At 63.5% G+C, this 57671-nt stretch carries 48 protein-coding genes and 1 tRNA gene (2 of these 49 running past the window's edge); 31 read left to right on the plus strand and 18 right to left on the minus strand.

Annotated elements, in window-relative coordinates:
• The 3 genes in view from ACYQ00_RS17190 to ACYQ00_RS17200 are tightly spaced (at most 2 nt apart) and all read right to left on the minus strand, a layout consistent with a single transcriptional unit that may run on beyond the window.
• On the minus strand, window positions 1-172 hold the 5' portion of the coding sequence (locus tag ACYQ00_RS17190) for a B12-binding domain-containing radical SAM protein (protein WP_460033315.1). Its footprint begins 1133 nt before the window's first position; only the first 172 of its 1305 coding nucleotides appear in the window; the start codon lies at window positions 170-172; the stop codon falls past the left edge of the window.
• A gap of 2 nt (window positions 173-174) precedes the next feature.
• Window positions 175-1665, minus strand: a complete 1491-nt coding sequence (locus ACYQ00_RS17195) for a B12-binding domain-containing radical SAM protein (RefSeq protein WP_460033316.1) — start codon at window positions 1663-1665, stop codon at window positions 175-177.
• Complete coding sequence (locus ACYQ00_RS17200; protein ID WP_460033317.1) at window positions 1665-3278, minus strand: B12-binding domain-containing radical SAM protein; 1614 nt, start codon at window positions 3276-3278, stop codon at window positions 1665-1667. Before ACYQ00_RS17200 ends, ACYQ00_RS17195 begins: the two co-directional genes overlap by 1 nt.
• A gap of 129 nt (window positions 3279-3407) precedes the next feature.
• On the opposite strand from ACYQ00_RS17200, the gene ACYQ00_RS17205 reads away from it, so the two are divergent.
• Together ACYQ00_RS17205 and ACYQ00_RS17210 are read left to right on the plus strand one after the other, a co-directional pair.
• Window positions 3408-4373 (plus strand): lysophospholipid acyltransferase family protein, encoded by a 966-nt coding sequence (locus ACYQ00_RS17205; protein ID WP_460033318.1) that lies wholly within the window; start codon window positions 3408-3410, stop codon window positions 4371-4373.
• Between the two features lie 46 nt (window positions 4374-4419).
• Window positions 4420-5496 carry a radical SAM/SPASM domain-containing protein gene (locus ACYQ00_RS17210; RefSeq protein WP_460033319.1) on the plus strand — a complete coding sequence of 359 codons (1077 nt, stop codon included), beginning with the start codon at window positions 4420-4422 and terminating at the stop codon, window positions 5494-5496.
• A gap of 3 nt (window positions 5497-5499) precedes the next feature.
• On the opposite strand, the gene ACYQ00_RS17215 is transcribed toward ACYQ00_RS17210, so the two are convergent.
• From ACYQ00_RS17215 to ACYQ00_RS17225, 3 genes are all read right to left on the minus strand, one after another.
• Window positions 5500-7146 (minus strand): alkaline phosphatase family protein, encoded by a 1647-nt coding sequence (locus ACYQ00_RS17215; protein ID WP_460033320.1) that lies wholly within the window; start codon window positions 7144-7146, stop codon window positions 5500-5502.
• The gene (locus tag ACYQ00_RS17220; protein WP_460033321.1) at window positions 7139-8671 is read right to left on the minus strand and encodes an oligosaccharide flippase family protein; all 1533 of its coding nucleotides are present in this window, start codon (window positions 8669-8671) and stop codon (window positions 7139-7141) included. Before ACYQ00_RS17220 ends, ACYQ00_RS17215 begins: the two co-directional genes overlap by 8 nt.
• Before the next feature lie 173 nt (window positions 8672-8844).
• Window positions 8845-9735 (minus strand): flagellin N-terminal helical domain-containing protein, encoded by an 891-nt coding sequence (locus ACYQ00_RS17225; RefSeq protein ID WP_460033322.1) that lies wholly within the window; start codon window positions 9733-9735, stop codon window positions 8845-8847.
• A 236-nt stretch (window positions 9736-9971) separates the two neighbouring features.
• Here ACYQ00_RS17225 and ACYQ00_RS17230 point away from each other — a divergent pair, with 236 nt between their 5' ends.
• Window positions 9972-10766 carry a hypothetical protein gene (locus ACYQ00_RS17230; RefSeq protein WP_460033323.1) on the plus strand — a complete coding sequence of 265 codons (795 nt, stop codon included), beginning with the start codon at window positions 9972-9974 and terminating at the stop codon, window positions 10764-10766.
• Between the two features lies 1 nt (window position 10767).
• A complete protein-coding gene (locus tag ACYQ00_RS17235) occupies window positions 10768-11073 on the plus strand; it encodes a hypothetical protein (protein WP_460033324.1) in 306 nt (101 codons plus the stop codon).
• Between the two features lie 59 nt (window positions 11074-11132).
• Here ACYQ00_RS17235 and ACYQ00_RS17240 read toward each other — a convergent pair whose 3' ends face one another.
• Both ACYQ00_RS17240 and ACYQ00_RS17245 read right to left on the minus strand, forming a co-directional pair.
• Entirely contained in the window at window positions 11133-11855 is a 723-nt protein-coding gene (locus ACYQ00_RS17240) for a nicotinate-nicotinamide nucleotide adenylyltransferase (RefSeq protein WP_460033325.1), read from the minus strand.
• 167 nt (window positions 11856-12022) lie between these two features.
• Window positions 12023-13294: a glutamate-5-semialdehyde dehydrogenase gene (locus ACYQ00_RS17245; RefSeq protein ID WP_460033326.1), complete on the minus strand. Its 1272-nt coding sequence runs from the start codon at window positions 13292-13294 to the stop codon at window positions 12023-12025.
• Between the two features lie 279 nt (window positions 13295-13573).
• On the opposite strand from ACYQ00_RS17245, the gene ACYQ00_RS17250 reads away from it, so the two are divergent.
• The 13 genes from ACYQ00_RS17250 (at window position 13574) to ACYQ00_RS17310 (ending at window position 30215) form a co-directional block, all read left to right on the plus strand.
• Window positions 13574-14296, plus strand: a complete 723-nt coding sequence (locus ACYQ00_RS17250) for a tetratricopeptide repeat protein (RefSeq protein ID WP_460033327.1) — start codon at window positions 13574-13576, stop codon at window positions 14294-14296.
• 28 nt (window positions 14297-14324) lie between these two features.
• Window positions 14325-16256 carry an indolepyruvate ferredoxin oxidoreductase subunit alpha gene (gene iorA / locus ACYQ00_RS17255; protein ID WP_460033328.1) on the plus strand — a complete coding sequence of 644 codons (1932 nt, stop codon included), beginning with the start codon at window positions 14325-14327 and terminating at the stop codon, window positions 16254-16256.
• Between the two features lie 13 nt (window positions 16257-16269).
• On the plus strand, window positions 16270-16881 hold the full coding sequence (locus ACYQ00_RS17260) for an indolepyruvate oxidoreductase subunit beta (RefSeq protein ID WP_460033329.1): 612 nt from the start codon (window positions 16270-16272) through the stop codon (window positions 16879-16881).
• A gap of 13 nt (window positions 16882-16894) precedes the next feature.
• Window positions 16895-18502 (plus strand): sigma-54-dependent Fis family transcriptional regulator, encoded by a 1608-nt coding sequence (locus tag ACYQ00_RS17265; protein ID WP_460033330.1) that lies wholly within the window; start codon window positions 16895-16897, stop codon window positions 18500-18502.
• A gap of 4 nt (window positions 18503-18506) precedes the next feature.
• Window positions 18507-19403 (plus strand): N-carbamoylputrescine amidase, encoded by an 897-nt coding sequence (gene aguB, locus ACYQ00_RS17270; protein ID WP_460033331.1) that lies wholly within the window; start codon window positions 18507-18509, stop codon window positions 19401-19403.
• Between the two features lie 299 nt (window positions 19404-19702).
• A complete protein-coding gene (locus tag ACYQ00_RS17275) occupies window positions 19703-19921 on the plus strand; it encodes a hypothetical protein (RefSeq protein ID WP_460033332.1) in 219 nt (72 codons plus the stop codon).
• A gap of 341 nt (window positions 19922-20262) precedes the next feature.
• Window positions 20263-22284: a hypothetical protein gene (locus ACYQ00_RS17280; RefSeq protein WP_460033333.1), complete on the plus strand. Its 2022-nt coding sequence runs from the start codon at window positions 20263-20265 to the stop codon at window positions 22282-22284.
• An 11-nt stretch (window positions 22285-22295) separates the two neighbouring features.
• Window positions 22296-22895, plus strand: coding sequence for a hypothetical protein (locus ACYQ00_RS17285; RefSeq protein ID WP_460033334.1), 600 nt, complete (start codon window positions 22296-22298; stop codon window positions 22893-22895).
• A 56-nt stretch (window positions 22896-22951) separates the two neighbouring features.
• Window positions 22952-23479 carry a hypothetical protein gene (locus tag ACYQ00_RS17290; protein ID WP_460033335.1) on the plus strand — a complete coding sequence of 176 codons (528 nt, stop codon included), beginning with the start codon at window positions 22952-22954 and terminating at the stop codon, window positions 23477-23479.
• 19 nt (window positions 23480-23498) lie between these two features.
• Complete coding sequence (pilQ, locus tag ACYQ00_RS17295) at window positions 23499-25211, plus strand: type IV pilus secretin PilQ (RefSeq protein ID WP_460033336.1); 1713 nt, start codon at window positions 23499-23501, stop codon at window positions 25209-25211.
• 45 nt (window positions 25212-25256) lie between these two features.
• Complete coding sequence (locus ACYQ00_RS17300) at window positions 25257-27104, plus strand: ExeA family protein (RefSeq protein WP_460033337.1); 1848 nt, start codon at window positions 25257-25259, stop codon at window positions 27102-27104.
• A gap of 385 nt (window positions 27105-27489) precedes the next feature.
• On the plus strand, window positions 27490-28710 hold the full coding sequence (locus ACYQ00_RS17305; protein WP_460033338.1) for a type II secretion system F family protein: 1221 nt from the start codon (window positions 27490-27492) through the stop codon (window positions 28708-28710).
• A gap of 182 nt (window positions 28711-28892) precedes the next feature.
• Complete coding sequence (locus ACYQ00_RS17310) at window positions 28893-30215, plus strand: sigma-54 interaction domain-containing protein (protein WP_460033339.1); 1323 nt, start codon at window positions 28893-28895, stop codon at window positions 30213-30215.
• A gap of 80 nt (window positions 30216-30295) precedes the next feature.
• Here ACYQ00_RS17310 and rfbD read toward each other — a convergent pair whose 3' ends face one another.
• Together rfbD and rfbB are read right to left on the minus strand one after the other, a co-directional pair.
• Entirely contained in the window at window positions 30296-31276 is a 981-nt protein-coding gene (gene rfbD, locus ACYQ00_RS17315) for a dTDP-4-dehydrorhamnose reductase (protein WP_460033340.1), read from the minus strand.
• Window positions 31273-32307, minus strand: coding sequence for a dTDP-glucose 4,6-dehydratase (rfbB, locus tag ACYQ00_RS17320; protein ID WP_460033341.1), 1035 nt, complete (start codon window positions 32305-32307; stop codon window positions 31273-31275). The genes rfbD and rfbB overlap by 4 nt, the downstream gene beginning before the upstream one ends.
• A gap of 228 nt (window positions 32308-32535) precedes the next feature.
• On the opposite strand from rfbB, the gene ACYQ00_RS17325 reads away from it, so the two are divergent.
• From ACYQ00_RS17325 to ACYQ00_RS17335, 3 genes are all read left to right on the plus strand, one after another.
• Window positions 32536-32611: transfer RNA gene (locus ACYQ00_RS17325), tRNA-Val, on the plus strand.
• A gap of 50 nt (window positions 32612-32661) precedes the next feature.
• A complete protein-coding gene (locus ACYQ00_RS17330) occupies window positions 32662-33027 on the plus strand; it encodes a diacylglycerol kinase family protein (protein ID WP_460033342.1) in 366 nt (121 codons plus the stop codon).
• A gap of 8 nt (window positions 33028-33035) precedes the next feature.
• Window positions 33036-33785, plus strand: coding sequence for a PP2C family protein-serine/threonine phosphatase (locus ACYQ00_RS17335; protein WP_460033343.1), 750 nt, complete (start codon window positions 33036-33038; stop codon window positions 33783-33785).
• Window positions 33786-33901: 116 nt separating this feature from the next.
• On the opposite strand, the gene ACYQ00_RS17340 is transcribed toward ACYQ00_RS17335, so the two are convergent.
• Window positions 33902-34831 (minus strand): YitT family protein, encoded by a 930-nt coding sequence (locus tag ACYQ00_RS17340; RefSeq protein ID WP_460033344.1) that lies wholly within the window; start codon window positions 34829-34831, stop codon window positions 33902-33904.
• Window positions 34832-35093: 262 nt separating this feature from the next.
• Here ACYQ00_RS17340 and dksA point away from each other — a divergent pair, with 262 nt between their 5' ends.
• Window positions 35094-35489, plus strand: coding sequence for an RNA polymerase-binding protein DksA (gene dksA / locus ACYQ00_RS17345; protein WP_460033345.1), 396 nt, complete (start codon window positions 35094-35096; stop codon window positions 35487-35489).
• Window positions 35490-35757: 268 nt separating this feature from the next.
• On the opposite strand, the gene ACYQ00_RS17350 is transcribed toward dksA, so the two are convergent.
• From ACYQ00_RS17350 to ACYQ00_RS17360, 3 genes are all read right to left on the minus strand, one after another.
• On the minus strand, window positions 35758-37518 hold the full coding sequence (locus tag ACYQ00_RS17350; RefSeq protein WP_460033346.1) for a GspE/PulE family protein: 1761 nt from the start codon (window positions 37516-37518) through the stop codon (window positions 35758-35760).
• A gap of 298 nt (window positions 37519-37816) precedes the next feature.
• Window positions 37817-39832: a methyl-accepting chemotaxis protein gene (locus ACYQ00_RS17355; protein ID WP_460033347.1), complete on the minus strand. Its 2016-nt coding sequence runs from the start codon at window positions 39830-39832 to the stop codon at window positions 37817-37819.
• A 79-nt stretch (window positions 39833-39911) separates the two neighbouring features.
• Window positions 39912-40907, minus strand: coding sequence for an ABC transporter substrate-binding protein (locus ACYQ00_RS17360; protein ID WP_460033348.1), 996 nt, complete (start codon window positions 40905-40907; stop codon window positions 39912-39914).
• 308 nt (window positions 40908-41215) lie between these two features.
• Between ACYQ00_RS17360 and ACYQ00_RS17365 the strand changes: the two genes are divergently transcribed.
• The 4 genes from ACYQ00_RS17365 to ACYQ00_RS17380 all read left to right on the plus strand — a co-directional run bounded on the left by ACYQ00_RS17365 (window position 41216) and on the right by ACYQ00_RS17380 (window position 46786).
• Entirely contained in the window at window positions 41216-42394 is a 1179-nt protein-coding gene (locus ACYQ00_RS17365) for a PP2C family protein-serine/threonine phosphatase (protein WP_460033349.1), read from the plus strand.
• 3 nt (window positions 42395-42397) lie between these two features.
• On the plus strand, window positions 42398-43183 hold the full coding sequence (locus tag ACYQ00_RS17370) for an ATP-binding protein (protein WP_460033350.1): 786 nt from the start codon (window positions 42398-42400) through the stop codon (window positions 43181-43183).
• A gap of 28 nt (window positions 43184-43211) precedes the next feature.
• On the plus strand, window positions 43212-44474 hold the full coding sequence (locus ACYQ00_RS17375) for an STAS domain-containing protein (protein ID WP_460033351.1): 1263 nt from the start codon (window positions 43212-43214) through the stop codon (window positions 44472-44474).
• Window positions 44475-44542: 68 nt separating this feature from the next.
• Window positions 44543-46786, plus strand: coding sequence for a chemotaxis protein CheA (locus ACYQ00_RS17380; RefSeq protein ID WP_460033352.1), 2244 nt, complete (start codon window positions 44543-44545; stop codon window positions 46784-46786).
• Window positions 46787-46808: 22 nt separating this feature from the next.
• Here the strand turns inward: ACYQ00_RS17380 and ACYQ00_RS17385 are convergent, their stop codons facing one another.
• From ACYQ00_RS17385 to ACYQ00_RS17395, 3 genes are all read right to left on the minus strand, one after another.
• Window positions 46809-48110, minus strand: coding sequence for a PP2C family protein-serine/threonine phosphatase (locus ACYQ00_RS17385; protein ID WP_460033353.1), 1302 nt, complete (start codon window positions 48108-48110; stop codon window positions 46809-46811).
• Window positions 48111-48246: 136 nt separating this feature from the next.
• Window positions 48247-50796: a TIGR03960 family B12-binding radical SAM protein gene (locus ACYQ00_RS17390; protein WP_460033354.1), complete on the minus strand. Its 2550-nt coding sequence runs from the start codon at window positions 50794-50796 to the stop codon at window positions 48247-48249.
• 102 nt (window positions 50797-50898) lie between these two features.
• The gene (locus tag ACYQ00_RS17395) at window positions 50899-51267 is read right to left on the minus strand and encodes a hypothetical protein (RefSeq protein WP_460033355.1); all 369 of its coding nucleotides are present in this window, start codon (window positions 51265-51267) and stop codon (window positions 50899-50901) included.
• A gap of 174 nt (window positions 51268-51441) precedes the next feature.
• Between ACYQ00_RS17395 and rpmH the strand changes: the two genes are divergently transcribed.
• The 6 genes from rpmH (at window position 51442) to mnmE (ending at window position 57577) form a co-directional block, all read left to right on the plus strand.
• Complete coding sequence (gene rpmH, locus ACYQ00_RS17400) at window positions 51442-51582, plus strand: 50S ribosomal protein L34 (RefSeq protein WP_460033356.1); 141 nt, start codon at window positions 51442-51444, stop codon at window positions 51580-51582.
• Complete coding sequence (gene rnpA, locus ACYQ00_RS17405; protein ID WP_460033515.1) at window positions 51582-52136, plus strand: ribonuclease P protein component; 555 nt, start codon at window positions 51582-51584, stop codon at window positions 52134-52136. The genes rpmH and rnpA overlap by 1 nt, the downstream gene beginning before the upstream one ends.
• Before the next feature lie 76 nt (window positions 52137-52212).
• Window positions 52213-52590, plus strand: coding sequence for a membrane protein insertion efficiency factor YidD (gene yidD, locus ACYQ00_RS17410; protein ID WP_460033357.1), 378 nt, complete (start codon window positions 52213-52215; stop codon window positions 52588-52590).
• Window positions 52591-52790: 200 nt separating this feature from the next.
• Window positions 52791-54437, plus strand: a complete 1647-nt coding sequence (yidC, locus tag ACYQ00_RS17415; protein ID WP_460033358.1) for a membrane protein insertase YidC — start codon at window positions 52791-52793, stop codon at window positions 54435-54437.
• Between the two features lie 48 nt (window positions 54438-54485).
• Window positions 54486-56009: a Jag family protein gene (locus tag ACYQ00_RS17420; RefSeq protein WP_460033359.1), complete on the plus strand. Its 1524-nt coding sequence runs from the start codon at window positions 54486-54488 to the stop codon at window positions 56007-56009.
• Between the two features lie 110 nt (window positions 56010-56119).
• Window positions 56120-57577, plus strand: a complete 1458-nt coding sequence (mnmE, locus tag ACYQ00_RS17425) for a tRNA uridine-5-carboxymethylaminomethyl(34) synthesis GTPase MnmE (RefSeq protein ID WP_460033360.1) — start codon at window positions 56120-56122, stop codon at window positions 57575-57577.
• Window positions 57578-57594: 17 nt separating this feature from the next.
• On the opposite strand, the gene ACYQ00_RS17430 is transcribed toward mnmE, so the two are convergent.
• On the minus strand, window positions 57595-57671 hold the 3' end of the coding sequence (locus ACYQ00_RS17430) for a YkgJ family cysteine cluster protein (protein WP_460033361.1). The gene runs 466 nt beyond the window's last position; the window shows 77 of its 543 coding nt (coding positions 467-543); its start codon lies off the right edge, out of view; its stop codon occupies window positions 57595-57597.

Genomic DNA, 57671 nt, shown 5'->3' on the forward strand with positions numbered 1-57671 from the left:
CAGCAAGCAAGGCGGTAAGCTTGCTGAAAACTGCATCTGCATCGGCTTCAACATTGGGATCAAAGATCCTGACTTCATGGTCCGGCAACGCTGCCGCGATGCAGGCCAGCCCCACCGGATATACCGGCGGTTCAGCGCCGCCGAGCCAGCTTTGCACAAGGAGGACGCGCATACTCAGTGTTGTGCAGAAGGTTTGAGCTGAGATTTCAGCCGTTTGAGAGTTGAGAAAACGCTTCGGAAAAACGGTTCCAGCGTCCGGGAGTTGAACAGGCGCCAGGGCAGAGGAGCAATGCACAGTCGCAGAAGCCAACTGGGCATTTTGCCGGTTTTAGCTATTGAAATTAGAAGATTAGAGTAGGTTGGCGCTCGCATGGTGTAATGTTTGGAATAGACATCGCGCTGTTCATTTTGCAGCAGGCCTTCAGTGGTGGCTTTATCGTGCAGTGCGGTGCCGGGGTACAGCACAAGGGAAAATGGTTGCAATCTAAAAGGCTTGGGGATTTTGGTGATAAACTCAAGCGAGGCGCGCCGGTCTTCATCGGTTTCCCAGGGGGCGTCGAGAATGAAGTCGTAGCTGGGCGGCAGGAGTTGCTCCTTGAATGCATTGATGATCCGCATCGCTTCCAGCAGCTTCTCGTTGTTCATGCGGGAGCGATTAAAAAGATCCTGAATGCGAGGGCTGCCAGACTGTACCCCCATCTGCAAGTATACGAGCCCGGCGTTGACCAAGGCTGTAAGTTTGTCCTCACGCATGGTCAGAGGGCTGGCCAGGCAGGTAAAAGGAAGACCAATGCGTGCTTTGTACTCATTACAAAACTCTTGAATATCATGCATGGGCCGCCCAAAAAACGCATCATCAGAAATCCAGATAAATCCGATGAACGGGTATTGCCTGATGATGGATTCGAGCTCCAGCATGACATGTTCAGTACCTCGCCAGCGGAGATAGTTCTTGGCGCCATACAACTTTTTTACCGCATCATTGATGCAGTAGCTGCAGCGATGCGGGCATCCGCGGCCAGTCATGGTTTGATAGCCGATTTTGCCAAGCAGGCGCGAGACGGTACCACCCTCCAGTCGGGTCCGGACCTCCTCCGGCGAGAGTGGTATCATCCTGTCATTATTCAGAATATAGTGCTCATTGCCGCTCCAGTCCGGAGGGGGGTAGGCGTCCAGAGAGGCTGGCAGGGGGCGCACAGGATTTCGGAATACCTGGCCGTTGCTCTTGCCCCAAAGGCCCGGAATGGCTGAAGGATCATTCCCGGACTCCAGGGCACGCGTCAGGTCGAGCAAGGTCTCTTCGCCGTCACCCACACATACGAAATCTGCGTGCGCGAGACATTCCTCGGGACGGATGGTGGCGTGCACCCCGCCCCAAAGAATTGGAATATTTAATGGTTGCAGGTGTTTTGTGAGCTGGGCGGCGTTGTCGAAGTAGTTGGTCATCAAGGTAATGCCAACAAGGTCGGCATCCTTGCACAATGCAGTCACCTGGGCCAGGGCGTGCAGTGTGTAACGCTCCGGTTGGGAGGCTATTTCATCGCCAAAGGGATCTGGCAGGAATATGCAGCGGGTCTGGACGCCATGCAACCGCAGCCATGCCGAGAGGGACCGCAGACCGAAGCTGGTGATGTCGGGATAGGGCGAGATGAGGACAACACGCATCAACCTTTCCTCCCGGCGACCACAGGATCGTGCCGCCGTTGTCGGTCAATCCAGGCGCGTATGCGGCTGATATCGCCGCGGATTAACAGTTTCCAGGCCTTGGCCCCGGCACGGCAGGCCTCACCCACAAGATGAAAGAGGCCATAAAACCAGGGGGGGCGGCCCTCAAGCAGACGGCGAATGGGGCCTTCTCGCAGCAACCGGGCGATGATCGATTGCGGAAAATACGTAAAGCTCAGAAGGTACAACAACAATCCGGGGTAATGTCGAGTGGGCGGAATGTAAAAAGGCTGGCGGAACACCTGCTTTTCTTCATCTTCAATGTAGCCATCCTCCTGTGCCTTGCGGGAAATGGCCGTTCCGGGGAAAAACACAAGGCTGGAGATGGCCAGGCCGTAGGGCTTTGGGATTTGGTGCAGCAGGTGCACGGTCTGCATCAGGTCGTCCATCGTCTCCCACGGATTATCCATGATGACGTGATAGTGGGGGGGCAGAAGCGGCGGCACGCGCGCATGCACCAGTTTGGCGCCAGCCACGATCTGCTCGTTGCTTTCCTTGCGGCCGTAGAGCGCCCGGATATGGGGGGAGCCGGTCTGCACGCCCATTTCCACGTAGACCATGCCGGAATCCATGAGTAAATCAAGTTTTTCTTCTGTCAATGTTGTGGGGCTGGCCTGGCAGTAAAAAGGCAGTTTGATACGGTGCTTGTACTGCATGGCAAACTCGCGCAGCCAGGTCATGGGGCGGGCAAAAAAAGTATCATCAAAAAACTGCACGGCCTCAATCTGCGGAAATCTGATCAACGCGTCATCAAGCTCGGCCATGACATGCGGCACACTGCGTGATCTGAAGTACGGCACTGCATCGTTGGCGAACTTGTCTTTCAGCGCGGGAACGTTGCAGTAGCTGCAGCGATGCGGGCAGCCGCGATCCGTCATGATGCGATAGGCCTTCAACCGTCTGTTGTCATGGTACGGAACGAGTGGCAGTGTTTCCACGTACATGGCCTGGGTCAGCGGTATGATCTGCTGATGGATGGGGTTCAGCAGAAAATGCTCCGCATTGGAAACATCCGGAGGCGGGAGGGAATCGAGATCGGCGATGAGGGGGCGGCAGCCGTTGTCGCGAATCCGGCCGTCGGCCTTGGTCCACACCCCGGGCAGGTCAAGCGGGCGCTCTCCGCGAGCCAGGGCGGCAGCCAGCTCCAGGACGGCTTCCTCGCCCTCACCAACACACACATAATCCGCGTACTCAAGAGCTTGCTCAGGCCGCAGCGTGGCGTGCACGCCGCCCCAGATCACCGGCACACCGGCAATGCGTTGGATGGCTCGGGTGCATTGAGCAGCACGGTCCAGGTAGTTGGTCATGAAGGAGAGGCCCACCAGCGTGGCGCCGCGGCAGTGTTCGGCCACTTGTTGCAAGGCAGCTTCGGGGTAGTGGTAGACGAAGGTGCCGCCTTGCTTGAGCAGGCCCAGGCTGCCAGGCAGAAAGATGATGCGGGTGCGCAGGCCTTGCTGTCGCAAAAAGGCGGAGATGGAGCGCACGCCAAAGGCGGAGAGGTCTGGCGGCGTGGGCGTGACCAGCACAACCAGCGGGGCATCTGACTTGTCCACGGCGGAGCAACCTGGATTTGACGCGATGGGCGCAGTAGCGTAGGAATGCGACATAACGGATGATATAGCCGTTTTAAGCAAGGTGTTGCAAACAAAAAAACATGATTTCTCAACCAACCCCAACTTGCCATGATCATTGCGCGTGATTTGGCCCTGTGGGTCGTCTGGGGGCCTTTTAAACGGGTATTGTGGACGCTGCCCATTCCCTGGACACTCCGTATCGCCCGCATGTTGGGGCGCCTGTATTATCATGTGGCCGGCGGCAAGCGGCGGGGGATGGCCGCGGCAGCGCGGATCATCCTGGGCGACTCTGCCCCGGCGGAGGCCATTCAGAACACCGTGCGTCAGGCGGCAGTTAATTTTGTTTACAATGACCTAGAAGTACTTATTTTTCCAACGCTGAACCCCGAGCGCACCGCCCAGCTGACCCGCCTGGAAGGGCAGGGGCATCTGGATGCAGCCCTGGCAGCCGGGCGCGGGGTCATCCTGGCGTTTGGGCATTTCGGGGCCAATCAGATGATCATGCCGGCCATCGGCCACCGCGGCTATACGATGTGCCAGCTTTCGGCGCCGGCCTGGGTGCTCAACGAGCGCCTGCCCGAAGCCCGCAGCGCCCTGGTGCGCCGCACACGGGAAATGCGCTGGGAGCACGAGGCTGCGCTGCCCGTCAAGCATATAAACATATTCGGTAATCTGAAGGAAGCCTTCGCCTGTCTCAGGCGTGGGGAAATCCTGGGCGTGGCCATTGATGGCGGGGGCGGGGAGAAGAAGCTGCCCGTGACATTTCTGGGCCGGCGGGCCCTGTTTTCCTTTGGCGCTGCGGGCCTGGCCATGCGCACGGGGGCCACGCTGCTGCCATGCGTCATGCTGCGCGATCCGGCCACGGGCGTGAACACCTTGCGCGTCCATCCGCCGCTGGAGCTTGAGGGTTCCCCGAATAAGGATAAGGATTTTTCTGTATTGGGTCGAAATCTGCAACGCCTCGTCGCCGTGTTGGAGGCAGATGTGCGCGCCCGGCCGGATCATTATCTGTATTTCCTGGCCTTTCGGCTGCATATGGCCCTGAAGGAAGACCCTTTGTTTGTGGATGATTAACCGTTTTCGTTTCCGGGCAACTTGTCAGCAACATTCAGGAGCCATTATGTTACGCGCCGGTCTGGCTACTCGCGGCATGGATGCAGCCACCAGGTTTCGCATTCTGAAACGACACCTTTGGGCCGTGTTGCGGCATGCCACACCGCGCAAGCTGGTCAATCTGATCAAGGCGGAGCGCAACCTGCGTCGCAAGGCCGAGGTCCTGGATTCGATGCCCTACATCCTGAAGCTGGAATCCACCAACATCTGCAACCTGCATTGCGCCTTTTGTTACGACAACCGCCGCCAGCCCAGGGAAGGCGAGCGCGGCTACGGACGCATGCAACCCGGGCAGTTCCGGCAGATTGTGGATCAGCTGGCGCCGTACCTGTTCAAGATCAACATGTACGGCTTTGGCGAGCCTTTTCTCTTTCCTGAAGGCTTCGAGATGATTCGCTATGCCACGGACAAGAATATTGGCGTGGGCGTGTCCTCCAACATGAACATCCGCGACGAACACCTGGCGGACAAGATCATCGACTCCGGCCTGGAAGTGCTGATCTTCTCCTGCCATGGCGTAACCCCTGAGAGTTACGCCACCTTCATGGGCAAGGGAAACATGGAACTGGCCCTGGAAAACGTCCGCAGGCTGGTGGAGCGCAAGAAAGCGCGAGGCAGCAAGACGCCGGTCATCGACTGGCAGTTCTGCGTAACCGGTTTCAACGAGGGCGAGCTGGCCCTGGCTGCGCAGAAGGCCAGGGAGCTGGGGGTGGATCAAATCCGCTTCATCAAGCCCTTTTTCCCGGAAGATGCACCAGAGCAGTGGTGGAGCAGCCGTTTTCCCCGCAATCAGGAGGATCAGGCCGCCGGCGTGGAGCCGGACTGCACCTGGCTGTACCGCTCGGCGTTCATCAACTTTGATGGCGGGGTCTCGCCCTGTTGCAACGATGTGCGCCCCCTGGCCAACGACTTTGGCAATGCCCTGAATCAGCCCTTCAAGGACATCTGGAACGGCCCGGCCTACCGCGCCGCCCGCCGTCTGGCGCGCGATCCCCGAAACACTGCAGAGACAGCCTGCGCCCGGGTCTGCCAGCGTTGCCCGCTCATCGTCAACACCCGCAAGCGTCTGGCCAAGGGGGCGTAGTCCTTATAAGTAGCCGAGATCCTGCAGCTGCTGGGCGATGGCCGCTTCTTCCTCGGGCGTTAGTTCGCGCGTTTCCGCGACGTGTGTCGTTGCGTCAACGGTGGAAGCTCCGGCCATGGTGTCAGCCTCGCCTTCCAGGACCTCCCGCAGCACCCGGCCCTCCATGTGCGGCGGCACGGCCTCGCCCAGGAGATGCAGCAGGGTGGGGGCCACGTCGGGCATTTCCGCCCAGGGCAGGACCGCATGGCGCACGCCCGGGCCGTGCAGCACCAGAATGCCGAACTGCTCGTGCCGGCCGCTCCACTGGTGGGCCAGGAACATGTCGCCATCGAATTTCTGGTCAAACCGCAACAGCTCATTGGGCACGATGATCTGATAGCCGGGCGCGCAGGCCACCAGCAGGTCCGGGGCATGCTCCGCAGCCGCGCCGCTAAACAGTTCCGCCCGCCGCCGAACCGCGGTGATGGGATGCGTGCCGTTTTTCGGGTCCAAGATGCCAGGCAGCTCGGCAATCAGGGTGCGTTCCACTTCCTCGCGCCGGGCCGGGGTCATGATTGCCGAGTTGAGATATATCCCGCCGCTGACCCCTTCCGAAAGCGCCGTGGTCCGTTCCCAGTCCACCAGTTCCAGGAACCGGTCCCGCCGGGCCTGTTCGCCCTTGGCCATGGCCCGGCGCAGTCTGGCCGTGACACTGGCAGGCAGGATCTGCTTGAGATAATGCTTGAGCCGGGAGGGTCGCCCGGCGCCGTGGCCCGCGGCCCTGGTGGCGGCCAGCGCGGTGGAGAGATCCTGCTTGAGGACGAGATAGCCGTGGTCCATCAACCACTTGTTCAAGAAAACCGTGGTGTGCAACGGACCAGCGCCATGATCCGAAACCATGCACAGCCGCGTGCCGGCCGGTGCGGCGGCCAGGAGCCGGCCCAGGGCGGCGTCCAGGGCTTCGTACACCTGGGCAATGGCCTCGCCCAGCGCGGCATGCTGGGGGTGGGCCGGGTCGGTGTATTTCCAGAAATAATGCTGCACGCGGTCCGAATCGATGAACACGCTGGCCAAGAGGTCCCATGGCCGGGCCTGCATCAGGTGCAGGGTCAGGGTTTCCTGGGTGCGGATGTTCTGAATAATATTCTTGAGGTAGGTTGCCGGTTCCGGATGCTGGGCCGGCTCCAGGGTCTGGTTGCCGATGGCCCGGGCCACATCCGCAGCCAGCTCCGGCGGATGGACCTTGTCCGCCGCGCCGCCGGCGGTGAACATGCCGGTAAAGACAAAGCCGTGGGCCAGCCTGTCCGGCGGCCAGGTCATGGGGATGTTCAGGGAGCCACTGGGCCGGCCGCGCTCGTCGAGGATCTTGAAGAGGGTCGGCGCGGTGCGGAGCCCGGCGTGGACCAGACGCAGGGTCTTGGCCTGGGCGTCGTAGCGGAAGGCGTCGAAGATGCCATGGCTGCCGGGATTGACTCCGGTCATGAAGGAGGACCAGGCCACAGGCGTGACGGCCGGGGTGGTGGAGTTGAGCGGAGCGTGCATGCCCTCGGCCAGCAGACGGGCCACGGTGGGCATGCGTCCGGCAGCGACGAGGGGGCGGATCATGTCGAAGGTGGCGCCGTCCCAGCCGATCACCAGGATCTTGCCAGCGTTGCGTGGAGAATCATGCATGCGGCACCGCTCCTTCTCTGGACGGACGCGCGCGGCGCAGCGTCCGGAGTTGTTTGATTTCCTGCCACGGCAAGGCCCCGGAACCAATGAGTATCGCACCATATACGCCTGCCCCGAGCGCAAAGGCCAGCAGGCTGGAGAGGGGCGCGCTCAGCCGCATCACCCCCCAGGCCGCCAGCAGGGCCGCGGGCAGGGCAAGGCCCAGGCGGCCCAGGGCCGGCGCAGCCAGCACGCGGACGGTGTACCACGTGGAAAGGATCGCCAGCAGCCAGTAGCTCCCCGTGGCCACCCAGGCGGCGGATTCCCAGCCCAGCGTCGCCACGGCGGCCCAGGCCCCCAGACCGCAAAGGAGCAGGGTGCCGCCGGAATACAGGGTCACGGCTTTTTGCTTGTCCATGGCCACGAGGATGTTCACGTGCAGCTGGTCGATGGCCAGGGGCGTGATGGCCCAGGCCAGCCACTGAAAGACGGGCACGCCGGGCAGGTAGCGCTCGCCAAAAAAGAGCCGGATCAGATCTTCCGCAAAAAAGGACAAGGCCAGGGACAGGCCCGGCCCCCAGGCCAGGGTGTAGCGGAAGAAGAGCCGGTACAGCCGCTCCGCGCCGGCCCGGTCGTGCAGCATCAGCCGCGCAAAGACCGGGAAGCTCGCCAGCATCAGTGCTTGCGGCACCAGCCCGAAACGCAGGATGAAGTCGTGCGGCAGCTGAAACCAGGCCACGGCTTCCGGCCCGTCCAGCCATTTGACCACCAGCGTGCAGACGCGGACCAGATTGCGGTTGAAGAACACTCCCAGCCCCACCACCAGCGCCACGGCCAGCATGGATTTGACCATGGCCGCCGAGGGCATGGCCGGGGCAATGAACCGCCGCACGCAGACAGCCCAGGAGAGCACCATCTGCAACACCAGCGAGGCCGTGACCCCGGCAAAGAGGGCCAGAAAGCCCCAGTCCAGCCAGATGGCCAAGCTTACCAGCACCAGGGCGGTCACGCTTTGGGTCAGGGTCAGGATAGGCTCCCAGATCATCCGCTCGTAGGCCTGGAAGGCCGCCCCCGAGAGCATGGCCATGGACCGGCAGGCCTCGCCCGCGGCACAGAGCAGGGTGGCCAGGAGAAGTTCCCGTGGCGAGCCGGCCAGCAGATCGGCCAGCAAGAGCCCGCCCACAGCCACCAGGCACAGAATAGCCCGCAGCACCACCCCGGCGCCCAGATGCGCGGCGGCATGGGTGCGGTCCCGGGCCATATCCTTGATGACGGTCTGCTGCAGGCCAAAGTAGGTCATGGCCATGGTGGAGGCGGCCAGGGTCATGATGTAGCCGAACTCGCCGTACCGGGCCACGGGCAGGTAGCGGGCCACGCCTACCAGGAGCAGAAAGCCCACAGCCATTTGCATGACCCTGGCGGACAGGACAAAAAAGGAATTGGCCAGGATGGACCGGCCGTGTGGGCCAGGGCCAGGGCCGGGGAGTGAGCCAGCGATGGGGCCGGGGGGCGAGCCGGATGCATGCGAGGGGGCGGGGCTTTGCATGGTGTGGATCAATACGTCAAAATCCCGGGTTGCGTCCAGGGCCAAAGGCGGGACGACACGAAAAACCCCGGCAGCCGAAGCCGCCGGGGTCTGGCGCGTGAGTGAGGAGGAATGGGCAGGGCGGATGGATTCTGGATCGGCCCCTAAAGAAAAGCCCGCGGTTCCCGATGAGACTAGCCGATCAGCTGCAAAGCCATTCTGGGCAGTGAGTTGGCCTGAGACAGCATGGCCACGGCCGACTGGGTCAGAATCTGCTGGCGCACAAATTCCGTCATTTCCAGGGAGACGTCCACATCGCTGATGCGGGATTCGGCAGCCTGGAGGTTTTCGGCCTGGATTTGCAGGTTGGTGATGGTGTTTTCCAGACGGTTCTGCAGGGCGCCCAGGTTCGCACGGATCTTGTCCTTGGAGACGATGGCGTCCTTCAGGGCGTCCAGCGCCTTCTGGGCGCCTTCCTGGGTGGAGATGGAGTAGCCGTCGGAAGTGGCGGCAGCCTGGCTCCCCACACCAAGAGAGGAAGCAGTGGCAGAGTCGATCTTGATGTAGTAGTAGTCTTCCGCAGAGTCGTTGGCAGTCCCAAAGTGCACCTTCAGCTTGCCCGTGGGCGTCATCACGTTGCCGGTGTGGGTGTCGCTGGAGAGGTTGCCGTTGAGCAGGTAAATGCCGTTAAAGTCCGTGGCATTTGCGATACGGGTGATTTCCGAGGCCATGGCCTGGTATTCGGAGTCGATGATCAGGCGCTGTTCGGAGGTGTACGTCCCGGTGGCAGCCTGTTCCGCAAGCTCTTTCATGCGGATGAGCTTTTCGTCGATGACGCCGAGGGCTCCGTCCGCAGTCTGAATCAGGGAGATGGCGTCGTTGGCGTTGCGCACCCCCTGGTTCAGGGAGGCGATGTCCGCGCGCATGAGTTCGCGGATGGCCAGGCCGGCGGCGTCGTCGGCGGCGGTGTTCACACGCAGGCCCGAGGACAGCCGCTCAACGGACGTGCCCAGGTTGCCGTACGCGGTGCGCAGGTTGCGCGAAGCGGTCATCGCCATCATGTTGTGGTTAATGGCAAGAGACATGGTCATTCCTCCTTGAAGTAAGTATTGGCATCCTTGCCGAGGGGAACCTTGTCCGAGTTGCGGCCCGTGTTGGGGGCTTTGATCCGGACTTGCAGGCGGGGCGCGACTCCCGGCCGTTTTCAGGGTCTCCCCTCCCCACTCGCAGGTCTTATCGACCGGGTGAGGCTTGCATCTTTAGGGGAGGGCGGGTAGTTCAGCACGGAAACGTGCAGAAATGTTGCATGGAGGCTGATTTGATGCAGAAGAACGCAAGAAAAATCATGATGATCAATGGGCAGCACGCCTGGACTTCCTGTGTGAAGACGATGCGTCCTGCGATGCTGGCCGCCTCGCTGGCCATCTTCGGGCTGGTTGGAGCGGCGGGCCTGTCTGGCTGCGCCTGGATCAGCGGCGAATCGGCCGAGCCTGCGCCTGAGGCTGCCGGCAACCAGACCGCGGCCCCGGCCGCTGAAACCGGCCAGACCGTGCGTGAGCCGGTCAGCAACACGGTGCAGGAATCCCCCGCGCCCACTACACCCGCGGCACCCGGTACTTCCGCCACCCAGGCCGCGCCCTCCACGCCTGTTGCGCCCATAGCACCGCTTGCGCCCGTTGTGCCCGTTGCGCCTGTCGCGCCGGCGTCCCGGGCCATCCCCAAAACCACTCCCACCCTGGCCGGCGGCTACTTCCTCTACGCCACGGTGGATGATCTGCTCGCCGCCTCGGTGCAGGCCGAGCGCGACGGCACCTACCTCGGGGACATCGCCCCCCTGGACGCCTTCGAGTACCTGGCCGGCAACGATACCGTGGGCCGGGCCTTCAAAGCCGGCAAGAAGGGCGAGCTGACCGTGAAGATGTTCGCCTTCAGCGTGCCCGGCAAAAACATGGATCGCCGCGTGTTCGGCTACATGGTTGATGGCGGCGGAGCGGATAAAACCTTCGGCCACTTTGATACCGACGCCGACGGCATCTTCGATGCCCACTTCGACGGGCTGAACATCAAGCCGGCCATGCGTTTTGACCTGTACGAAAAACTCAAGCCCGGGCAGTAGGATGCGCGGTTTTTGCTTCGTACTGCTGCTGGCGGCCTGCTGGCTGGCGGCGCAGGGACCAACGCCTGTCCGGGCCGGCACCCTGCGGAATATGGACCGGCAGATCTACACCTATGCCGTGCATTGGGATGATCTGGAAACTGCTACCAAGGGCGAGATAAAGCCAAACGAAACCGTGATGTTGCGCAACGCCACGGGCTACATCGAACTCCTGGGCAAGCGGGATTCCATCTACATGCGCCATGATGAAGCCATTCAGATCCAGGGCGGCATCCTGCGCAGTCCCAGCCATCCTATTCTGGATTGAGGCCTGAATCCACACGTTGTGGGCAGTTCAGGCAGTTCAGGGGGGGGCAGGCGGTTTCCCTATCCCCAGACCGCATCCACCAGCCCGCGCCGCTCCTCCAGCATGGCCAGGACCGGCGCGGGCAACTGCGCCTGCAGCGCCGGCTTTCCGTCCAGTCCGCGGTTCCAGAGTTCGCGAATCCCCGTGGCGTGCGTGGGCAGCCGGGTGCATTCCAGATACCACAAAAGCTTGCCCGGCGGCTCTACCTTGTGCCAGCAGCGAGGCACGCCGGGCAGTGGCGAGGCGACCGGCGCGTAGCCACCCAAAACCCCCGACCGCAGCAACACATCCAGCCCCGCGGCGTCATCCTCCTCGCGGGGATGCACGGCCAGGTGCGCCAGGGCATTGATGCCCTGGCCGTCCTTCCAGGTGGGCAGGGTGGGCAGGTCTATGGAGCCCATCAGGAAAATGATCTCCCAGCCGGGCAGCTCAGCAGTGTATTCCCGCAGGGTTTCAATGGTATAGGAAGGGCCGGCGCGGCGGCCTTCACGATCGTCCACGCGCAGGGTGCAGGTGTCGGGCAACCCACCCTCAGCCCTGGCGTGCAGCAGGGCAACCTTGCACAATTCCAGGCGGAACTCGAAAGGGAGAAGCCCCTGGGAAGGCTTGTGCGGCGGCGCGGCGGCTGGCAGCATGTCCAGTCTGGTCAGCCCCAGCAGCGCGGCGGCATGCCGGGCCTGGAGCATGTGGCCGGCATGCGGCGGGTTGAAGGACCCGCCCAGGATGCCCAGCCGCGGGGCCATGATGGAAAACGGCAGGACGGGAGCGCCCTCTGGCGCCCCCGTGTACTCTGGCGTTGCCGGATGCGGGCCTGGCCCCTTGTTTAGCCCCTTGTCTGGGCCATTATCTGGGCCATTGCGTGGTGTGTTGCCTGGCGTGGTGGCTGGCATTGAGGCGGGCCTCAGGCGGGTCAGCCGCGGGTCTGACCCTGGCCCAGGATCACGAACTTGGTGCTGGTCAGCTCGGTGGCGCCCATGGGGCCATAGGCGTGCAGCTTGGACGTGGAGATGCCAATCTCCGCGCCCAGGCCAAGTTCGCCGCCATCATTAAAGCGTGACGAGGCATTGGCCGCCACCATGGAGGCATCCGCCTCGCGCAAAAAGCGCAGGGCGGCGTCGTAATTTTTGGTGCAGATGACTTCCGTATGGTTGGAACCATGGGCCGCGATGTGATCCAACGCCTCATCCATGGAATCCACCACCTTCACGGCCATGATCAGGTCATGGAATTCGTGGCCCCAGTCATCAGGGCGGGCAGGCACGGCGGTATTGCCCAGCAGCGGCAGGGACCGCGGGCAGGCCCGGAATTCCACGCCCACGCCGCCCAGCTTTTTGGCCAGCATGGGCAGAAAGGCTTCAGCCGCTTCGGCATGCACCAGCACGGCCTCCAGGGCGTTGCACACCCCGGGGCGCTGGCATTTGCCGTTAAAGACAATGTTCAGGGCCTGGGGCAGATCAGCCTCCCTGTCCACATAGCAGTGGCACACGCCCTGATAATGTTTGAGCACGGGCATGGTGGCCGCCTGGGTCACCGCCCGGACCAGTCCTTCCCCGCCGCGGGGGATCATGACGTCAATGTACTGATCCATCTTGCACAGGGCGGTGACGGCGGCGCGGTCTGTGGTCCCGATCACCTGCGCGCAGTCCATGGGCAGGCCGGCAAAGTCCAACGCCTCATGCAGCAGCGCGGCCAGGGCCAGATTGGAGTGGATGGCCTCGGAGCCGCCGCGCAACACCACGGCGTTGCCCGCCTTGAGACACAGGACCGCCGAATCCACGGTGACGTTGGGACGTGACTCGAAAATCATGGCCACCACGCCCAGTGGGATGCGCATTTTGCCGACCATGATCCCGTTGGGCCGCTTCCACATGGTTTCAATGGCGCCCACAGGGTCAGACTGTGCGGCCACTTCCTCGCAGGCCTTGGCCATGGCCTCGATGACGGCGTCGGTCAGGCGCAGGCGGTCCATGCGGGGGGCGTCCAGCCCGGCGGCATCGGCAGCCTGGAGATCCTTGCGGTTGGCCTGGGCGATGGCGTCGCCACGGGTGCGCAACAGCTGGGCCAAGTGGAGCAGGGCCTTGTTCTTGCTTGCCGGCGAGGCTGCCGCCAGCACACGGGCGGCAGTCTTGGCCTTGCGGCCGATGGCCTCCATCTGGGCGGCGATGTCGTTGGCGGCGTCCATGGAACCTCCGAGTAAAGATAAGTAAAATTGAACAGTTGAATAATGTGAAAGACGGGGCGCTGGCATTTGTGTACAAAATTGTACATCCACTGGAAAACCAATGAGATGTCAGCAACAAGCACCCATATTTCATTTCTCTTTTGACATTTCTGTACACCCTGACTAGAACGACGGTTCAACCGCGTGCGCGCGGTGGCATCCCGTTCGCCTTCCTGCGCCTGCACCGGTGGGCAATTTCGTAGCATAATCCGGTCATTCCTCCAAGGAGCGATTTTTCCCATGGCAGAGTCGTCTCGTACTCCATCTCCGGCCCCGTCCTCTTCTCCTCGCTCCGACGCACCGCGTCCTGGCGCCACGCTCATCTCCTTTGAAGAGGCGGGCATTCCCAGCGAGCATCCGGCCCTCCTCTGGATCCAGTCGCATCTGAAGCAACTGGCCCTGGGGATTGCGGTGGTGGTTCTGGCCGCCGCGGCGTGGTCCGGATTGAGCTGGCACAAGACCCGCACCCAGGCCCAGGCCGCAGACGCCCTGGGCGCCCTGCTGACCAAGGCCCATGGGGACACGGCTGCCGCGGAACTGGAGGCCTTTATCAAGACTGCGCCCTCGCCAGTGCGCGAAGGGGCCATGCTTTCCCTGGCCGAGCTGCTGATGGCCAGCGAGGAATACACCAAGGCCGCGGAAGTCTGGGGCCGCATCGCCATGGACGCAAAACAGCCCATGAAGCTGACTGCGGGCATGGGACAGGCGCAGGCCCTGGCGCTGGCAGGCAAGGCCCAGGAAGCGTTGACCCTGGTCCACACCCTGGAGAAGGGCGCTTCCGCCAGCTTCGGGACCCCCCTGCTGCGACTCAAGGCCCAGGTGGCCGAGGCGGCAGGCGAATACCAGGACGCCATTGCCGCCTGGGCCAGCCTGATGGAAAAGAATCCCGATCAGGAAAGCGCTTTCTTCCGCCAGAAGATGGCCCAGCTGGAGCAGTTGAAGTCTGGAAAGCAATCCTCGTAACGTATAGCGTATGGAGATATTGGGAGTAATGAGCCATCCCCCAAGTCATTCGTTCCGGCATCCTCTTTTGAAGTCGGCAGCCGGCACCGTCGAGCTGCTGCTGGGCAACGAGGCCATTGTTCGCGGCGCGCTGGAGGCAGGCATCCAGTGCGTCGCCTGCTATCCGGGCACGCCGTCGTCCGAAGTGCCGGACACGTTTCATCGCGTCAGACTGACCGATGGCGAGAGCGCCCCGTTTTATTTCGAGTATTCCACCAACGAAAAGGTGGCCATGGAAGTGGCTGCCGGCGCGGCCCTTGCCGGCGCCTTGTCCCTGGTGACCATGAAGCACGTGGGCGTGAACGTGGCTGCGGACCCGCTCATGACCGTGGCCTACACTGGCGCTCCCGGCGGGCTGGTGCTCCTGGCTGCGGATGATCCGGGCTGCCACTCCTCCCAGAATGAACAGGATTCCCGTACCTATGCCCGGCTGGGGTTCTTCCCGGTCTTCGAACCTGCCACGGTGCAGGAATGCAAGGACATGGCCCGGGACGCGCTGCTCCTGGCCCGCCGCACAGGCCGGCCCGTGATTTTGCGGACCACCACCCGTGTCTCGCACATGCGCGGCCCCTGCACCTTTGGCCCGCTGCCGGAAACCGTGGAGTCTGTGCCGTTTGTCCGCAATCCCAGGAGGTACGTGCCCGTGCCGGCCTGCGCCCGGCCCATGCGTCTGGCCCTGCTGGACCACATGCAGGCCATGGTGGGCGAGGCCGAAGGCTCTTCGTGGAACCCCGTGCGTGGGCAGGGGGATACGGCTGTCATCGCCTGCAGCATCGCCCGCGCCTATCTGCATGACGCCGTGATGGAACTGGGCGACGCTGCCGCCTCCCGGCTGCGGATTCTGGATCTCGGCCTGAGCTACCCGCTGCCCGAGGCAGCCATCACCACCATGCTCCGGGAATGCCGCCAGCTGCTCGTGCTGGAGGAGCTGGAGCCCATGGTGGAGATGGAAGTGCGCGCCCTGGCCCAGCGCCTGGGGCTGCCCATCCATATTTTCGGCAAGCTCGACGAACAGACCGCCGGCCAGGCTTTTGTGCAGCGTTCCGCGGCCACCGGCCTGCCGCGCTTTGGCGAGTACGACACCTATCAGGTCAAGCGGGCCCTGTGCATGCTGCTGGATCTGCCCCTGCCGCAGGTGGAAGCCTGCGCGCCGGTGGAGTCGGTCCAGGGCCTGCCGCTCAGGCCGCCGAACCTGTGCGCCGGCTGCTCGCACCGCGCCCTGTACTACGCCGTGCGCCAGGAATTCGGTGACGATGCCATCTATTCCTCGGATATCGGCTGCTACACCCTGGGCATGCTGCCTCCCCTGAAGACGGCGGATTTCCTGGTCTGCATGGGCTCCTCCGTTTCCGCCGGCTCGGGGTTTGCGCGTTTTTCGGAGAAGCCGGTCCTGGCTTTCATCGGGGATTCGACCTTCTTCCACTCCGGCATCACCGGCCTGCTCAATGCGGTGCACAACAACTACGACCTCTTCCTGGTCATTCTGGACAACCAGACCACAGCCATGACCGGCCACCAGCCTCACCCCGGGGCGGACGCCGCCGCCCTGGCCATGGGCCAGGCCCAGCTGGACATCGAACCCATTGTCCGCAGCCTGGGCGTGGAACAGGTGCTCACGGTCAACCCCTCCCGCCTGAACGCCACCATCAAGGCCCTGAAGGAGCTTCGGGACAAGCCCGGCGTGAAGGTGCTCATTGCCAAGGAGCCCTGCGCCCTCTTTGCCAAGCGGGTGCTCAAGCGCAAGGTGGCTGTGACGGCGGAGGTGAAGGAACAGGGCGCGGCGGTTGAGATGTGTCTGGAAACCCTGGCCTGTCCGGCGTTCGTGCGTTCGGGCAGCGAGGTGGCTGTGGATCCGGAAACCTGCAGTGGCTGCATGTTCTGCGGGCAGATCGCCCCTTCCATCAAGGCGCGTAAAAAGTAGAGGAGGGAAGGGGATGAAACCGATGCGAATTCTCATGACCGGCGTGGGAGGCCAGGGCACCCTGACGGCCACCACCCTCCTGGCCAAGGTGGCGCTCAAGCAGGGCATTCAGGTCACTTCCGGCGAGGTGCACGGCATGGCCCAGCGCGGCGGGGTGGTGGAGTCCACCATTCTGCTTGGCGGGCTGATGAGCCCGCGCGTGGGCCCTGGCGAAGCCGATTTGCTGCTGGGCTTCGAGCCCCTGGAAACCTACCGGGCCCTGCCCATGCTGCGCAGCGGGGGAACGGTGGTTTCCTCTTCGGACTTCATTGAGCCGGTAAATGTTTGCCTGGGCAAGGAAACCCGGCCCGGGTTGGAGGTGATTGTCCAGGCGGCCACCGCGTGTTCCGGCTGCTGCCACTTCCTGCCCTGCCGCAGCCTGGGTGAACAGGCCGGCGCGGTGCAGAGCGGCAACCTGGCCCTGCTTGGCGCGGCGCTGGCCCTGGGCGTGCTGCCCTTTGGCCCCGACGCGCTGGAAGACATCGTGCGCGATACACTCAAGCCGGCCCTGGCGGAGCTCAATCTCAAAGCCATCGCCCTGGGCGTGGCCACCGCCAGCCAGTGGAGCGCATCCCCGGCACGCTGACGAAGGAGGAAGCATGATTGCACACGCCACCCTCGGCAGGGATCTCTCGCGCGACCTTGCGCCGTACCTGGGCACCTTGCGGCAGATCATCGCCGGCATGGGACCGCAGGCGCCGTTTCAGATCAGCCTGAAAAACATCCTGAAAGTCCTGGCGGAAAACCACGGCTTTCAGCGGCCGCATCTGATGATTTTCGACCCTGAAACCCAGCACCTCAAGCTGTCTCTGACCCACGGGCAAGTCAAAAACGCACAGACCACCTACGAGCCGGGGCAGGGCGTGACCGGCCAGGTCTTCACGACCGGGCAGCCCCTGGTGGTGCCCCGCATGAAGGAGCACCCGGCCTTCCTGAACAAGGCCTTTGGCCGTAGCGAGGCGGAGCTGGCCTCCCTGGCCTTCCTCTGCGTGCCTGTGCTGGCCCCCAACCGGGACCAGGAACACGGGCCGGAAATCATCGGCACCCTTTCCGTGGACTCCCCCTGCGACGACCTGGAAGTGCTCGAGGCGCAGAGCCGTTTTCTGGAGGTGGTGGCCGGGATGATTGCCACCCAGGCGGCCTATCTCCAGGAGGAAATGGCCCGCCAGCGCCATCTCATGGCCCAGGGACTGTACACCAACGGCCAGTTGGAGCATGGCGCCGTGGGCGCAAACATCGTGGCCGCCTCCAAGGCCATGCGCCTGGTCCTGAGCCAGACGGCCCAGGTCGGCCCCAGCAGGGCCACGGTGTTGTTGCGTGGCGAATCCGGCACGGGCAAGGAACTGCTGGCCGAAGCCATCCACAATGCCAGCCCCCGACGCGACAAGGCCTTCATCAAGCTGAACTGCGCGGCGCTGCCCTCGGAACTGGTGGAAAGCGAGCTCTTTGGCTACCAGAAGGGCGCGTTCACCGGGGCAGTGCAAACCAAAAAAGGCCTCTTTGAGCTGGCGCATCAGGGCACGCTCTTTCTGGATGAAATCGGCGAACTCTCCACCGGCGCCCAGGCCAAGGTGCTGCGAGCCATCCAGGAGCAGGAGATCCAGCGCCTGGGCAGCGAGCACAGCGTCACCGTGGATGTGCGTCTGGTGTGCGCCACGCACCAGCCCCTGGAAGAGCTTGTGGAAAAGGGCAGGTTCCGGGAAGATCTGTATTACCGCATCAACGTCTTCCCCATCTTTATCCCACCCCTGCGCGAGCGGCGCGAGGATGTTCTGCCCCTGGCCGAGCATTTCCTGCGTCTGTATTCTGAAGAGTACGCCAAGGAAATCAAACGCATCTCCACCCCGGCCATTGACCTGTTGACCCAGTATCACTGGCCCGGCAACGTCCGCGAGCTGAAAAACTGCATCGAACGCGCCGTGCTGGTCTGCGATGAGGAAGTCATCCGCACTTACCACATGCCGCCTTCCCTGCAGACGGCGGAAAGCTCCTCCACGGAGAACAACCTTTCCTTCTGCGAGGCTGTGGCCAAGTTTGAACAGGAAATCCTGGTGGACGCCCTCAAAAAGGCCCGCGGCAACATGCTGCAGGCCGCGCGGGACCTGCGCGTAAGCTATCGCATCGTCAATTACAAGGTCAAAAAGTACGGGCTGGACGCCAAGAAATTCTCCGCGCCCCAGCGCACCAAGCCCACGTACAGGACGTGATCGCATGACCCTTCCGTTGACCCTTGGCACTGTCCAGCTGGCCTGGGAAGAAAGCGAGGCCCGTACCCTGGAGAAGGCCTGCGAACTGGTGCGTCAGGCCGCAGGCATGGGCGCGCAGGTCATCTGCCTGCAGGAACTGCTGACCACGCCGTACTTCTGCAAGGACAAGGACCCCGCCTTCTTCGCCATGGCCAAACCCCTGGCCGGGCACCCGGATGTGCAGCGGCTCTCGGCCCTGGCCGCGGAGCTGGAGGTGGTGCTGCCCGTGAGCTTTTTTGAAAGGGCGGAGGCTCCTTCCGGTCCCATCTATTATAATAGTTGCGTGCTGGTGGATGCCGACGGCACGCCCAAACCCCTGTACCGCAAAACGCACATTCCCGACGGCCCTGGCTACGAGGAGAAGTTCTTCTTTACTCCCGGAGACACGGGCTTCCTGGTGCACGAAACCCGCTACGGCAGGGTAGGGGTGGGCATTTGCTGGGACCAGTGGTTCCCCGAGGCTGCCCGGGCAATGACCCTGCTTGGGGCGGACGTGCTCCTGTACCCCACGGCCATCGGCTCCGAACCCGAAGAGCCCGGCACGGATACCCAGCCGCACTGGCAGCGCGTGATGCAAGGCCACGCCGGCGCAAACCTCACGCCCGTGGTCGCGGCCAATCGCGTGGGCACGGAGCACGGCGTCTGCTGCAGCACCACCTTCTACGGCACCTCGTTCATCACGGACTACACCGGCGCCATCGCGGCCCAGGCGGATCGCCAGGAAGAAACCGTGCGCACAGTGCGGTTCGATCTGGATGCCCTGCGCGAGCAGAAACGCATCTGGGGATTCTTCCGCGACCGCCGGCCGGAATGCTACCGCACCCTCGTCACGTCCCCGGCGCCGGTGCCGCCGCTGTCCTGACCTGACGGCCGCATATCGCGCGCCCCTCCCGTTCAATTCACGGTGAAGGCGCGCAGCAGAAGGCCCCCAGTGCAATGCCTGCGCTGGGGGCCTTCTGCGTTTCGGGGTGAAATCCTGATACATTCCCGGGCCACCCGGCATCACGGTTGTGCAAGGTGTTGCACCGCGGAGTTGCTGCAAGAACGTAACGGCGCCGTCCCAGGCCCGCCAAACGCAGCAGATACACTGAAATTGCGAGGTTGATGTTGTAAAACTGCCGCTCAACTTCAATGCTTCTTTGACTTACAGGTATAAAACGCATGGAAGAAGCATGCAAAGGTGGTATTGCGGCGAATCATAACAGACATGAGGCTGAGTATGAGCATGTAGTTTCTTTTGTTTCTCTGGAGCTGGATGTGAAACTGAATCTGACAGATGTGACGATAATTTTGGCGAAATATAGGGGTTTTCCCGTGCAGAATCTGGCGACAAAAAAGCCAATAATATCCGAAGAGACACGGAGTTATTCTTCAAGATGAATGTTATAAAAACTCTAGAGAAATTTTAGAACTGTTGTATTGCAGTTGTTGCTTCAGATATAGAGAGCAAATAGAGTTCAAAGTAGATCAAAACATCAGATTTCTGCTTGCCATTGCGTTTGGACTGCGGTATAACCAGACCCGAAAGCAGAGTTGTGTGTGCTGGAAAGGACTCCGGCAACTGGTGAGATGTGGGAGTGGCAGCCCGATACGCAGCTGATTCACAGTAGCCTGCAGTGTGCAACATGCGTTGCAGGGGTGTGAGGGCGGGTCGGGCGGCGGGTCGCAAGGCGGTCCCGGCAAGTGTGGCGGGGCGGCGAGGCAGCAACCGGAGAGCAATTATGGCGGCTGGTGGCAAGACGACATCGACGGAGCGGCTGCTGGACATCATCCGCGGCAAGGGCAAGGGCGAGGCCGGTGCGAAGGCGGCAGCGCCGCACGAGCAGATCGAGCTCGTCGACGCGCCCTCTGTGTCTGCGGTGGATGCTTCTGCCAAGGGCAAGGCCGGAGCAGGGCAGGGTAAGCCTGCCTCGCGGCGTTTGTCTCTGGCTGCATCCAAAAAGGTCAAGGGGAGCGGGTCTGGCCTGGTGGTCGGCGTGGACATCGGTCCGGATAGTCTGCGGCTGGCCAAGGTCAGTCAGTCCAGCGGTCGTTCCCGACTGCTGGGCGTGTCCCGGGTGCCGTATGTCTCGGGCGAGACGCCGGACTCACCCGGCTTTGCCGGGTTCCTGGCTGCCGAGATCCGCAAGTTCGCCGGCGGAACCAAGGGGTATGAGTGCTGGTCGCTCATCTCCTCGGCCAAGGCAGAGTTGTGGCATGTGCTCATTCCCAAGGTGCCTCGCAGTCAGATTCAGGAAGCGGTCTTCTGGACCGTGAAGAAGGAAAAGCAGTTCGACGAACGCGAATTCGTCCTGGATTTTGAAGTGCAGGGCGAGGTGATGGACAAGGGGCAGCCCAAGATTTCCATCATGGTCTACCTGGCTCCGCGCAAGCAGGTGGAGGACCTGAAAACCCTGTTCGCCCGCGCCGGCATCAAGCTGAGTGGGGCAACCATCTCCCCCATCGCAGTCCAGACGCTGTTCCGCAGCCGCTGGATCGAAGCTTCTGCCAAGACGTATGCGCATCTGTACGTGGGCCGGAACTGGTCCCGCATCGACATTCTTATTGATGACAACATCGTGCTCTCCCGCGGCATCAAGGCTGGCACCAACTCCATGGTGGAAGCCCTGATGGAGAACTACAACATGATGGGCCGCGGCGGCGGGGACATCTCCATGCCGGGCGACTCGGTCATCAACCTGCAGCTGGATGACGAGACCGAGCTGGCCCCCATGGCGCCCACCAGGGCCATGTCCGTGGATCAGGCCAAACACGTATTGCGGGCCAAGCTCTTGGGGCAGTCCCTGGCGGTGGGCGAGGCCGGGGCAGAGCTCTCCGAGCAGGAAGTGCTGCGCATGATCCGCCCGGCTGTTGAGCGCCTGGTGCGGCAGGTGGAGCGCACTTTCGAATATCACACCACCACCATGGGCAAGGATCGCGTGGAGAAAATCTTCTTCTCCGGCGAGATTTGCTCCAATCAGCTGCTCATCGATTTTATTCAGGCCCAGCTGGGCATTGCGCATCAGCTGATGGACCCCCTGGGTCCTGGCGGTCTGGCGGGCGGTGCCTCGGCCGGAGCGCTCTCGCCCAGCGAGCGCCTGGATTACAATCTGGTGGTGGCCCTGGGGCTGTCCAGCAATGCCATCACCCCCAACCTGCTGTTCACGTACAAGGACAAGGAAAAGCAGCGCCAGCTCAAGCGGGTGGACATGGTTGTCTTCCTCGGCTTTCTGGCGGCTGTGGCCCTGCTGGGCGGGGTGTTTGTCTGGCAGCAATCGGTCATCAGTGACCGGGAAGCCGAGCTTTCCCTGCAAAAGACCAAGCTGGCCCAGTACGCGCCGCCTGCTTCGGAAGAAGAGCTGCTCAAGTGGGCCAAGAAGGTCAACGAGAAAAACAGGCAGCTCAAGCGAGCCTCCAAGATTTACGAAAGCCTGGCGGTCATCAAGGAAGTTTCGGAACTCACCCCTTCCGAAGTGCGCATCGTGTCCATGGACATGGAATTCGGCGCTGATCTTCCCGAAAAGGCTGCCACTGGCAAGAAGTCCGGGAGCAAGTCCAACCAGGACCGCATTCCCAGACTGCTCATTCTCGACGGCGTGGTTCTCGGCGATCCGAACAACTACGATCTGGTGCTCACCAGCTTCATGATCCGGCTGGAGAACTCCAAGCTCTTCGGGTTGCCCATCATTCACAAGCGCTCCGTGGAAGAGTTCAGCACCTCCGGGTCGGTGCTTCGCTTCACGGTGCATATCAACATGATGTGAGGAGAATCGCCATGGCCGAGATGAAACCCATGAGCATTCCCAAGCAGAGCCTGGTGAAGATTGGGATTTACCTGGCAGCCATCCTGCTGGTGGCCTACTTTGGCAACGTGGAAGCAAAGAACAAGGTGGCCCGGCTTGATACCGATATCGCCCGCACCAAAGGCGAAATCCGGAAGCAGGAATCCTTGTACCCCATCTACGTGAAGCTGCGTGCGGAATACGACCGCAAGGTGCTCAACGAGCTGGAGCTGGTGCAGACCGTGCCCATGAAGCAGGATGAGGTGGACAAGGCCACGGACATGATCGACCGCATGGCCACCCTGGCGGGCATTGACGCCACAAACATTCAGCCCGATCCCTCCTCCCTTGCCGAGGATCCAAACCAGCTCCTGGTCAATGGCGAGTTCTCGGGCGACTATGGAAAGTTCCGGGAATTCCTGAAAAAACTTGGCGCCATTCAATACGTCAAGCATATCCAGCAGATCGTGGCGCAGGAGGCTGCACAGGGCCTCATCTACACCATGAAACTCCGCCTGGCCGTGCTCTCCAGCAACGCCACGGAGCCGGCAGCGGCCCAGCCTGCCAAGCCGGCCAAGCCGGCCAAAAAGTAGCGGCAACTGACGTTAACTGAAGCGCCACGAGAGCCACGCAAGGAAAGGTGCACGCCATGGCCAAACGAGAACAAATGCTGCTGATCGCCGTCGGCGTTCTGCTTGTCGGGTTTCTCTTCTACTACCTCGCAGGCGGCGGCAAGGCCGGGCCTGCGGAAGTGCAGATTTCCAACGACCAGCTGGAAGCCATCAAGGCCAAAGTCATGGCCGAGGCCCAGCAGGAAAAATTCACGGACCTGGAACTGTACAAGTTGGAACAGGCGGAAAGCAAGTGGACCAGCGATCCGTTTTACAACCGTGTTCGTGACGCCGTGGAGCAGCAACAGCAGGCACAGGGAGCGCAGCTGCTCTCGGCCGAATCCCTCAAGCTGCAGTACACGGGGTTTGTGGAAATCGACGAACATCTCTTCGCCATCATCAACGGTCTTGAATACGAGACCGGCGAGGAAATTGCCGATGCCCAGGGTGTGTTTTTGACCAACATCAAAGAGAACGAGGTGATCCTCGGCCAGCGGAACTCCACGGGCGACATCGTGGACCAGTACCTGCTGCCTCTCGCCGAAGATCCCCTCACCCTTTACTAAAACGGAACAGGAACGCCTTATGAACACGCGCCTTACTCCACGCATGGTCCTGGCAGTGACGGTCCTGGTCGTCATCGCGGCGGCTGCAGGCTGCAAGAAGCAGGAGCCTCAGAAGGACGCCTTCCTGGAAAAGTGGAAGGCCGTTTCAGAACAAGCACAGGGGCACTCGCCAACATACAAGGCCCCCAAACCTTCGGAACGCCGGCGTCCGCAGCCCCAGGTGGACAAGGAGGAGAAACCCTTGCCCTCCCGCCTGGTCTCCCTGCGCATGCATGATGCCGACCTGGCCGCTGTGCTCAAGGCCCTGTCCCGTGCCGGCAATCAGAGTGTGATGATCTCGCCCAATGTCGCCGGCAAGGTTACCGTGAACATTGATAAAAAGCCCTGGGATCAGGTCTTCAAGGGCATCGTCAATACCAACGGGCTGACCTATCGTTGGGAAGGCGAGATCCTCCGGGTCATGACCCTGGATGACGTCAAGAACGACGCGGATATCCTGAAGGCCATCAACGAGGCCGAAAAGGAAAAGAAGCTGCTGCGGCAGTTGCGCTACGACGACGTGACCGAGGTGGTTCCCATCCGGTACAACAACAAGCTGCTGACCTTGGGCGAAACCATCCTGCGCGTGGTGTTGCAGCGTGAGTGCGCCAAGGACGAGCAGAAGCAGAAGATCGAACTGTCCAGCTACACCCGCACTGCGGATGTCGCCAGTGAAAAGGCGGCCAAGGAAACCCAGGAAACCGTCGACTTTGAAGGTTGTCTGGACGGCACCGTCTCCCTGGATACGGCCACCAACTCCCTGATCATCACGACCAATCCTGAGAAGATGGAACGGGCCTTTGCCATCATCGACAAGCTTGACCGGCCCCAGAAGCAGGTCAAGATCAAGGCCAACATCGTCGAAACCACGACCGCGGTGGCCCGGGATCTGGGCATGCGCTACGGCTTCTGGATGCGCAACGAGCGCGTGGACGGCTACCAGGACTTGTACGTCATCCCTGGTACGCAGAACGGCGAGGTGGATGACGACGGCACGTATACCTTTACCAACCCCCTGGGCATTGGCGCTGCTCCCACGGGCTATGGCATGAACTTCATGAAGGAAACCCTCACCAGCGGCGCGTCCATGGGCCTGATCTTCGGGGTGCTTGGCGAGAACTTCCTGGAAGTGCAGCTGAACGCCCTGGAAGATGAAAATCTGGTCAAGATTCTCTCCAGCCCCTCCATCGTCACCATGGACAATGAAGTGGGCGTCATCGAAAACGGGCAAGAAGTGCCGTACCCCGTCTCCACTTCGGACGAAGTGAACGTGGAGTTCAAGGAAGCCCTGCTGCAACTGCGCATCCGCCCCCATGTCATTGATGACAAGTTCATGCGCATGGATATCCTCGTTACCCAGGATTCCGTCAACTTTGCGGACACCGTGTACGGCTATCCCAGCATTGACAAGCGCAAGTCCCAGACCGCCCTGGTGATTCAGAACAAGGAAACCGTGGTCATCTCCGGTCTGCAGATCAAGCGCGAAGTGAACAACAACTACGGCCTGCCATATGTCAAGGACGTTCCGGTCCTGGGCTGGCTCTTCAAGGGTGAAAGCAAGAGCGACGAAACCGCGGAGATCCTGGTCTTCCTCACGCCCACCATCCTTGCCGAATGGGCTCCCGGGGAAATCCAGAACTCCATCGAGGAAATCGACCGCAAGGTGAAGTCCGAAGAAACCGTCAAGCAGTAACGCACGGACATCCCACACCCTGTGACGAATGCACGAGGCCGCGCCATGAGCTACCTGAATCTGCTGGACCTGAAGGAAGAGCCCTTCTCCAACTCCCCGGATCCGGAGTTCTTCTACGAGTCCCCCCAGCACCTGGACTGCTTGCACAGGCTGGAGATTTCCGTACGGCTCATGCGCGGCCTCAACGTGGTCCTGGGCGAGGTCGGCGCAGGCAAAAGCACCTTGTGCCGGCTGCTGCTCAGGAACCTGAACCGCGATGCCGCCGTCCGCTCCCACCTGCTGCTGGATCCGCAATTCTCCTCGGCCAAGGCCATGCTCGAAGTGCTCTACAGCATGTTCCTGGAAGAGGACGCCCCCGCCGGGCTCAGCGAATGGCAGCTCAAGGAGGCCGTGAAGAACCAGCTTTTCAGAACAGCTGTGGACGATGGCAAGCTGGTGACGCTGATTATTGACGAAGGGCAGAAGATTTCCCACACCTGCCTGGAAGTGCTGCGCGAACTGCTAAATTACGAGACCAACAATACCAAGTTGTTGCAGATCGTCATTTTTGCCCAGACGGAATTTGCAGAGCTGATCCGCAAGCACCCCAATGTGGCGGATCGCGTGAACGAATTCACCGTCCTTGGACCATTGAACTTCCTGCAAACCCGGGCCATGATCCGGCATCGCATGGCCAGAGCCGCCAAGTCGGCACAGGGCAAGGAACGGTTCACCTTTTTGGGATACCTGGCCGTGCACCGCATCACCGGCGGCTATCCCAGGAAAATCGTTCGCCTTTGTCACAAGGTCATGCTTGGCTGTATCCTGCGAAACCAGAGCGTGGCCGGCTGGCGGCTGGTGCATGCCTGCAACGCCCGGGTGGCCGATCTGATTCAGCCACAAGCCCCGCTGTTTGCGCCCTCCGCCCGCAAGTCCGGCCTGCCAGGTCTGTCTGGTCTTGCCGCAAGCCTGACCGGTGGCGCGACCGGCTCCCCTGGGGCCGCACCCGCCAGGCCGCGCAAGCCACGCAACCTGCGTCTGGCCCATGGAGTGGCCATGGCCGGGTTTGTGCTGGCTGGGAGCCTTGCCGTGGGAGCCCTGCTCATGCCCGAGTCCACCCGGACCTCGGCCGTGGAGGCCACGCCCGGCGTGGAGGCTCTTGGCGACCCCGGCACCGCCCGCACGCAGGCGCTGCCCACGCCACTGCCGGAGGAAGGCAACCAGGCCCATCCCGCACCGGCATCGCCCGCGGCGCCGGTGCCTGCCGCCCAGGGACTGGCTGCAGCCGAATCCGCTCCCGCCGCTATTCCGGAACCTGCCGGCAGTGCCCAAGCCGAGCCGTCGCAGGCAGTCGCGGCCAGCAACGCGCTGGCAGCGCCCGTGGCACAGCCCCCAAGCCTTGGCACATACACCACTTCCCGCGAAATGTCTGTCCAGGCCTTGCTGCAGCTGGTGTATGGCCAGAGCAATCCCGGGCTGCAGGGTCGCTTCCGGTTGCTGAACCCCGAACTGCAGGAACAGTTGCCAGCCGGCGCAGCCGTTCAGCTGCCCGAACAGGACCATGGCGAGGCGGCCGCTGCGGTCGCCGGCTATGTGGTGCAGATCACGCAGGATGAATCCTTGCAACTGATGGTCGATGTGCTGCAGGGCCTGCGGGACCAGGGGCTGGATGTGGCCATGGCCGCACAGCAGGTGGAAGGCTCGCGCAGACTGTTCGCCATTCTCAAAGCCAGCGAATTCCAGTCCGAACATGCCGCAGCCCTGGCCCTGCGGGAACTGCCGGCCATGTTCCAGCCCGGCGCCAAAGTGGTGCGCGACATGCACCGCAAAGGAGACATCATCCTGGCCAGCTTCCGCAAGGAAACCGCCTCCGTGCAACTGCCTGCCGCAGGCTCGGGCGAGGGGTTGCACTAGGCCCAAGGCACAGATGATGACGCAAGACGCGCGCAGCGGGGGCTTGCTTGTCACTTCCTTGCGCATGAGATATGGATACAACGGCGTGTCCTGCCCGAGAGGGGACTGTTGGGCCGGCGGTACAGGCCGCCCCACTGATACAACGTGGCAGGTTGGTGCAGGACATGGCAACACACCGGGAGTGCCGCATCGTCCGCAACGGCAGCCGGCTCCCAGCTGGCCATGGCCGGGACATGCAGGCAGGGTGACGGGCCACGTGCTAGGTTGAAGGAAGCAGCCGCCGGCAAAGGCGGCCCTTGGCATCACGCCCCTTGCCTGTGCCGCCGTTCGGCACAGGGCAACGCGGGCCAGACCCCGGGCGACCCCCCTGAGGATGTAGCGAACTATGGCCACCTTTTCCTATCAGGCTGTCACCGAGTCGGGCAGCACGACCACCGGCACGCTGGAAGCGGATTCCGCGGATGAGGCCCGGCAAATCCTCGTACAGCGCGGGTTGTTGCCGTCCAAGGTTGTGAAGGGCGAGGATGCCGGTGCCGGCGGGGTGTTTACCAGGCTGAACAACGCGCTCTCCACCGTCACGGTGCCGGAGCTCATCCTGTTCACCAAGCAGTTCCGCACCATGTTCAACGCCGGCTTGTCCATCATCGCGCTTCTGGACGTGCTGGAGCAGCAGACCACCAACCCCAAGCTCAAGTCCGTGGTGGTGGAAATCGGGCAGGACATCAAGCAGGGTGCTTCGTTGTTCAATGCCTTCTCCAAGCATTCCTCGGTATTTTCGCACTTGTACTGCAGCATGCTGCGCGCCGGGGAAGTCGCGGGGACACTGCCGGAGGTGCTGGACCGGCTCATCTACATCATTGAGCACGAGCACAAGGTCAAAAAGCAGATCAAATCCGCCCTGACGTATCCCATCATCGTCATTGTGTTGTTGGTGGGTGCGTTCATCTTCCTGCTCACTTTCGTCATCCCGGCCTTTGTTACCACCTTTGAAAAGGCCAAGATCGAGCTGCCCCTTCCCACCAAGATCTGCATCATCATGTACAAGATGCTGGACCAGTACTGGATGATCATGGTGGTGGTGGTGGTCAGCGCCATTGTGGCCACCTTCATGTACTTGCGAACAGAAAGCGGCAAGCTGGTGCGCGACCGCATGCTCCTGCGATTGCCCATCATCGGCCCCGTGTTTCGCAAGGGCGCCATGGCGCGCTTTGCCTCCATCTTTTCGCTGTTGCAGTCCAGCGGCGTCTCCGTGCTGGAGTCCGTGGGCATCATCTCCAACACCATCGGCAACGCCGCCATCTCCCTGGAGTTCGACAATCTCCGGGAAAAGCTGCAGGAAGGCCGCGGCATTTCCGGCCCGTTGCGCCAGTCCCGTAACTTTACCCCCATGATCATCAACATGATTGCCATCGGGGAAGAAACAGGGGAACTGGACGCCATGATGCGGGAAATGGCCAAGCATTACGACTATGAGGTGGAGTATCAGGTCCAGCGGATGAGTGAACTCATCGGGCCCATTCTTATTGTGGCCCTGGCCGTGGTGGTGGGCTTTTTTGCCGCGGCCATCCTGTTCCCCATCTTCGACCTGACCAAAATGGTCCACTGAGGCAACGCCAGCTGCGCCAGCCGCCAGCCCGGGGGGGGCTGGCGCAGCGTCTGCTCTCTTGGGGGCAGGCAGGGGTTCCCAACCAGTCCCGGCTGCTGGCCCGGCAACTGGCCCGGCAACTGGCCCGGCAGCTGGTCAATCCGCAGAGCACACTGCCGGGCAGGCAATCGGGCGGCGCTTTGATGAAGCCACGCAACTACCATATCCGTCTGACCATCACCGTGCCTCTGATCATCACGGGGCTGGTGGTGCTGACGATGGTCGTGTGCTATCAGATCACCATTTACTGCCTGGCCTTGCGGCTGAACCCCTGGCCGTATCTGATTGGCGGCGGTGTGGGGCTCACGGGCCTGGCGTTTGTGGCCGGCTGGATCATCTCGCGGACCATCCTGCGCCCGGTGGAGCAGTTCATCCGGGAGGCCGAACAGCTTCCTGCCGTGCTGAGCGCGGAGAACGGCAAGGCCAAGGGCCGCGACGAACTGACCCGCTACACTGCCGTGTTCAACCAGATTACCGATTTTTTGAGCAAGATGGACGCCCGCGAGCACTTCCCGGAAATTATTGGGGAAAGCCAGGTCATGCGCGGGGTGTTGCGGCAGATACTCAAGGTGGCTCCCTCCGAGGCCACCGTGCTGATTACCGGCGAATCCGGCACAGGCAAGGAAGTGATCGCCCAGGCCATCGTCCGCCACAGCAAACGCCGGGACAAGCCCTTCATTGCCCTGAACTGTGCAGCCATCCCGCCGGGACTGCTGGAAAGCGAACTCTTTGGCCATGAGCGCGGCGCCTTCACCGGCGCCACAGCCCTGAAGAAGGGCAAGTTTGAACTGGCGGACACGGGCACGCTGTTCCTCGACGAAATCGGGGACATGCCCATGGAAACGCAGGCCAAGATTCTCCGTGCCCTGGAAACCGGCTCCTGCGAGCACGTGGGCGGCACCAAGACCATCTACTTTGACGTACGGCTCATCGCGGCCACCAACAAGGACTTTCACGACATGATCGAGAAAGGCCAGTTCCGTGAGGATCTGTATCATCGCCTGAATGTGTTTCCCATCATGCTGCCGCCCTTGCGCAAGCGCCGCGAGGACATCCCCCTGCTGGCCACCCATTTTCTGGAGAAATTTGCCCCGGGGATGCAGCTTTCCTCGGAAGCCATGCAGCTGCTTCTGGGCGGGCAATGGCAGGGCAACGTCCGCGAATTACGCAACATCATGGAGCGCGCCGCCGTGCTGGCCGAGGAAGGGGTCATCCAGGCCCGGCATCTGGCCGGGCACGTGGCCCAGACCGCGGTGGTGACCAAGGAAGATCTGGAGCTCAATGAAGCCCTGGAGCTGGACGCCTATCTGGAGCAGGTGGAGCGCAAGCTCATTGTCTCCGCCCTGGCCAAAACCGGTGGCGTGCAGACCAAGGCTGCGGAACTGCTTGGCATCAAGGATAGAAGCCTCTGGCACCGCATCCGCAAGCTCGGCGTGGATGTGAACGCCATCAAAACCGCACAATAACGTCTCAGCCACACGCCCGGCTCGGGGGCTGGCCCTCCAACAGGAGGCGGCCGCCTCTGCCCGGGCGTGTGGCTGTGCACTTAGTTCCGGCTGGCCTGGGGCTCCAGGAAGTCTTTCAGGTCGGTAAAGATGTAGTCCCGCAGGGCCTTGGCCCAGGGCCGGGGGGTGACGCCCGTGGCCGCGGTGAAGGCTGCCGTGGAGAGTACGGACCAGGCCGGCCGCGTGGCCTTGGTGGGGTAGCCGCTGGTGGGGATGGGGGAAATCTTGCACGGCAGACCGGTCAGGCGCACGGCCTCGGTGGCCAGTTCGCACCAGCTGGCCTCGCCGGCGTTGACCACGTGGAAGAGTCCCGAAGCCCCGGCGTCCAGCAGTTGCACCGCGTGCTGGGCCAGATCCACGGTACAGGTGGGCGAGCCGATCTGATCATCCACCACACTCACCGTGTCCCGGGAGCGGCAGAGGTTCAGGATGGTGGTGATGAAGTTCTTGCGGCCAGGGCCAAAGAGCCAGGCCGTGCGGCAGATGGTCCAGCCGGGAGGATTCACGGCGCGGATGGCGTTTTCTCCGGCCAGCTTGGTGCGGCCATAGACCGAGACCGGTCCGGTGGGGGCGTCGGTTTCGTAAGGTTCCTGCCCCTTGCCGTCAAAGACGAAGTCCGTGGAAAAGTGGATGAGCTTGAAGCCCAGTTCCGCGGAAAGACGGGCCAGATTCTCGGGCAGCGTCTTGTTCAGGCGGGCGGCGTCGTCGGGCTCGTCCTCGGCCTTGTCTACCAGGGTGTAAGCCACGGCATTGAAGACCACGGCAGGCTGCACGGCCTTCAGGTAGTCGCTCAGGGCCTCGCGCGAGGTCAGATCCACATCGTCGCGGCCCTGGGCCAGGGTCTTGTGGCCGGCCTTGGCCAACGCAGCCATGAGAGACTGCCCGAGCATGCCGGTCTTGCCGCCCAGCACCAGGCACAGGGGGGCATCGGTTTCCGGCGTTTCGGAAGGCGCCGTGGAAGAAGCCGTGGAGGCGTTCGGGGGGGTCTCCATGGCGGTATCCATGGTCTCGTTCTGGCTCATATCCTGCTCCCGTACCACTGTTGCATGAAGGCCAGGTACGCGCCGCTCTGGACGCTGGCCACCCATTCCTCATTCTGGTTGTACCAGGTGAGGGTTTCCTGAATGCCGCGGGTAAAGCTGTATTCCGGGGTAAAGCCCAGGGTGCGCTCGGCCAGGGAATAGTCCATGGCATAGCGGCGGTCGTGGCCTGGGCGGTCCTTGACAAAGGCGATCAGGGATTCCGGCTTGCCCAGGGCGGTGAGAATGGTTCTGACGACATCGAGATTGCACTTCTCGGCATTGCCGCCAAAGTTATAGACCTCTCCGGGCGTGCCCCGCCGCAGGGCCAGATCCACCCCCCGGCAGTGGTCGCGCACAAAAATCCAGTCCCGGATGTTCTGGCCATCACCATACACTGGCAGGGCCGCGTCGGCCTTGGCCTTGGTGATCATCAGGGGGATGAGCTTTTCGGGGAACTGGAACGGCCCGTAGTTGTTGGAACAGCGGGTCACGATCACCGGGGTGTCGTAGGTATGGAACCAGGCACGGCACAGGAGGTCTGCCGCAGCCTTGGAGGCGGAGTAGGGGCTGTTGGGCGCCAGGGGCGTTTCTTCGGTGAATTTGCCTTCCGGTCCGAGGGACCCGTACACCTCATCGGTGGAAACGTGGACAACGCGCTCAAGCTTCATGTTCCTGGCGGCATCCAGCAGGGTCTGGACGCCAAGAATGTTGGTGGTCATGAAGGGGGTGGGATCGTTGATGGAGCGGTCCACGTGGGATTCGGCGGCAAAGTTGACGATGGCTTCGATGCGGTGCTCCTCCACCAGCCGGGTGATGAGCTCCGCATCGGCAATGTCGCCGTGGGCGAAGACATAGCGACCATCGCCCTGGCGCTGGCCGTGGCGTTCTTCCAGCGGGGTCACGGACAGGAGATTGCCGGCGTAGGTCAGCTTGTCCAGATTGACGACAAAGCAGTCAGGATCAGTCTCGAAAAGATAGTACAGGTAATTTGCGCCAATGAAACCGCAACCGCCTGTCACAAGCAATCGCATGCTGCGTCCTTAAGCAAGATGTGAGCAGTGAGCATAGAGTGCGGCTTGCTTCTACCCCGATGCCGGGCCAGGGTCAACAAAGGCGGGAGATATGGTGCGCTGCTGCGCGGGAAATGGGAGAACCTGATTTTCTATCTTAAGGATGCGTCAACACCATGACATAAAAAAGTCGAGACAATGGCAAAATAATGCTTGCAAGGCCTGCTCGAAATCCCTATAGACGTCCGTGGGCGGTTAACTCAGCGGTTAGAGTGCCATCTTCACACGGTGGAAGTCCGGGGTTCAAATCCCCGACCGCCCACCACCGAAACCTCAAAAGGGCTGTCAACACAGCCCTTTTTTTGTGGGCTCGCCATGCCCCGAAAGTTTGTCAGAAGCTTTTCCTATGCCTGGGCCGGCCTCAGGGTTGTGGCCGCCACCCAGCGCAACTTCCGCATTCACGGCCTCATCGGCGGCCTTGCCGTGGGCCTTGCCCTGGCGCTTGGCCTGCCCCGGCAGGAGCTGGCCATCATCCTGGCCATGTGCGCCCTGGTCCTTGCCCTGGAAGTCGCCAACACCGCGGTGGAGCTGCTGGTGGATCTGCTCTGCCCCCGGCATGACCCACGGTATGGCCGCGTCAAGGATGTGATGGCCGCTGCCGTGCTCACGGCGGCATTCGGCTCCGTGGCCGTGGGCCTGACCCTGCTCTGGCGGCCGCTGTGGGCCGCCATGCTGCCTTGAGGACCAGCATGTACGCCTGCGCTGCCACCAGAACCGGCCCCAAACACGGCTGCAACCAGGATGCCTGGAACATCTGCGAGCAGGTGGCGCCGGGCTTGTCCCTGTTTCTTGTGAGTGATGGTGTGGGCGGCCGGGCCGCGGGCGAGGTGGCCTCGCAGTATGTGGTCAAGGCCCTGCCGGCGCTCTTGCGACGGGAACTGCGCGAGGAAAAGGTCCTGCTGCATGCGGGAGCGCACGCGTGCGGGGAGGCGGTGTCCCACTGCGTGCGGCGGGTATCGCGACATCTGCGGATCCATGCCATGCGTCAGCCCACCCTTGCCGGTATGAGCGCCACCCTGGCCCTGCTCTTGATCCATGGCGACGAGGCCCTGGTGGCCCACCTGGGCGACAGCCGGATCTACCGCCTGCGCGACACCGTCCTCACTTCGCTGACAGACGACCATACCCTGACCGCCAATCTGGTTTCCATGGGCGACCTGCGCTCCTCGCAGGTCTTCCGCCATCCCGGCCGCCACCAGCTCATGCGCTGCCTGGGCATGCACCGCGACCCGGCGCCGGACATTGCCATGGTCCATTGCCAGCCCGGCGACCGGTTCCTGCTCTGCACCGACGGCGTCTCCAAACCCCTGGGCGACGAGACCTTGCGGCAGCTGCTGCTGCGCGACGGCCTCCCCGAGACCATCGCCCATGGCCTGCTGGCCGAGGTGGACCGTCGCAATGGCACGGACGACGCCACCGCGCTGCTGGTGTGCCTGTAGCGCCAGCATCCGCACCGGAGTGCGATAACCCGGCAGACATTCCGGGAAGAATAACGCCGGGGGCGGAACCTGTGGTCATCAGGTTCCGCCCCCGGCGTTTTGACTGCGCGGAGAATCTAGTACGTCTTGCGCTTGAGAAAGCCTTCCCCCAACACCGAGGAGGTGGACAGGGTGATCATGAAGGCGCGTGGGTCATGGGAATAGACCAGTTCTTCCAGGCGTTTGATCTGAATATTATTCACCACGGCCAGCACCACCTTCTTGGGGTTGTGCGTATAGCCGCCTTCTCCGGACAAGAGCGTGCAGCCGCGGTGCAGCTTGTGGGTGATGGCATCGGCAATGCAGATGTGCTGGTCCGAGATGATCAGGGCCATCTTGCGCTGGTTGAACACGCCCAGGAAGTATTCCAGTGTATAGGAAGAAACATAAATCATGGCCAGGGAGTACAGCACGGCTTCCAGGGGCAGGGTGGCCAGACCGCCACCGAGAATCAGGGCGTTGATCAGGAAGTTGAACCGCCCCACGGGAAAGCTGAAGCGCTGGAAGACGAGGATGGCGATGATGTCCGTCCCGCCCAGGGAGCCCATGGAATGCAGGGCAATGCCCATGCCCGCGCCCATGAGCGCACCGCCGGCCAGGGCGGCCAGCATGGGATCATCCACCTGGGAAAGCGGGGCAATGAACTCCAGCCCCAGGGTGAGCATGGTTGCACCAACCAGACTGTACCAGAAGAAACGCCGGCTGACGCCAACCCACCCCAGCACATACAGGGGGACGTTGAGCAGGGCATACCAGATGGCCGGGCTGGGCACGCCCAGCACGTAGTACAGCAGCATGCTCACGCCGGACACGCCGCCGGAAAGCAGCTGGTTGGGCAGGGCAAAGCCGTTGTAGCCGGCGGCGTACAGAACGGCGCCAAAGGCGAGCAGCAGCAGGTTCTTGTAAATGGCTGCAGGTTCCGCAGGGGGGACAATGGCGCGGCAGTTGCCATCGGGGCTTCGGTCGGCCAGGGGCGCAGGCGCGCCTGCAGGGGGGATGCTGATCATGGGTCTCTATGGGGGCTGCTGTTGACGAGGACAGGCGCATGCCATGAACCACAGAATTTTACCAGGAAAAAAGTCCCAGGACCATATTACCGTTTTGACATTTTTCAAATTATGGTACAGGGGCTTCAAACAAGAGCAGGGTGAGGAATTGTTGCACTGCTGCGCAATGCACAATGTAATGCTGCAATGTCACAATTCCCAATGTAATCGGATTCTGTGCGCCGCGCAAGGACGTTGCGACGCAACCCGAAGGAGCTGACGTATGGATTACGACCAGATGAATTACTTTCGCATGCTTCTGAAAGGCATGGCCGATGAGATTCTGCAGCGCGGCGATGATGCCGTTGAATCCATGCAGGGGAACGAGATGGGCCATGCAGACCCCGCAGACAGAGCCTCGGCGGAGTCGGAACGGGAGTTCCTGCTGAACCTTCGGCAGCGCGAACACACCATGCTGCGAAAGATCCGGGAAGCTTTGCAGCGCATTGAAAATGGCGAATACGGCGAATGCGAGGAGTGCGGCGAGCCCATCAGCATTGCCCGGCTCAAGGCCCGGCCCGTGACCACCCTGTGCATCCACTGCAAGGAACGTCAGGAGCAGGTGGAGTCCGTCCCTGGCGTGGGGAGCGGCCCGCAGCCACAGCGCTACGAATTCTGACAGCCCGTGTTCGCACGGGCTGTGTTCGTGTGAAGGGCCGGCGCCATGGCGCCCACTCCAGCCCGGGCTGTGGCATGCCCGCGGGGCTGCGGCCTAGCGTGAGGTCCGCGAAATAAGGGGATAGGAATATCATCGGATGTCGTGGAAGATCGTCAGCCAAAATGCGCGGATTTCGGCTGACTCGCGGAGCCTGCGGCTCCGGGGGGCCGCCTTGCAGGCGGCCCAGTGTTGCGTCTATGTTGCATGGATCATTTTGGAGGACGCAACACTAGTGCTCGAAGGCCACGCTCATGTATTCCTCAATGGTGGTCAGGCCCTTGAGTACCTTGATGGCCGCGTTCTGCTTGAGGGTGTGCAGCTTGCCGGCCTCCACGGCGGCGTTGCGGATGGTGGCCGAGCTGGCCCGCTTGAGGATCATGTCCTGCACGCTGGGGTCGATCTCCAGAATTTCATACACGCCGATACGGCCCTTGAAGCCCGTACGACCGCAGCGCGGGCAGCCCACGGCCCGGCGGATGCGGATCTCCTCGCTGGTCTTGACCTGCATGGCTTTCAGGATGTTCGGTGTGGCCACGAACTCCTGGCAGCAGTCCGTGCACACGCGGCGCACCAGGCGCTGGGCCACGGAGACCAGGAGCGTGGAGGCCACGAGAAAGGGTTCGATGCCCATTTCGATGAGCCGGGTGATGGTTTCGGCGGCGTTGTTCGTATGCAGGGTGGAGAGCACCTTGTGGCCGGTCAGGGCGGCGCGGATGGCAATGTCCGCGGTTTCCAGGTCCCGCACTTCACCGACCATGATCACGTCCGGATCCTGACGCAGCACGGAGCGTAGACCCGTGGCAAAGGTCATGCCCGCCTTTCGGTTCAGCTGGATCTGCGCAATGGAATCCATGCGGTATTCCACGGGATCTTCCAGGGTGACGATGTTCACGTCAATGGTGTTCAGCCGCTTGAGCAGGGCATAGAGCAGGGTGGTTTTGCCGCTGCCCGTGGGGCCGGTGGCCAGGAGCATGCCATAGGGACGCTTGAGGCCGGTTTCGATGACTTTTTGTTCCCGCGTATCCAGGCCCAGCTGCTCCAGATCCATGGCATCGCCGCTTTGATCCAGGAGCCGGAGGACGATTTTCTCGCCCCAGATGGTCGGCATGGTGGAGGTTCGCACGCTGATCTCGCGTTCCCGGGTGCGGTAGGTGAAGCGGCCGTCCTGCGGGATGCGGGAAACGGAGATATCCATGTTGGAAAGGAGCTTGATGCGCGAGATGAAGGGCAGGTAGAACTGCCGCGGCGGCGCGGGGGCTTCCTCCAGCTTGCCGTCCACGCGGAAGCGGACGTAAATGGTATCCTGCCGGGGCTGAATGTGAATGTCCGAGGCGCGGCGTTCCAGGGCGGCCACCAGGGTGGAATTCACCAGCTTGATGATGGGCGCGTCCTCGGCCATGTACTGCAGGGAGGATATGGTGAAGGTGGAGTCCTCCACACCCTGCGGCCGTTCGACGTCATAGTCCACGTCGGCAATGCCTTCGAGCATCCTGCCGTAAATCTTATAGAAATAGGAGACGTATTCCTGCTCGGTGCAGATCACCGGTTCCACGTACAGCCGGGTGAGCTTGCCGATGAGGTCGATGGCGTTCAGGTCCGTGGGGTCCATCATGGCCAGCATGAGCATGTCCCCGCTGCGCTTGATGGGCACCAGCAGATGCTTGTGGGACTCGGCCTCGGGCACGATCTCGGACAGGGACAGATCCGGCGGGTATTTTTCCGGATCAAACATCTCCACCCGCAGCTGTTTGGCCAGCAGGCGCACGATGCTGCGCTCATCCACCAGATTGCGCTGGATGAGGTACTGACCCAGCTTCATGCCATAGCTTTTGTGGACGGCCAGGGCCTTGTGCAGTTCCTCGGCCTCCAGCAGGCCTTCCTCCACCAGCATTTCACCGAGTTTTTTGCGATTCCCCGTGGCCGGGGCGGTGTGGGAAGGGTCCAGGCGGAAGCGGGGCGGACGAATATCTCCGAGGGCAGTCGCAGGCATGCCACCCGGAGGGCTCACGGGCTTTCCCTGTTGCGTGGTCTCGTCGCGAGAGGGCCCCTGCCGGCGGGGTGCTGATGGATCGGAGTGCATGCCAATTGGTTACAGCAGTTCAAACACTCGGTCAACGCAATGGCCGGTGACGATTTGGTTGTCGCCATGCCGCCGCACTCCCGCATGAGCCCGCGGCTGCCAATGCTCCAGGCCCTGAGCCCGGCGTCAGGGCCTGGGCATCCTTGCACACTTTTACCTGTTGCCCCTGTTGCCCCTGCTGGCCCTGCTGGCCCTGCTGGCATGTTGGTTACATGGCCTGCGCCGTCTCGCCGCCTTGAATATCGGCGATGAGGCGCTGCAGCTCCAGGGCCTGCCCGGCCAGCGCCCCCGTGGCCTGGGAAGACTGGCGCATGGCCAGATCCATTTCCTGGGCAATGGTGTGGATGGCGTCCACCGCGGCATTGATGCTTTCCGAAGAGGCGGACTGTTCCTGCGAGGCCGCGGCGATGGTGGTCACCTGCCGGGCCGTGTCCTCGGCCAGGGAGACGATGCGCCGCAGGGCCTCGCCACTGCGCTGCACGTGCCCGGCGGCTTCCTCGAAACGCATGGTCGTCTCGCGGGTGCTCTCCATGTTCTTGCGGGCGCTGGCCTGTACCGAAGAGACGGACCGGGCCACGTCCTTGGTGGCGGCCATGGTCTTTTCCGCCAGCTTGCGGACCTCGTCGGCCACCACGGCAAAGCCCCGGCCGGCCTCGCCGGCGCGGGCAGCCTCGATGGCTGCATTCAGGGCCAGAAGATTGGTCTGGTCGGCAATATCGGCAATAACGGTCATGATCTGATCGATTCCCTGGGCCTGACGCTGCAGGTCCTCCATGTCCGCCCGCAAGGTCTCGGCCTGGGTGTTCACGCGGTGGATCAGGGCAATGACGCCGTTGACCACGCCCTCGCCCTCGGTGGCCTGCTCGCGGGTAGCCTCGGCGATCTGCGCGGCCACCCCGGCGTTCTGGGCCACCTCGGCCACGGTGGCGGCCATCTGCTCCATGGCCGTGGCCACCTGGTCGGTCTTCTGGCGCTGTTCATCGGCCCCGCAGCTGGTCTGATCAATCTGGGAGGAAAGTTCGGTGGAAGCCTGGGAGACGAGATCGGCAATACGCTGGGCCTGCTGGGCGGTGTCGGCCAGCACCTGCATCTGTTCGAGGACCTTCTGCTCGTTATGGCGGATGAGGGTCAGGTCGTGCCAGAGGCTGAATGCGCCGATGAGGTTGCCGTCCAGATCGCGAACCGGGGTGGTGGAAACGCTGACCACCGCCTGCCGGCCCGAAGGGGCGCGGTGCTCCAGCTCCTCCTTGCGGGCCTGCCCGGTTTCGATGACCCCGGCCACGCCTGTCGCGCCGCGGGCATCGTGGCGGAAGAGCGCGGCAGTGTCCTGGCCCAGGGCCTGCCGGGCCTCGCCGCGGAATTCCAGCATGTCCAGCATTTCCTGATTCACAAAAGTGACCTGGCCCGCGGTATCCGCCACCAGGCAGGGGAAGCTGATGCCCTCCAGCACGCCCTGGGCAAACCCCAGGCGGACCTTGAGCTCGCGGACCATGGTTTCCAGCGCGGTCTTGAGCGAGCGCATTTCGCCCCTGAACTGTCCCGCGGCGGTGGCGTTCAGGGAGCCGCAGGCCACCTCTTCGGCAAAGGCCGAGAGCGCGGCCAGGGGCGAGATGACCATCCGGCGCACGAATTCCATGCTGCCGACCACCATCACGATGACCACAGCCAGAATGCCGAAGCCGGTGGCCGTGGCCTCGTCCACCACGGCGTCCATCTCCTCCATTCGTGCGGCGGACTGCCCCGCGAGGTACGCCTCCAGTGCCTGGGTCAGCGCGGCAAACGTCTGTTCGCTCTGGTCGTTGATCAAGGCATAGGCGTTCTTGGTCTTGAAGTCGAAGTGCAGCTTGCGGGCCTGGGCGTATTCCTCCACGGCCTGGGCGCACAGGGCGCGGATGTTCTCCGGCACGGCGTGGCTGCTCAGGAACGCGGTCATCTCCTGCTGCTGGGCGTCCATCAGCTCGCCCACTTCCTGCATCGTTTCGGGTTTGCTGGAGCCAAGGTAGCGGAACATGGAGAGCCGCAGGGAAAGCAGCGTCTGACGGAACTGGCTCAGCTCGTTCACCCGGGCCAGGGTCTGGCCGCTCTGGGCGTGAATGCGGGCGCTGTTGGCGTAGGAGAGCCACCCCTGCACGGCGGCCAGAATGGCGAACAGGGCGAACACGGCAAGCAGGCTGCCGCGGATGAAACCGATGCGGGAGAGGGAAGAGGGCGGACAGGTGGCCATGGGCTGCTCCTGACGAGCGCGGTGATGCCCCGGCCTGGCTGGTGCGCAGCGCCGGGGCATCACCACTGGAGAGTTGGGGTTACTGGGAGAGAGCTTCCACGGCCACGTCGGACGCCAGGAGATCCGCAGGGGCGAAGTCCTTGGCCAGCAGGCCGTTATCCTTGAGGAAGACGTGCAGATCCGTCAGGTATTGGGCCAGACCGTCTTTGTTGCGGGCCAGCTGGGTGGCGCGGTCGTGGATGCGCACGGAGTCCAGCATGGCCTTGAGGTCGGCTTCGCTGTAGGCGTCTTCACCCTCGAAGGTTTTTTCGTTGAGGATGGTCATGTATTCAGTCCAGTTGGCCGAATCCTTGGACCATTCCACAGCCTTGGCCCAGCCCTGGATGATCTTGATCAGATCGGCCCGGGGAATCTCGGCCAGCACGTCGGCACGGGCCACGAGCCCCTCGGGGATCACCCCTTCCCAGCTGGCGCTGGTGGCGATGACTTCGCCATTGCCTTCGCGCTCGGCACGCAGGGCCTGGGGATCATAGTTGACGATGGCCTGGAAGCGGCCGGAGATGAAGTTGTCGGCCAGGGCTTCCGGCTCCAGTTCCACCAGTTGCATGTCCTTCAGGGGCACGTTGATGGAGGCGAGATATTTGTTCAGGAAGTAGGTCACCGAGGGCTGGTTCAGGTAAATGCCCACGGGCGAGCTCTTGAGCTGCTCGGGGGTGACGCCCTTTTTGACGATGATCTTGTCCCCGCCGAAGGACCAGTCGGTCTCAGCCACGATTTTGAGCGGCGCGCCGGCCATGTACATGCCCACCCAGGAGCCCATCATGTCGCAGGCGATGTCGATGCGCTTGTTCTCCAGGGCGCCGTTGAGTTCCTGGTTGGAGCCGAAGTTGACCACCTCCACCTCCAGCCCCAGCTCTTTCCAGAGGCCCTTGACCTCGGCCACGTTCAGGGGGGAATACGCGATCCAGTGGATCATGCCGATCTTGTACGGCCGGGCCTGGGCGGCGGAGGCGCCAGCCAGCATGAGGCTGGCGGCCGCAGCCAGGCAGAGGGCGGTCAGCAGAAGACGGCGCATGGGATACTCCTTGCGGTTCGGGATGATTGGGAAGCCTGCGGGGACGGCAAACAAATTCGTGCCCATGAGCTTCTCTTTATCCTGTCACAGTTAGACGGCAGTTTTGTGGAATAATGGCGGTGCAGGTATTGCGAGCGCGGATTGCCTGGCCCGGGACAAGCACAGGGCGACTCGCACAGCGGGAAAAACCTGTTGCCAGCCCCTGCGCTCCATGGCACTCCTACAAGAAGCGCGCCCCACGCATCCCGTCATGATTGCATGAACTATTCTTCCGGGCGCAGAGCCCCCTCTGCGGGGTTGGAGTCGCCATGGCCCCGGAGTCGCCACACGTCTTCTTGTCGAAGCAGTCCAGTCCCGAGCTCCCGCCAGCCCAGACGGCGCGGCGCGTGCTCATTGTGGATGACGAACCGGTGAACCTCCTGGTGCTCCAAGGGCTGCTCAGGGCGGAAGGCTACACCGTGCTGACTGCCGCTTGCGGCTCGGATGCACGGGCCATCGCCGTGGCGCAACGGCCCGATGTCATTCTTCTGGATGTGATGATGCCGGAGGAGTCCGGCTTTGAGGTCTGTGCCTGGCTCAAACAGGAGCCGGCCACGCGGGAGATCCCGATTCTCTTCGTCTCCGCCCTGGCGGATGTGGACAACAAGGTCAAAGGGCTGGAACTCGGCGCGGTGGACTACATCAGCAAGCCATATGAAAAGGCCGAGGTCCTGGCCCGTGTCCGACTGCACATGCGAATGGCGGCGGCGCGGGAGTCCCTGGTGGCCGAACAGGCCGCCAAACTGCGCCAGCTCACCGACGCACAACAAGCCATGCTTGTCCGCCCGGAGGACCTGCCCCAGGCCCGTTTTGCCGTCTGCTATTTGCCGGCACTGGAAGCCGGTGGCGATTTTTATGACGTCCTGCACATCGGCACCTCCACCTGCGGCTATTTCGTGGCGGACATCTGCGGGCACGACCTGGGCTCCTCCATTGTGACCTCTTCCCTCAAGGCCCTGCTGCATCAGAATTCCGTTCCCGGACAGCCACCGGACGAGATCTTGCAGACCATGAATTCCGTCCTGGCCACCGTGGTCTTTGGCGGGCGCTTTCTCACCGCCCAGAGTCTGCATCTGGACCGCACGGCAGGCCAGGCCGTGCTGGTCAGCGCCGGGCATCCGCCCCCGGTCTATCTGCCGAACGGTGGCGACCCCTGGCTGCTGAAGGCAGAAGGCGACATCCTTGGCGTGTTTCCCTCGGTGCATCTGGAGCCGGTGAGGCTGGCCGTGCGGCCGGGGGATCGCTTTTTTATGTACAGTGATGGGTTGCTGGAACGCTTTGCCCCGCCACGCCGGAGTTTGTGCGCCGGGCAGGCGGACCTGCGCGCTGCCGTCGCCCGTCATGCCACCTTGCCCCTGGAGGATTGCGCCCAGGCCGTGGTGGCGTCATTGCGCAGTGCCGATGCGCTGGTGGAGGACGACATCGTGCTCCTGGCGGTGGAGGTGTAGCGCGTGGTTCCACCGCTGCAGGGGGCTTCTGCCCCGCACTCGGCCCCGGCGCACCCGTGCGGGCTGCGGCTGCACCCCGAGGGAACCACCCTGCGCGCCATCCTGCCGGCAAACCTGGCGTGCATTGAGGCACTGTGCCAGGCAACCCGGGAACATATCGCCAGAAATGGCGCGGCGGAGCAGAGCTTTTCCCTTATTCTCGGCCTGCGGGAAACACTGCTCAATGCCATCATGCACGGCTCGGCCGGCAATGCGGCCGCCATGGTGCAGGTGGAGCTGGACGTGCAGCCGGATCAGGCGCATCTCATGGTGGAAGACCAGGGGCCCGGCTTTGACTGGCGATCGCGCTCGTTTGCGCCTCCGCCGCCGGATGCTGTCTCGGGCAGGGGATTGCCCATCGTGAGCAGTTGCTTTGACGAGATCGAATTCAATCATTGCGGCAATCGCATCCGATTGTCTAAACGGTTCAGGAGTGACGGACCCATGAGCGGAAGCATACGCCAGGGAGAAACTGTACGGTTGATGCCGCGGCGCGACATCGTGGCCGCCACCGCGCAGGGGCTCAAGCAGGAGCTTAAAACGCTGGTGGACGGCGGCGCGAAACGTCTGGAGCTGGATTGCACCGAGGTGGAGATGGTGGACTCCGTGGGGATCGGCCTTCTCGTGGCCACGCACAACTCCCTCAAACTCCAGGGCGGCGGGTTGGTGCTGCGGCATGTCTCGGCCGATGTGGCCGGGCTCCTGCAGACCATGCGGCTGGACAAGCACTTCGAAATCCTTGCGGATTGATCCGCTTGAGGAAACAGGAGACGACGCCGTGGAAGATTCCATTCTGATGATGTTTGTGGAAGACGCCCGGGAGCATCTTGTCGATATCGAGCAGGATTTGCTGGATATCGAGGAGGCCGGGGATGGCGTTGATCCAGAGCTGGTGAACAAGGTCTTCCGCACAGCGCATTCCATCAAAGGCAGCGCCGCCTTCCTGGGCCTGACCGCCATGCGGGACTTGTCCCACGGCATCGAGAATGTGCTTGACCAGATTCGCGGCCGCGAGCTCGCGCCGTCGCATCAGGTGATCAACGTGGTCCTTGCCGCCTTTGACTCCTTGCGCTTCATGCTTGAAGACATTGAACACTGCGACCAGGTGGACGTGGCCCCGCACCTGCAGGCCCTGACGGCACTGGTGCAAGGCAGCCTGCCCCAGGAGCAGCGCGAGACCGTGACCACCATGCTCGCCCTGAACCTGCCCGATGGCCGCCCCGGCTTTTCCATTTCCGAACACTCCCTGGCCCAGGCCCGCAAGGGCGGCAACTTCACCTATCTGGTGGAATATGATCTCATCCACCATGTGCACCGTCAGGGGAAAACCCCGCTGGATCTCCTGCGATTCCTGGAAAAAAGCGGCCGCATTCTCGATTGCCGCGTGGATTTCGCCGCCGTGGGCACCCTGGACGATGACCCCGCCAACTGTATCCCCCTCTATCTGCTCTACGCTTCCATCCTGGAGCCGGATCTGGTTGGAGCCATCTTTCAGTTGCCCCTCGAACGAATTCATCTTATCGATGAAACGGTGAACACTCCCCGCAAGGCCGCCTCGCGGGAAGCCGCTTGTCCCTCGTCTTTGACCGGGCCGTCGCCTGTGGATCCGAAGGAGGTGGAAGCCATGACCGAAGCCTTTGACCGCTCCATGCAGGCCGCTCGTGAGGCCCTGCTCGAACCGGCCCCCCCCGTTGCCCCCATGCCCGAGGGCGTGACCTTCGAACTGCTGCCAGAGGGCGGCCGGTTGCGTCTTTCCGGCAGAGGCACCGTGGATCGCGCCCAGGAACTCAAGCAGGCCCTGCTCGCGGCCATGGACCAGCACCCCACGCTGGAACTGGACTGCGGAGGGCTTGAGGAGGTGGATGTCACCTTCCTGCAGCTGCTGTGGGCCACTTGGCTCTCGGCCAAGGCCCGGGGCCGGGCGGTCGCCTGCACGACACTCTCGCCAGCGCTGACGCACGCGCTGGAACTGGCCGGCTTTCATCGGGTGGCGTTTGATCGTTACGGCATCGTCGATTTTCCGGGATCAGGTCGCGCCTAGAGCCTGTTGCCCGGGCGTGGACAAGGGGCGAATTGGCAGGAGGAGGCGGCGACAGCAGGGAGGGAACCATGGAGCTTGCGGCGCAAGATGCGGCGTTTCGGGAGGAGATGGCCGAGCAGCTTGAGCTCGCCGAGCGCTGTCTGCTGGCCCTGGAGGAATGCGCCCGGCACAACGCGGGACCACACGCCGCCAGCGGGCAAGCCGGGAGGCCCGGCAGTGGCTCGACATGCGGACCAGACGGAAAGGCTGACCCAGACGCCTGTCTGGAACATCTGCAGGGACTTTTCCGGGCCTTCCACACCATCAAAGGCCTGGCTGGCATGGTGGGCTGCAAAGATGTGGCCGAGTTGACGCATGCCCTGGAGTCGGTGCTGGAGCCCGTGCGCCGCGGCGGGGCGGAGCTGACCCCAAATCTCATGGAGCTGGTGCTTGCCGCGCGGGATCTCCTGGCCGATGCCGTGCAGCGCGCCTCCTGCTCCCTGCCGGGGGCAGCCATGACCGATCTGATCCGCGCCCTGAACGCGCTGGCCGGCCAGACACCCCCGTCCGGCATCCCGACGCCATCGCCCGATCCTGCCACTGCGCCCGGACAGGGAGCCACAGGCGCCCCCACCCCCCCGGGAGCCGGAGCAGGAGCCGGCGGGTGGTGCATCACCTTCACCCCGACGGATCCCGCCACATTCCAGCGCGTGGACATGCTGGAGTTGCTGCAGAGCCTCCGGGATGCCGGTGCCGAGGCAATCACCCCCATCCCCCAAGGCATCGCCCGTCTGGAAGACGTGGACCCGGTCTCCCCGTTACTGGCCTGGAGCTGCGAGTTGCCGGGCTCGCTGGATGAGAACGCCGTGCGGGATCTGTTCATCTTTGTGGAGGACGCCGGCGAGGTGCGCATTGCCCCGCGCCAGCCCGAGCCATTGCCTGCCTCCCCCGGCACCCCTGCGCCCGGAACGGCCCCCACGGCGCCGCGTGCCGAGCCCATAGCGCCAGGAGCGCCAGTCGGCATGCCCCCGGTGTTTCCGGCCGGGAACCCTGGCGAGTCTTCGCATGCAGAGCCAGCCACGGAACTGGCCAAAGAACCGGCCACAGAACTGGCCAGAGAGCCGGCCAGAGAGCCGGCCGGGCGCGCCAGGAACTCAAGCGTGCATGTGGACGCCGGCAAGCTGGATGCCATGGTGGCCCTGGTGGGCGAGCTGGTCATCGCCCAGTCCCGGCTGACATCCATCGCCGCCCGGCTGGGTGACGCGCCGCTGCAGCGCACCGTGGAAGAGCTGGACTACCTGGCCGCTTCCCTGCGCGATCAGGCCATGGCCATGCGCATGACCCCCATTGGCACGCTGTTCGCCCGCCTGCGTCGTCTGGTGCGGGACCAGGCCCGGGAGGCCGGCAAGGACGCCATCCTCATCACCCATGGCGGGGAGACGGAACTGGACCGGGCCGTCATCGAGCAGCTGGGGACGCCGCTGGTGCACCTGCTCCGCAACGCCGTGATCCATGGCCTGGAAATGCCGGACATTCGCGAAGCCGCCGGCAAGCCCCGCCGGGGGCTGGTGGAGCTGACGGCCGGCCAGGCCGCCGGCGCGGTGTGCCTCACCATTCGCGACGATGGCCGCGGGCTGGACCGCGAGGCAATCCTCGCCAAGGCGCAGCGCCTGGGCCTGGCCCGCGACGGGCAGGCCCTTGCCGATGAGGATATCTTCGAATTGTTGTTTGATCCGGAATTCTGCGCAGCAGGGGATGGTGCGCATGCCCCTGACGACGCGGACCGGGAAAGCCGGCTGGACGCCATCCGCCGCTCCCTGGACGGCCTGCGCGGCTCCCTCTCCATTGCAGGCGCGCCAGGACAGGGCCTGACGGCCCAGGTCAAGCTGCCCCTGACCATGGCCATCATTGAGGGCTTGCAGGTGCGGGTGGGAACAGAGCAGTACATCATCCCCCTGGCAGTGGTGGAGGAATGCGTGGAACTGCCGGCAGCCATGCAGCAGGGTAATGGGGCGCGGAGCACGGCGCGCGAGCGTCTGCTTCCCCTGCGCGGGGAGCTGGTCCCGTGCCTGTCCTTGCGGGCGCTTTTTGCCGTGCCGGAACCGCCTCCGGCCATGGAGCATGTGGTGGTCACCATGACCGGGGGCCAGCGGACAGGCCTGGTGGTGGATGCGGTGCTGGGGCAGCAGCAGGCCGTCATCAAGAGCCTGGGCGTGCTCCTGCGCCAGCGCACAGAGTTTGCCGGCGCAGCCGTGCAGGGCGATGGCTCCCTGGCGCTCATTCTGGATGTGCTTCAGGTGGTCCACTCGGCCCGGGCAGCTCGCGGGGCGTGAGGCGCCTCCTGCACCGTTCCGCTCAGCTTGGTTCGCGCCACAGCTCCAGGAGGGTCAGGTCATCGGACTGGCTGGCGGCACCGCGCCAGACATCCAGACTGGAAATAAGGGCCTCCCCAAGGGGCAGGGCAGCGGTGTCGGCCAGAAGATCCTCCACCAGCTGCGTCATGGCCACATCCTCAAACCGCTGGTTCTGCTCATTCATGGCCTCGGTCAGGCCGTCGGTATACAGGAGCAGTCCATCGCCAGGGGTGAGGTGCACGGTGACTGTCGGGTAATGCACGCCCGCGGCCACGCCCAGGGGCATGTCCGCCTCGCGGGGGAAGGGCGCCAGGGTCCGGCCCTGCCGCCAGAGTGGCGGGGGGTGGCCGGCCATGGCCACATCCGCCCGACCGGTAGCCGGCCAGAAGCGGCAGACCAGGCAGGTGACGAAATACCCTTCCCGGGCCAGCAGGGTGTGCAACGGCTCGTTGACGCGGGCCAGCAGCTCCCCGGGGTCGGGGAACGCATAGGCCTGGGTGCGCAGCTGGGTCCAGACCGCGGCCATGATGAGCGAGGCCGGCAGCCCCTTGCCGGAGACGTCGGCCACGTACAGGATGACGCTGCCGTCGGGCAACTCGATGCAGTCATACAGATCCCCGCCCACAAAGCGCGCCGGCCGGGAAAGGGCCCAGAGCTGCGCGCCATGCCCCAGGGCCGGCAGGGTGGGCCAGAAGAGGGCCTGCAGCTTGGCGGCGGTCTGGAGCTGGGTTTCCAGCACCCGCTGAGCCAGACGCTCTTCCAGGAGCCGGGCGCGGATCATGGAGACTGCAGCCAGACAGGCGAAACATTCCAGTACCTTGGCGTCTTCCCCGTCAAAGTGGGGCTTGCAGCGGGCGTTGAGCACCTGAATCACACCCAGGAGCTCGTCCTGGTAGATGATGGGGGCACAGATGACGTCACGGGTGATGAAGCCCGTGGCCGCGTCGGCCCGGCCGCAGAAGCGCTGATCCGTGGAGACGTCCTCGATGAGCAGGGCCTTGCGGTGCTGGGCCACCCAGCCGGCAATGCCTTCCCCCAGCTTGAGGCGGATGCTGGATTTGAGGATGTCTTCCGTGGTGGCCGGCGCCCCCTCGCCCGTGCGGGCGTACCAGAACACCAGCTCTTTTGCGGTGGAATCATAGAGCAGGATGGACGAGGCCTGGGCCACGGTCACTTCCTCGGCCAGCTCCATGAGTCTGGGCATGAGCAGGTCCATGGACTCGATGGCGGCCAGGGACTGGCTGGCCTTGAGCAGGGCTTCCATCCGCTCGTAATACAGGGAGGCGGCAAGAGAGGAGTCCATGGCGGGTTGCTCCTGGATTCCAAAAGGGTATGGGTGCCGTAAAAATAGGCGAGGGTTGAAAAAAAGGCAATCGCCTGTGTGGATACTCTGTTGCAGAAACGCCGTGCTTTTTGAGAAACCATCCCCGTGGCGCGGGTTACGCCGCGCCGTGTTGTACCTTGATCAGCCGGAAGCTGCCCAGGTCCGGTTCCTGTTCCCCGGTGCGCAGCAGATGGCGGACCAGCAGCAGGGGGTTCAGGTAGCCGGCGGGCTGCCAGTCCAGCCGCAGCTCAACCCGCAGCCCTCCGGGCAATGGCCCGGGCGTGCCGATGGCCGCCAGCATGGGCCGAATCTCCAGCTGCCGGTCGCCCTTTTTTCCACTCACGGTGATGGGCAGGGATTCCGCCGCCCACGCCGCCTGCAGCAGTGCGCCGACCTGCGGGAAGAGCGGACTTTCCGTGGGAATTTCCAGATGATAGACGTCCCAGACCGAGTCCAGGCTGTGCTTGCCCGGCCCGAGCTCCTCCACGGCGACAAGCCGGAGCCCGGCCGGGAAGCGGCCACCCAGGCGCTGCCGGGCCTCCTCGGCGCTGATGGGCTCGCGCAGCCAGAGATCCAGGCATTCCTGCAGGCTCTCCACCCCCACGGGCAGGGCCCGGCCAAAGGACACGCGGGGCAGGGGATGGAAGCCCTGGGAAAAGGACAGCGGCAGCCGGGCCCGGCGGAAGGCACGTTCGAACACCTGGCCCAGTTCGCGTTGGGAGAGATAGGCCGCAGGGCCGAGTTTTTCATACCACAGCCGCAGCTGGATGGCCTTGGCCCCCAGCTCGGTCTTGGCCGGGGCGGCTGTTTCGGGAAGTTCGGCAACCGGGGATTCGTCGGTCGGCTGCTGGTCGCGCGTGGCCTGGTTGAGGCGATGGTCGGGCGTGCCGTCGTTGAGGCCGCAGGCCCCGCAGCGGGTGCAGCGGCCGTAGCGGCAGTCTTCGGTCAGGCTGCCGGCCAGGGCGCGGCGGCGTTCGGCCAGCAGGAATTCCTTGCGCACGCCGGGGTGCAGGTGGTCCCAGGGCAGGGGCGCGGCAGGATCGCGGGCCTCGTGATAGGCCTCGGGATTAATGTCGCAGGCCTCGAAGACCTCGCGCCAGCGGCGGATGTCCAGGCGGTCGGTCCAGCTGTCAAAGCGCAGGCCGCGGTCGCAGGCCAGGGACACGGCCTCGGCCAGCCGGCGGTCGGCGCGGGAGAACACTCCCTCCAGCCAGCTCATCTCCGGCATGTGGAATTTGAGCCCCAGCCGGCGGTGCGGCTTGAACAGGGCGCGCAAAAAGCCCAGACGCTCCTTCGTTTCCTCCAGGGACAGCTGCCGCTCCCACTGGAACGGCGTGTGCGGCTTGGGCACAAAGGTGGAGACCGCCGCCGTGACCTGCAGACGGCCGGGCTTGTCCTTGACCTCCTTGCCCACGGCCTCGACCTTGCGGCAGAGGTCCAGGATGGCTTCCAGGTCGGCCTTGGTTTCCGTGGGCAGGCCGAGCATGAAGTACAGCTTGACCTGATCCCACCCCAGGCGGAACAGCTCGCGCACGTGCTCCAGGAGGGCTTCTTCCGTCACGCCCTTGTTGATGACGTCGCGCAGGCGCTGGCTGCCGGCCTCGGGGGCGATGGTCACGCCCGTGCGGCGCAGGCCGGCGATTTTGGCCATGACACTGGGAGAAATGGATCCAACGCGCAAGGAGGGCAGGGAGATGGCCACCTGCTCGGCCCGGCAGCGGGGCAGGCTGCGCTCGAAGAGTTGCTCCAGGGCGGAAAAATCCCCGGTGGAGAGGGAAAGGAAGGAGAGCTCCTCGTACCCCGAATCCTGGATGCCCTGTTCCACAATGGTTTCCAGAGTATCCAGGCTGCGCTCGCGCACCGGGCGGTAGACCATGCCGGCATGGCAGAAACGGCAGCCACGGGTGCAGCCGCGGGCAATCTCAATGGTGAAGCGATCATGCACCGCGCCAAAGGCCTGGGGACTGCGCAGGGGGTAGTCCACGGCGTTCAGGTCCGGCACATGCACCCGCTCCACGCGCGCCTGGGGCACGGCAGGAACGTACATCCCCGGCCAGGTGGCCAGATGTTCCAGCAGCTCGCGCCGGGAGCGGCCGGCATCGCGGAAGTTCGCCACGGCGCGCAGCAGTTCGGGCAGAATGGCCTCGCCGTCGCCCAGGACCATGGCGTCGAAGAAAGGGGTCAGAAATTCCGCATTGCAGGTGATGCCCCCGCCGCCCAGGACAAGGGGCCAGCCGCCGGCCTGGCACCGGGCGCCGGCCGGCCGGCCGGAGTCGCGATCTGCGGCGCGGCGTGGAATGCCGGCCAGGTCGAGCATCCACAGGGCCGTGGTGGCACAAAGCTCATGGGTCAGGTGCACGCCGAGGAGGTCGCAGTCCGCCAGGGGGGTTCCCGTTTCCAGGGTGGAGAGGGGCGCACCGTGGCTGGTCAGGATGGCCGCAGCCTCATCATCCGGCGCAAAGACGCGTTCGGCAAAGAGATCCGGGTTGGCATTGACGGTGTGCAGCAGGATGGCCTGGCCGGTGTAGGACATGCCAACTTCATAAAGGTCGGGAAAGGCCAGGGCCACGCGGGCCCGACAAGCGGCCGGGGGCGTGCGCAGGCTGCCGTCCTCGCTGCCGAGGTAGCGGCTGGGCCTGGGGAGCAGCGGGAGGAGTGCGCGCATAAAAAATCACAAGTGGGAAAAAGGGGAAATCACACGACGAAAACGCCCCCGGCCTTTCGCCGGCCGGGGGCGCACAACGTACAACACGAAGACCCGCGGGGGTTACTTCTTGATCAGCCCGGTGATGCCACCCATCTTGGACGGCCCGCCAGCCATGCCGCCCATCCCGCCCATGCCGCCGAGATTGCGCAGGGAGCCGGCGCCGGCCAGGGTCAGGTTGCTGACGGCTTCCAGATACTTGGTCTTGAGCTCTTCGGGGCAGCTCTTGTAATTGTAGAGCACGTGCTCGGCCTTGATTTCGCCGCCGAAGTCCTGCTCAAAGGGGTAGCCGAAGGGCAACAGCAGCATCTGCACGCCGGCTTCGGTGGGAATGGTCTGGAGGATGGCCGGATCCTTGAAGAGGTCATCCTGGAATTTCGCAAGGATGATGTCACCGGTGATGAGTTTGACAAGGCGGATGTCGTAAGCCATGTGGAAGTGCTCCTTGGGGCGTAACTGATTCGAACACACTTAGCTAGGGGCTTGGGCTGGCCCTGTCAAGTCGTGCCGGATGGATCAGCAAACAACCCCAGAAATGGACTTGACGGATGTGCCGATGCAGGCTAATTTCCTCCGTTCCATATTTTTCACCGCAGGAGAGACATCATGGCCCAGAAAATGACCTACCAGCCGCACAAGACTCGGCGCAAGCGCACCCACGGCTTCCTGGTGCGGTCCCGGACCAAGAACGGCCAGGCCGTCCTGCGTCGCCGCCGGGCCAAGGGCCGCAAGCGGTTGGCCGCCTGATCCGGTCTGTATCACATCCCAAGGCGAACCGAATCCGCCGTCGGCCCGAGTACCAGCAGTGCTATGATGCGGGGCGACGGTATGGATCGCGCAGCTTTCTGGTTTTTGTGCGGCCGCGCACGCTGGAGGCCTCCGGGCAGATCGATGGACTGGAAGTCGAACTGTCTGAAGAGGGCTCTGGCGATGCGTCGGCCGCAGGCCGCGTTTGCGAGGGTGCTGGAGTTGGCCCCTGGCACCGGCTGGGCACGGCAGTGAGCCGCAAGGTCGGCAAGGCCGTGCTGCGCAACCGGTGCAAGCGCCTGTTGCGGGAATGGTTCCGGCTGCATCGTGCCGACCTGGAGTGGCCTGCGCCCATGCCTGCGCCACCGGATGTTGTGGGCATGGATCTGGTGGTGGTGCCACGACGTGGTGCGGCTATCGCCAGCCTGGGCCTGGACGACGTCTCGCGCGAATTGACGCCCCTGGCCCGCCGGGCCTGGCAGGATTGTCTGCGTCAGGCGCTTGCCCGGCGCGAGATGCCTGCGCCTGCCGCCACGGCATCGCCTGGTGGATGATTTATCTCACAAAGCTGCCGCGGCGTATTCGTGCCGTCGTGCGGTGGAGAATCTCGTGCCAGCTGCATGAATCGGCATGAAAAATACGTCCTCGCCACGCCTTGGCCCCCTTGCGGGGCTTGTGATTTGGTGCATCAAAGGGTATCAGACAGTGCTCTCGCCGTGCTTGCCCCGGTCTTGTCGGTTCTGGCCGACCTGCTCGGAGTACGCCATTGGCGCAGTGCGCGCACACGGTCTGGTGGCCGGCATGCTGCTGGGCGCGTGGCGCATTCTGAAATGCAATCCCTGGAATTCCGGCGGGGTGGACCCTGTTCCGGAACGGCTGCCCGCGTGGATGCGCCGACTGGCCCGACAACACGTCGAACAGGCTGAGCGGCCGATGCCGTGCGAGGCGTCCGGAACGCCTGGATTTTCTGGCGCGTCGCAGCCGCGACATCGTCAAGGGGACGGCTGACAGACCGGCGGGGCTGACGCGGCGTGCGCAGCTTCCCGCAAGCAAGAATCGCATCGGGCGCCGATTCGGCCCGGCGGCGCGGCCAGTGGTCGCCCCCGGCAGGATGGCTGCAACACGATGCGGCAACTCAACCGATGCGCAGCCTCGTTTCCTGGCCTGCCGGCCGGCGGCGCGGCGCTGCAGAGCAAGGCTCAGTGCACATGCAAGATTCTCCTGATCAGAAGCGCCTCGTCATTGCCGTGGTCCTTTGTCTTGGGGTGCTCCTTGGCTGGGGCTACTTTTTCCCGGCTCCCAAGGCCCCGGAAACGCCTGCCGTCAACACCACTGTGGCAAACGCCTCCCAGGCTGCGCCCCTGCAGGCGGCCCGGGAATTCGCCGCACCTCCGGCAGACCCCATGAAGCCGCTGGCCGGTTCGCCCGTGGTGGTGAATGGCCCGCTGTACAAGGCCGTCTTCAACACGGCCGGCGGCTGGTGCTCCACCTTCCAGCTGCATCAATACAAGCAGAGCATTGCCAAGGACTCCCCGGACGTGGAAGTCATTGCTCCCGGCGCGTCCGGCGCCCACCCCATGGGCGTGCTGCTCTCCAAGTATGCCACCTGGGAATCCTTCACCTGGGGCCAGGCCCTGGGAGCGGATGGCCAGCCCGTGACCGAGCTTTCCCTGGCCGATGGCAAAAACGCCACCCTGACCTTTGTGGGGGAGGCCTCCGGCATCCGCCTTGTCCGGACGCTGACTTTCGACCCCGGCAACTATTATATCGCCGAATCCCTGACCCTGCAGAATATCAGCGAGGAAGCCAAGCAGGTGGGAGATGTTCGCTTCACCATGGCCGTGTTGCCCTTCACGGCCAAGGATGACAGCTACAACGTCACCCGCGTTGCCGCGTATGACGACGACGGCTTCAAGGAAGATCACGATCGCGATGATCTGCAGACCAAGGGCTTTCTGCGTGAAAAGAACCTGCGCTGGGGCGGCATCCTCAGCAACTACTTCATGGCTGTGGTGGCCCCTGCGGAAGGGCAGGACCTGACCGGACAGTTCCTGGCCAAATTCGATGACGGCGTCTACCGCACCAGCCTGACCAAGCCCGCCGACCAGCTGGCTCCCGGCGGGCAAAGCGTGTTCCAGATGGGCTACTATCTCGGGCCCAAGGATCCAAAATTCCTGGATGTGTTGCCCGGTGCCCTGGGCAAGGCCGTGGACTTCGGCTTCTTCAGCGTCATCGCCAAGCCGCTGCTCGTGGCCCTCAATTTCTTCTACTCCCTGGTCGGCAACTATGGCGTGGCCATCATCCTGCTGACCATCTGCGTGAAGATTCTCTTCTGGCCGCTCTCCAACAAGAGCTACAAATCCATGGAGCAGATGAAAAAGCTGCAACCCATGATGGCCAAAATCCGTGAAAAGCACGGGGACGACCGCCAGAAGATGAACGAAGAGATGATGAGTCTTTACAAGACGTACAAGGTCAACCCCGCCGGCGGCTGCCTGCCCATGCTGCTGCAGATTCCGGTGTTCATTGGCCTGTATCAAGCGTTGCTGGGCGCCATTCAGCTGCGTCAGGCGCCGTTCATCTCGCACCTGCCCTTTACGGACATGATCTGGCTGGCGGACTTGTCCCTCAAGGACCCGTACTACATCACCCCCCTGATCATGGGCGGCACCATGTTCCTGCAGCAAAAGCTGAGCCCGCCTCCCGGCGATCCCACGCAGGCCAAGATCATGATGCTCATGCCGGTGATCTTCACCTTCATGTTCCTGAACTTCCCCGCAGGGCTGGTGGTTTACTGGCTGGTGAACAACGTGCTCTCCATCGCGCAACAGAAGTGGATGCTCCGCAACGTGTAGTTGTTTTTGCTGCATCATCCACGCCAAGCCCTGATTGCTGGAGAGACAATGGACGAGTTTAGGACGTTTGAAGGCAAGAGTATTGATGACGCAATATCCCAGGCCATGGCGTATTACGACGTGGCCCGGGCCCAGTTGGAAATAGACATCATCTGCGACGCCAAGGCCGGCATCTTCGGTCTGGTGGGCGCGCGCAAGGCCCAGGTCAAGGCCCGCCGGCGGGAATCTGCCCGCCGGCAGGTCGAGGCCATGCGCATCGGGACCGAGGTCGAGGCAGTGACACAGTCGGGGGCTTCCTCCCCGGCCATCCCGGCCAGTTCCTCCGCCTTGACAGGCTCCGCCGCCTCACAGGCTGAGGCTGCAGCTGCCGGGGATGCAGGGACTGGCAATGCTGACAAGGCCACGGAGGACGCACCGGCCAGGGCCGAAAAGTCCCGGCGGAGCCGGTCGCGTCAGCGGCAGGCCCGCAAGCCGGCGGCTGCCGAGGGGGCGGATGGCGCGAATGCGGGAGACGCCTCGGCCCCGCAGTCCCCGCCCGCATCTCAGGCACAGCCTGCGCCGCAGGCCCAGACTGCCCCCCAAGCCAGGCAGGGGCAGCCCCGTCAATCCCAGCCGCAGCTCCGTCAGCAGGCTTCTGCGCGTCAGCATCAGCCTCCGGCCCGCCAACCCAGGGCCGAAGCCGCTCCCGTGGCTGATCTGACCGACGAACAGGCCGAGGCCGTCAAGGAACGGGTGCAGCAGATGATGGAGCAGTTGCTGGCCCCCCTGGTGGGCGAGCCGGTGTTGCAGCTCTCCATGCCGGAACCGGGCAAGATTCTGGTGGGCGTGGACGCCGGCGAGGATGTCGGCCTGCTCATTGGCAAGGAAGGTGGCACGCTGGCTGCGTTGCAGTATCTGGCCAACCGGATTCTGGCCAAGCAGACCGATGGCCCCCTGCCGCGACTTTCGTTGGAAGCCGGAAATTATAAAGAACGTCAGGATGATACCCTGCGTCAGCTGGCGCTGAACCTGGCCGAAAAGGCCCGGTCCTCGGGCAAGGCCCAGTCCACCCGGCCGCTTTCGTCCTATCATCGCCGCGTCATTCATGTGGCCTTGCAGGAAGACGGCACCGTGGTGACCCGCAGCAAGGGGGAAGGCGCGCTCAAACGAGTGGTCATCCTGCCGAAAAAAGCCAAGCCGGCCGCGCAGTCTGGCGCTCAGGTCGAGGGGATGGAAGACATGGCCCAGCCAGACGTCCAGACCCCAGACCTCCAGCCAGACGTCCAGGCCCCGGCCGCTCTGGATTACGACGCAGCCGGAGTTGAAGGTGCCGAAATGGCAGCGAATACCGGTGCCACAGAGCCATCCAAGCCTCGCCGGCCCCGCCGCCCCCGCCGCAAACGCAGCACCCTGGGTGCCGCACAAGGCAACGGCCAGACCGCCGGACCGGAGAATGGTGCGGCTGGCGGGGAGGAGACTGGATCGGAGAATGGGCCGGAGAATGGGCCGGGCAAGGAGCCGGGCGAGCCGGGCAATGCCCTGCCGACAGCCACCGTGGCGGCCCCCGAGCACCTTGACCAGATTGAGTCCTGAGTCAGGCGGTCGCCGGCGCACGCCGCATACGAAACATGAGAAAGGGGGTTCCAGGAACCCCCTTTTTATTGAATCTGACTGATCAGCATTTGCTCCCGCAAAGGGTCTTCATGCCGCATTCGCCTTCTTCCATGTTCGCGTCGCCCGCAGGCGATACCATTGCCGCCATTGCCACGCCAGCCGGACAGGGCGGGGTGGGGGTGGTGCGCGTGTCCGGCCCGGCCAGCCGGCAGGTGCTGGCGGAGATTTTTCGGCCATCTGCACCGGGATTTACAGGATTTCTGCCCCGGTATCTGCATCACGGGCATGTGGTGGATTGCTGCGGCGCTGTCTTGGACGAGTGCCTGGCCGTGTTGTTTCCGGCGCCGCACTCCTTCACCGGCGAGGAGGTGGCGGAGCTGCAGTGTCATGGTGGCGGCGTGCTGGTGCGGGCCGTGCTGGAGCGCGTGCTGGGGACGGGGCTGGCCCGGCTGGCACTGGCCGGCGAGTTTTCGAAGCGGGCCTTTCTGAATGGGAAACTGGATCTGGCCCAGGCCGAAGCCGTGGCCGAGGCCATCACCGCGCCCACGCTTGCCGCGGCCCGGCTGGCCCAGGATCGCATGTCCGGCGCCCTCTCCCGACGCATCGAGGGCCTGCGGGCAGATCTGGAGTCCCTCAAGCGCGACTGCTGCCTGGCGGTGGATTTTCCCGAGGACGAGGTGGAGTGTCTGCCTCCGGACGTGTTTCAGGCGCAGGTGCAGGCCGTGGCCCGGGCGGTGTCCGGACTGGCGGCCCAGCACCGGCGGACGCGGCTGGTCCGGGAGGGGGCGCTGGTGGTCCTGGCCGGGCGGGTCAATGCCGGCAAATCCAGTTTGCTGAACGCGCTGCTTGGCCGTCAGCGGGCCATTGTCTCGGACTTGCCGGGCACCACACGGGATTATCTGGAAGAATCCCTGTTGCTGGACGGCCTGGCCGTGCGTCTGGTGGACACCGCCGGCCTGCGGCAAGGCGGCGACCCGACTTCCGATGCCCCGGCGGTTCTGGACGAAGCCGAGGCCCAGGGCATTGCCCGCAGTCGGGAGCTTATGGACGGGGCGGACTTGATCCTGCTGGTCATGGATGCCCGGCTGGCAGCCTGGGCCGACCCGGGGAGTCCGGAACGTCAGCTGTTGCGCAGGGTTGAAGGGGCCATGCCCCGGACGCCGGTCCTGCCGGTAATCAACAAGATCGATCTGGTGCAATTTCCGGCCATTCCGGCACTTACGGGCGCGGCTGAGGCAGTGGCCGTCAGCGCGGTCACGGGGCAGGGGGTGGATGACCTGGTCCAGGCCATGTCTGCCTGTTTGCGAACCGCTGCGTGTGAGGGCAAGACTGACGTCCTGACCCCGAACCTCCGGCAGACCCAATTGCTGGACGCGGCCGGTCAGGAACTACTGGCCTTGCTGGAAGCGCAGCAGGCCGGGTTGCCGTATGATCTGCTGGCCGTGCGTCTGGATGCGGCCATCTCCCTGCTTGCGGAAATTACCGGCGCCATCACCAGCGAGGCCATTCTGGAGCAGATTTTTTCGAGCTTCTGCATCGGAAAGTAGTCCTGGCGGTGCCTCGTCTATTCTGGCGGCAGATCCCAGGCCTGACGCAGGCGGGCGAAGGCCTCGCGCAGGGTGGTCTCCTGCAGTTGCAGCA

Source organism: Megalodesulfovibrio paquesii (assembly GCF_054653055.1).

Bases quoted from the DNA above. Each gene is read 5' to 3' on its own strand.
- ACYQ00_RS17195 (WP_460033316.1), bottom strand. From the start codon at position 1,665: ATGCGTGTTGTCCTCATCTCGCCCTATCCCGACATCACCAGCTTCGGT.
- ACYQ00_RS17205 (WP_460033318.1), top strand. From the start codon at position 3,408: ATGATCATTGCGCGTGATTTGGCCCTGTGGGTCGTCTGGGGGCCTTTT.
- ACYQ00_RS17210 (WP_460033319.1), top strand. From the start codon at position 4,420: ATGTTACGCGCCGGTCTGGCTACTCGCGGCATGGATGCAGCCACCAGG.
- ACYQ00_RS17215 (WP_460033320.1), bottom strand. From the start codon at position 7,146: ATGCATGATTCTCCACGCAACGCTGGCAAGATCCTGGTGATCGGCTGG.
- ACYQ00_RS17220 (WP_460033321.1), bottom strand. From the start codon at position 8,671: ATGCAAAGCCCCGCCCCCTCGCATGCATCCGGCTCGCCCCCCGGCCCC.
- ACYQ00_RS17225 (WP_460033322.1), bottom strand. From the start codon at position 9,735: ATGTCTCTTGCCATTAACCACAACATGATGGCGATGACCGCTTCGCGC.
- ACYQ00_RS17230 (WP_460033323.1), top strand. From the start codon at position 9,972: ATGCAGAAGAACGCAAGAAAAATCATGATGATCAATGGGCAGCACGCC.
- ACYQ00_RS17235 (WP_460033324.1), top strand. From the start codon at position 10,768: ATGCGCGGTTTTTGCTTCGTACTGCTGCTGGCGGCCTGCTGGCTGGCG.
- ACYQ00_RS17240 (WP_460033325.1), bottom strand. From the start codon at position 11,855: ATGGCCCCGCGGCTGGGCATCCTGGGCGGGTCCTTCAACCCGCCGCAT.
- ACYQ00_RS17245 (WP_460033326.1), bottom strand. From the start codon at position 13,294: ATGGACGCCGCCAACGACATCGCCGCCCAGATGGAGGCCATCGGCCGC.
- ACYQ00_RS17250 (WP_460033327.1), top strand. From the start codon at position 13,574: ATGGCAGAGTCGTCTCGTACTCCATCTCCGGCCCCGTCCTCTTCTCCT.
- iorA (WP_460033328.1), top strand. From the start codon at position 14,325: ATGAGCCATCCCCCAAGTCATTCGTTCCGGCATCCTCTTTTGAAGTCG.
- ACYQ00_RS17260 (WP_460033329.1), top strand. From the start codon at position 16,270: ATGAAACCGATGCGAATTCTCATGACCGGCGTGGGAGGCCAGGGCACC.
- ACYQ00_RS17265 (WP_460033330.1), top strand. From the start codon at position 16,895: ATGATTGCACACGCCACCCTCGGCAGGGATCTCTCGCGCGACCTTGCG.
- aguB (WP_460033331.1), top strand. From the start codon at position 18,507: ATGACCCTTCCGTTGACCCTTGGCACTGTCCAGCTGGCCTGGGAAGAA.
- ACYQ00_RS17275 (WP_460033332.1), top strand. From the start codon at position 19,703: ATGGAAGAAGCATGCAAAGGTGGTATTGCGGCGAATCATAACAGACAT.
- ACYQ00_RS17280 (WP_460033333.1), top strand. From the start codon at position 20,263: ATGGCGGCTGGTGGCAAGACGACATCGACGGAGCGGCTGCTGGACATC.
- ACYQ00_RS17285 (WP_460033334.1), top strand. From the start codon at position 22,296: ATGGCCGAGATGAAACCCATGAGCATTCCCAAGCAGAGCCTGGTGAAG.
- ACYQ00_RS17290 (WP_460033335.1), top strand. From the start codon at position 22,952: ATGGCCAAACGAGAACAAATGCTGCTGATCGCCGTCGGCGTTCTGCTT.
- pilQ (WP_460033336.1), top strand. From the start codon at position 23,499: ATGAACACGCGCCTTACTCCACGCATGGTCCTGGCAGTGACGGTCCTG.
- ACYQ00_RS17300 (WP_460033337.1), top strand. From the start codon at position 25,257: ATGAGCTACCTGAATCTGCTGGACCTGAAGGAAGAGCCCTTCTCCAAC.
- ACYQ00_RS17305 (WP_460033338.1), top strand. From the start codon at position 27,490: ATGGCCACCTTTTCCTATCAGGCTGTCACCGAGTCGGGCAGCACGACC.
- ACYQ00_RS17310 (WP_460033339.1), top strand. From the start codon at position 28,893: ATGAAGCCACGCAACTACCATATCCGTCTGACCATCACCGTGCCTCTG.
- rfbD (WP_460033340.1), bottom strand. From the start codon at position 31,276: ATGAGCCAGAACGAGACCATGGATACCGCCATGGAGACCCCCCCGAAC.
- rfbB (WP_460033341.1), bottom strand. From the start codon at position 32,307: ATGCGATTGCTTGTGACAGGCGGTTGCGGTTTCATTGGCGCAAATTAC.
- ACYQ00_RS17330 (WP_460033342.1), top strand. From the start codon at position 32,662: ATGCCCCGAAAGTTTGTCAGAAGCTTTTCCTATGCCTGGGCCGGCCTC.
- ACYQ00_RS17335 (WP_460033343.1), top strand. From the start codon at position 33,036: ATGTACGCCTGCGCTGCCACCAGAACCGGCCCCAAACACGGCTGCAAC.
- ACYQ00_RS17340 (WP_460033344.1), bottom strand. From the start codon at position 34,831: ATGATCAGCATCCCCCCTGCAGGCGCGCCTGCGCCCCTGGCCGACCGA.
- dksA (WP_460033345.1), top strand. From the start codon at position 35,094: ATGGATTACGACCAGATGAATTACTTTCGCATGCTTCTGAAAGGCATG.
- ACYQ00_RS17350 (WP_460033346.1), bottom strand. From the start codon at position 37,518: ATGCCTGCGACTGCCCTCGGAGATATTCGTCCGCCCCGCTTCCGCCTG.
- ACYQ00_RS17355 (WP_460033347.1), bottom strand. From the start codon at position 39,832: ATGGCCACCTGTCCGCCCTCTTCCCTCTCCCGCATCGGTTTCATCCGC.
- ACYQ00_RS17360 (WP_460033348.1), bottom strand. From the start codon at position 40,907: ATGCGCCGTCTTCTGCTGACCGCCCTCTGCCTGGCTGCGGCCGCCAGC.
- ACYQ00_RS17365 (WP_460033349.1), top strand. From the start codon at position 41,216: ATGGCCCCGGAGTCGCCACACGTCTTCTTGTCGAAGCAGTCCAGTCCC.
- ACYQ00_RS17380 (WP_460033352.1), top strand. From the start codon at position 44,543: ATGGAGCTTGCGGCGCAAGATGCGGCGTTTCGGGAGGAGATGGCCGAG.
- ACYQ00_RS17385 (WP_460033353.1), bottom strand. From the start codon at position 48,110: ATGGACTCCTCTCTTGCCGCCTCCCTGTATTACGAGCGGATGGAAGCC.
- ACYQ00_RS17390 (WP_460033354.1), bottom strand. From the start codon at position 50,796: ATGCGCGCACTCCTCCCGCTGCTCCCCAGGCCCAGCCGCTACCTCGGC.
- ACYQ00_RS17395 (WP_460033355.1), bottom strand. From the start codon at position 51,267: ATGGCTTACGACATCCGCCTTGTCAAACTCATCACCGGTGACATCATC.
- rpmH (WP_460033356.1), top strand. From the start codon at position 51,442: ATGGCCCAGAAAATGACCTACCAGCCGCACAAGACTCGGCGCAAGCGC.
- yidD (WP_460033357.1), top strand. From the start codon at position 52,213: ATGAAAAATACGTCCTCGCCACGCCTTGGCCCCCTTGCGGGGCTTGTG.
- yidC (WP_460033358.1), top strand. From the start codon at position 52,791: ATGCAAGATTCTCCTGATCAGAAGCGCCTCGTCATTGCCGTGGTCCTT.
- ACYQ00_RS17420 (WP_460033359.1), top strand. From the start codon at position 54,486: ATGGACGAGTTTAGGACGTTTGAAGGCAAGAGTATTGATGACGCAATA.
- mnmE (WP_460033360.1), top strand. From the start codon at position 56,120: ATGCCGCATTCGCCTTCTTCCATGTTCGCGTCGCCCGCAGGCGATACC.